This window comes from Flavobacterium galactosidilyticum, from assembly GCF_020911945.1.
GTDB classification, from domain to species: domain Bacteria; phylum Bacteroidota; class Bacteroidia; order Flavobacteriales; family Flavobacteriaceae; genus Flavobacterium; species Flavobacterium galactosidilyticum.
Window position 1 is genome coordinate 2371372 of record NZ_CP087135.1, and the last position, 57671, is coordinate 2429042.

Below are 57671 nucleotides of genomic sequence, written 5' to 3' on the forward strand. Positions count from 1 at the left end.
ACCCAAAAGGATCAAGAGTCACAATATTGATATTTCTGATGATTTTACCTTCAAAAACATTATAATTTTTTTGAACTTCTTTAATAGCTTTTTTTTCTAAAACCGGAGATCTAAAAATTAATTTATGCATTAAGCGCGTAAATTTATTTTTCTTAGAGTATTGTTTAATAGTCGTATAAACTTGAGATGTGTCTTTCTTTACAACTGTTTCTTGCGCTAAAGCGACCTGAAAACAATTGCAGATAAAAACAAAAAAAACAAGTATTATCTTTTTGCTCATGCTGTGAGTTTGAACTTTATAAAATATTGAATAAGCAAGATGATACCTTTTTTAAGAATTAGTTTGAAGAATTGAAATGTCCTGACTATTTACGACGGAAATGTATCATCGGTTCTTTTAGGTGTATTTTCAGTGGTTGTCTCGGTAAATGTAGGAACTATAACATCCGCTTTACTTACATTGATTTCAGTTGTTTCTGCTCTCTCTTCTGAATCGAATAGTGGCAATTTTATCTTACGCCAAGTGTATGTTTTAGGAAGATGATCACCCATTAAATAACCCCAAGGTTGTAATGATTCCACACGATCAAAAATTACTTTCATAATTGCGATTATTGGTAATGCTAAAAACATTCCGGAAACCCCTGCAATAGAACCACCAATAATAATTCCTATAATTGAAACCAATGCGTTGATTTCTACTTTTGAGCTAACAATTAATGGAACTAGTACATTATTATCAATTAACTGAACAACTACGGTGATGACAATTACACCAATAATTATCGATAGATCTGGTGATCCAGTTAAAGATGCTAAAATACTCAATAGTCCTGCAAATAGAATACCAATATACGGTATAAGATTTAAAATTCCAGTAACGACACCTAGTAAAACAGCATATTTTAAACCTATTAGCATAAATCCAACGGTTGTCATTATTGAAATCAAAATTGTTTCAATAATTAAACCTACGATGTAGCTATTGATTGCTACACGTATGTTTGTTAAGATGTTTTTTAATTGCTCATGGTTTTCTTTCTTAATCAATTTGGATAAGAAAAGTAAAAAATGAGTTCTGTATAAAAGAATTAAAAAAGTGTAAATAGGTATTAGGGTCAAATTCATTAAAGTATCTGTAAATGACATTAAAGTTGTGCCAATCATTTCCTTGCCTTTTTGCATGGAATCTTCAGTAGCAGAATCAATGTATTCTTTTTGCTGACGTGAGCTTAAATGAAAATTGTCTCGTATAAAAATTTGTATATTTTCTAAATGGATATAGAAGTTGCGCTCTATCTTGTCAAAATCATTTACAAAATCGCTAACTTGAAATGATAGAAAAACAAAGAGACCGACAAAAACTAATACAAATAATATGACTGCTAACATTACTGCTATCACATGTGGCAAATGAATTTTAGATTTTAAAAAGTTAACAACAGGATAAAGTAAGATCGCAAATAAAAATGACATCATTACCGGAATCAATATATCCTGACCAATATAAAAAATGAATGCGCTTGCGATTAAGCCCACTAAAATTAGAGTTAATCTAGCATAAAAGGGTAGTTTTAAAGTATCGTCCATTGGTGTTCTTTATTGAAGTATAGAGTTGTATAATCTAGCTATTTTACCGTAACAAATATGTAATAATAATCACTACGAAGTATTATAGATTTTTAAACAAAAATTATATAATTAACATCATAATCACCATTGCCATTGCGAAATAACAGAGAATTTTATACAGAACTGGAAAAATGTATTCTTACCAATAAATCGAATGGTAGCATAATCTCATTCATTTGATCTTATGTTTCCAATTTAAAGAAAAAATAAAAAAAAGAATGATTAATATGTTTCCAATTAAGAATTAGTTTACAATGAATTTTAATCTACGAATTCTTTATCGTTAAAATGATCTTTCATTATTGAAATTCCTTTTTGCAAAAGTAAATTGTTAGGATAAATAACTTCTTCCCCATCATCTGTTTTCAAGAAAACATGAAAAGCACCAATATCTGTTATTGCTCCTATAATTGGAAAATCTTTATCATGAATTTTTATAACATCGCCAATTTTGAATGGGAAAGAAAAAAACAGAATTATTCCTGAGGTAATATTACTTAAAATAGACCATTGCGCAATCAATGCAACTCCAACTACAGTTGTAATAGAAGATAGTGCCCATGTAATATCTTTTGGTTGTACTCCCCAGATAATTATTAAGGCAATGGCGGCTAAAATATAGAGAAATAAATGCATGTACTTGACCACTAAAGTACTTCTGTGCTCAATGGTATGGTTGGTTTTTGCATACCGTAGTACTAATTTTGTGGTACCAATTCTTAGTGCTACTAAAATGATTAATAATATACCACTTGCAATAAACTCCTTTGAATATTCATGTATTAATGCCATCTCCATAATATAATTTATGCTAATTTACTCAAATATTCATATACTTTATCTGTAGGCATTCCCATAACATTAGCGTAAGAACCTTCAATTTTTGAAACACCTATAAAACCAATCCATTCCTGTATGCCATAAGCACCTGCTTTATCGTAAGGATTGAAATTATCTAAATAATACCAAATTGCTTCGTCACTCAAATCGTTGAAAGTAACTTTTGTTATTTCATACAATACATCCGTTTTTTCATTAGTTTTAAAACAAACCGAAGTGATAACTTCATGTGTAGCGTTCGATAATGATTTTAGAATTTCATACGCCTCTTGTTCGTCTTTTGGTTTACCCAAAGCTTTGTTTTTGTGCCAAACTATAGTATCGCTGGTAATAAGGATTTCGTTAGGTTTTAATTCACCTTCAAAAGCGCTCGATTTTAATTGGGCTAAATAATTTGTGATTTCATGCGCTTTTAATTCTGGCGGGTAAATTTCGTCAATTTCTTTCAGTCGGATTTCAAAATCCAAATCCAAATCTTTAAAGAATTGTTGGCGTCTTGGTGAACCAGAAGCAAGTATTAATCGGTATTTTTTTAATTGATTTCTAAGCATTGTATTTCATATTTAAACTAATAACGACCACAGATAAAATTCCAAAAAAGAGCATCCATTTCAAAAGTAAACTCAAAAAGTAGAACTCTTTTTTTGTGTAAGCTTTTAGCATTTTTACAGTAAAAAGGATTAGTGGACCGCAAACAAAAAGCAACAGGTAAATGGTAACCCACAATAAGTCAAGTAAGTATTTGTTGATGTATAACAAAATAACAAGTATTGGAATGATACTTAATATGAAAATTATTTTACATGTTCGTAATTTTCCAATAGCTATAGGTAATGTATTCATTCCTTGATTGTAATCACCGTCCATATCTTGTATATCTTTAATCATTTCTCTTAGGATATTAATCATAAAAGCAAATATAGCGTAATCCAAAAGTATCGAAAAAAAGACTTTCATTTGTTGTTGATTCTCAATAACTGTGGCAGGATACAGATCAAAAATTCCAATAATAATAACACTAAATGATAAGAGCAATGCGACTACAACGTTTCCAATAAGCATCATTTGTTTTAAACTTGAAGCATACAAATAAAGCGTGGCAGCAATCAAAATAAATATAGAAGCAAAGCCTGGTTTTTGGATTACATTCGATAGGTAAAATCCTAATGCCACGCCAGAAACAGTAAGTGCAAAGTATAAATTGTAAGCTTGTGTTTCTGAAATGCTTTTGCCTACAATTACATCATTTGGCTTATTGTCGTTATCTGTTTCTTGGTCAAAAATATTATTGATAACATAACCACCGGCTGCAATTAAGACAGTTGATAAAACTAGTAATCCATATTGCCAATCCGCTAGTGCTAGAGGAATGTTTTGTAATTTTAAAAATCCGTACCTAAAAATAAGTTGCATAAAAGCAAGCATTAGTAAGTTTTGATATCGAATCAGTTTTAGGAAATTCATTTATAAGTGTTCAGTGTTCGGTATTCTGGAATGGCTTTTCATTGAGTAATTTTTAGTGTTCCGGTATTATTAGCCGCTTTTTGCTTTCAGTTTTTTCGTTTCAATATAATTTAAATAGTACAAAATAAGTTATTTTTATAATCACTAAAAATCTGACTACGAACCACTAATTTTTAAAACTGAATACTAATTAATCGTGTTTCCCGTCAAAATGAGCCATCCATTTTCCTTGTGTTTTCATCACTTGTTCAATAACATCACGTGCAGCACCTTTGCCACCGTTTTTATGTGAAATATAGCCTGAAATTGCTTTTATTTCTGGACTAGCATCCTGCGGACAAGTAGCTAAGCCAACTAATTTCATTACGTGATAATCTGGAATATCATCGCCCATATATAAAACTTGCTCCGGTTTTATTTGATAAACATCAGTGTATTCATCAAAAGTTTCTACCTTGTCTGGCGTACCTAAGTATATATCTGTAATTCCAAGATTTCTTAGACGTACTCGAACACCTTCATTACTTCCTCCTGAGATGATACATACATTATAACCACTTTCAACGGCGGCTTTCATAGCATAACCATCACGAATATTCATAGTTCTAAGAATTTCTCCTTCATTAGTAACAAAAACAGAGCTATCAGTTAAGACTCCATCAACATCAAAAATAAAAGTAGTGATGTCGTTCATTATTTCTTTATAACTTTTTGCCATTATGTCGTATTGATTGTGTTAGTATTTTGTAAATATTTAGATGATTTTGATTCGTTAAAAACGCTTCATGAGCTTCAATTGTTGCAGTATCATTTCGTTTTGCTGGACCAGTTTGCGCTTCTTGCGGCGAAAGTACCATTATTTTATTGGCAGTTTCAGCGATCAAAGGTTTTAATATATCAAATGAAACTTGATTTTCTTCACAAATTTCGCTACCTATTTCGTATAAATGATTCGTGAAATTATTGATAAAAACAGCCGCCACATGTAATGCTTTTCGTTGCTCTGAATTGATTGCAAAAATAGCAGCCGAAATTGACTTGGCAACTGTGTTTAGCAATTGATAATCTGTTGCATTTTCGCTTTCTAAACAAATAGGTATTGTCTTGAAATCGACTGCTTTATTTTTAGTAAATGTTTGTAATGGATAAAAAACTCCTTTTCGGTTTTCTTCATTCAAAGCAGTAATAGGAACAGTTCCAGAAGTATGAACGACCAAACGGTTTTTGAAAGGAAGTTGAGAATCAACCTCACTAATCGCATCATCTGAAACGGCTATGATGTACAAATCGGCTTCTAATAATTGATTATAATCAGTAGCAATTCGATCATAATCGAGCAAATGGACGAGTGTTTCTAATTTTCTAGAAAAAACTTGAATCAGTTCGATTTCAGTACCTTCTTTTTTGGATTTTTCAAATGCGACAATCAAATGCTGCGCAACATTCCCTGAACCTATAATAATCACTTTAATCATGCGGTAAAAATAGTAAAAGAGTTTTGTTCTTCCGTATTTTTATTTTTCAATTATTGAATTTTTATAGTTTGACTTTTGTGATTGTTACTTGCTTAAACTAGTTTTCAATTTGTCAGTAAAATAACTTCTTATCGGAAAGTCTAAAAATTTAAAAATAAAGTATGATAGCAGTATTAATAGAATCACAGAAGCAGGGATTACTATCCATAAATCAGCCATGCTTGGTTTTTCTACAGTTAAGTAATTTGCAAATATCCACATAAATGGATAATGCGTCATATATAGTGGATAAGAAATTTCCCCAGACAGTGTATTTATTTTTTGATATTTACTTGCTAAACTCGCTCCAGCTCCTAGAGAAACTAATAATGGAAAATAAAAAATAACGATAATAGGTTCAATTATCCAACTCCAATTCTCGTTGTAAGGTGTTAAAAACGCCAACATTAATAAAACACTCATGCTTAGTAGACCCAATTTATTTTTAATAATCCAGTTGGCTCTAAAAATTAACATACCCATTAGGAAAGAAAAAGAAATTCGAGCTAGGCCATCAAAGAAAGTTCCTCCGCTCCAACCCCCGAGTAAATTACCGGAATTCCAGCCTACATAAAAAATACCTGCCGCTGCTAATAGAACTAAAATTGGTAATACTTTTTTACTCGCTTTAAATAATACAGTTGCATAAATTAAGTTTGCAACATATTCCCAAAATAAAGACCAACTAGGCGCATTTAAATTAAATAAATTAAAATAACGTTCCGTGACTACTGGATAAGGGATTAGAAACACAGAGGTGATGAAAATCAATGCAGTCTCTTTGAAACCATATATAGCATATAAATTACTGTATGGGTCAAATAGAAAAGTAAGTAGCCCTAAAATGGATCCTATAATGACTAAAGGTTGTAAACGAATTAGTCTTAATTTTATAAAAGTTTGTAATGGCATTCCGTGAATTCGGGTATCATAGGCATAAGTAATTACAAAACCAGATAAACAAAAGAAGAAATCAACGGCTAAAAAACCATGTGAAATAAAATTATTACTTAAATCCGCAATAACAATTTCCATAAAGTGAAAAACTACTACTACTATAGCAGCTAATCCTCTTAAACCATCTAATATTTCGAAATGCGGCTTACTTTTTAGAAACTTGGATTCTGTAGTTTTATCTTGCATTAGTTTATTTTTAATTTTGTTTTACAATATTTTACCCGATAAGTTCTAATAAATCAAGTTCGTTTGTAATCTTTTAGTTGAATTAGTAATGAAAAAAATAGATTGTATATTATTTCGTAAACGAATTAGTTTCTATTTTAAAACTGGATTGTAATGTCGTTCTAAAAGATTTTTTTATACTCAAATCAACCAATTATGTATTTTGATTTTGGCATTAAAGAAATAATTTTTATAATACAATACGCAATAAAAAATGTAAGTACTGCTATTAAAAACTGTTCAATTCCTGTGTTTAAAGTTAGAATATCTTTTATATAGTTGCCAATCCACAAAACGAGAGTATAATGAACTAAAAATATACCATAACTTAAAACGGATAATTCCTTAAATATGCGTTCGATTAAACCTGAAAATTGAATTTTTTGAAAAATCATAAATACTCCGGCAGTCATTATTACAACACTTGGCGCTAGAAAACTGATGTTGAATTCTAAAATTTTCCAATCTTCAATATTGGAATTTGCTACTTTATCTAAAAATATATTTTGGTCAGATATAAATCCGATATAGGTAATTATTGTTCCAACAATAAAAAGCAGGCTACCAATTAGTACCGATTTCTTAATGCTAAGTTGGTTATAATGATGTAAAAAATAGCCTAGTATAACATAACCAAAATAGCCTCCAAAATAATAAAACATACCAAAGCTGTTCCAATCACATTCTCCTTGAATTTGAGGAAAAAGCAAACGGAGATAAGGAAAAAACAAGGTGATTCCCCATAGCGAAAGATAGAAAACAAGCATCTTCTTTGTAGCAGTTTTTATCCAAGGAGAGAAGATTGGCATAAAAACATACAAGCCTAAAATGATGTAAATAAACCAAAAATGAATGTTGCTGCCTGTGAAATTTATTGGAATCATCATCAGGTTATAGAGGTAAACATTCATTTCCGAGTCGTTAAATGCGTTTGAAGGACCTCCAAAGACAATTTCGTTAGGAGTAGGCAGAAATACATAAATAACTGACCAAATCAAAAATGGAAAAACGACACGGGAAAAACGACGTTTGAAAAAGGTAGTGATATCTGTTTTAATAGGTAACAACAAAATTGATGACATAATAATAAAAAGCGGTACCGAAGAGCGAAGCAAAACGGCAAATGCAGTAGCTTCAGTGCCAAAGCGCATCGTTTTTGCATCATATATAAATATGTCTCCTGCGTGCACCATTATTACCATCAGAGTAGCTAATACTCTGAGGACGTCAAGATACGCTATTCTGTTTTTTTCTAATTTTTGTATCATTTGTCGTGAACTTTTTTTGTTTTTTTTTAAATTTTTTTTTGGAGGAAATGGATTACTGAACTGTTGGGAGCAGAGTCTCAGGTGTTATTTGTAGCCAAATATATTTAAATATTCGTACCAAAAATTATAAGGCTGTAATAAACCGGTAGGTTTGTACTATTTTGTAGGAATCTTAGAAAAATTTTTGGCAGAAGAGTTTTGTAACGAAAAGTTTCCTGAAAAAAGGCTGTAGATATTCAATAAATCAACTTTTTTTTAGCTGGTTGAAACGGCAGAATAGAAAATAATTAACTAAAGTAGAGCAGTCTTAATTTTGGAATTAATTAACAATTGAGCGAGCTTTCAAGTCAACAATTTTGAGTACTTTTGTTGCAATTTTAAAAAATTTAATCCCATAAAAATGGATAAAAAATTATTTTCTTTTTTGTTTTCCACACGATTAATGGCTTTATTATTTGTTGGATATGCAGTTGCAATGGCTACCGGAACTTTTATCGAAAGTAAATATAATACCGACACAGCAAAAATTTTAATTTATAACTCTTGGTGGTTTGAAGCCATTCATGTTTTCTTTTTAATCAATTTCATTGGTAACATCAAGCGTTACCAACTTCTGAAGAAAGAAAAGTGGGCTACCTTGATACTGCATTTATCTTTTGTATTCATTATTTGCGGTGCTTTTGTAACGCGCTATATCAGTTATGAAGGAATGATGCCAATACGTGAAGGCGCTTCGGAAAATCAAATTTTTTCGGAAAAAACTTTTTTAACTGTTTTTGCCGATGGAGAGTATAAAGGAGAAATGAAGCGTAGAACTTTTGAAAAACCACTACTACTTTCTCCAGCTACCAATAATAATTTTAGTATGTCTGAAAATTTTGCAGACACTAAGTTTGAAGTGGAATATGGAAATTTCATTATGGGAGCCAAAGAATATATCAAACCAGATCCTAAAGGAATTCTATATTTAAAAATTGTAGAAGCTGGTGATGGCGGACGTCATGAGCATTTTTTGAAAGAGGGAGAAGTGCAAAATATCCATAACGTATTATTTTCTTTAAATAAATTTACGGATGGCGCTATTAATATAACAACGACTGGGACTGCATATACTATTCAAACCCCTTTTGAAGGAAACTTTATGCGAATGGCAGATAAGTTAGAAGGTGCAGTGACTAAGGATAATGTTCAGCCATTGATGATGCGTTCGCTATACAGCATTGGCGAAATGCGATTTGTATTTCCTGATCAAGCCGTCAAAGGTATTATGGATTATGAATCAGATAATGATTATAAAGCAAAAACGCACGAAGATGCTTTAGTTGTAAAATTAAAAGCAGATGGTCAAGAAAAAATAGTAACAGTTGTAGGCTCTAAGGGAAAAATTGGGGAGCCAAAAACTGTTAAAATTGGTAACATTGATTATACATTTTCTTACGGAAGTAAAGCCTACATATTACCATTCAAAATAAAATTAAATGATTTTATTGCCGATAAATATCCGGGAACTGAAAAAAGTTACTCTTCTTTTGAAAGTAAAGTAACGGTTGAGGATGAAAAACCATTTGACGCTAGAATATTTATGAATAATGTATTAGATCACAAAGGATATCGTTTTTTTCAATCGGGATTTGATCCTGACGAGAAAGGAACAATATTATCTGTCAATCATGATTTCTGGGGAACTGCCTTGACTTACATAGGCTATTTTCTGTTGTATTTCGCTATGATGGCCATCATGTTTACAAAGCATTCTCGTTTTGCTGATGTAAAACGCAGATTGGAAATTGTTAAAATGAAAAAGGCAAAATTACTTACCTTACTATTGCTAGTATTTAGTGTGAGTGGTTTTGCGCAGGAAGCAGAACATGATCATTCGTCTCATGCAGGAAAGCCACATCCTGAGGCTGGAGCATCTGCAACGCACGATAATCATTCTGAGAAACCATTGAGTCAAGATCAACTTAATAGTTTAATTGAAAAATTTAAAGTGCCAGAAGCGCATGCATCAAAATTTGGTCGTCTTGTAATTCAAGATGGAGGCGGTAGAATGAAGCCTATTAATACATTCTCTTCAGAACTATTGAGAAAGGTAAGTCATGAAAATTCGTATAAAGGAATGAATTCAGATCAAGTATTTTTGTCGATGACGCAATACGGAAGTTACTGGATCCAAATTCCAATTATTTACATGAAAAGTGGAAATGATAGTATCAGAAAGATTATTGGGGTGGACAAAGCTGCTCAATATGCTCCTTTCGTTTCGTTTTTTGATGATAAAGGGAATTACAAATTATCTAAATATTTAGAAGAAGCATTTAAATCAGCAAATCCGAACCAATTTGAAAAGGATTTTATTGAAACGGATAAAAAAGTAAACTTAATGGAATCTGCTTTGAGCGGACGTATATTAAAGATCTTTCCAATTCCGGATGACAAAAATAATAAATGGGTATCCTATCTAGAGCTAAATGAAGCAGGTTTGAAAGGGATGGAAGAAACCTACGCTCGAAATGTGTTGCCACTTTATTTTGGTTCTTTGGCAAATGCATCTACTTCTAAAGATTATAAAACGGCTGATGAATTATTAGAGAGTATAAACGGATTCCAAAAACGTTTTGGTAGTAAAGTAAGGCCAAGCGAGGAAAAAATTACCTCAGAAGTATTGTATAATAAATATGATGTGTTTCAAAAATTACCGTATTGGTATATTTTTGCCGCAATTTTAATGTTGTTTTTTACAATTTTGAAAATATTTAAGGAAAGAAAATCACTAAATTTTTTAGTGAATTTCATGCATGTCGTGATTCTTGTTTTATTTATTCTTCATACAGGAGGGTTAATAGCGAGATGGTATATCTCTGGTCACGCACCATGGAGTAACGCTTATGAGTCTATTATTTATGTGGCGTGGGCAACTATGTTCTTTGGATTAGCTTTCGATATTAAATCAAAACTTACAGTAGCTTCATCAGCATTTGTAACTGCGATGATATTAGCCGCAGCATATATGAACTGGATTGATCCTGAAATAGCAAACTTACAACCGGTACTTAATTCGTATTGGTTAATGATTCACGTTGCAGTAATTGTTGCTAGTTATGGTCCATTTGCATTAGGTATGATATTAGGATTCGTTTCGCTATTGTTAATTTTCTTTACCAATGAAAAAAACAAAACCAAAATGGATTTGAATATTCAAGAGATTACTTATATCAACGAACTAGCATTGACTATTGGTTTGATAATGTTGACTATTGGAAACTTCTTAGGAGGGCAATGGGCAAACGAAAGTTGGGGACGTTATTGGGGTTGGGACCCAAAGGAAACTTGGGCGTTAATTAGTATCATGGTGTATGCTTTTGTGATTCATGCTCGCTTTGTACCATCTTTGCGTGGCAAATGGTTTTTTAACTTGATGAGTATGTTTGCTTTTATATCAATTTTGTTTACCTATTATGGAGTAAACTTTCACTTAGTAGGATTGCACTCGTACGCAAGTGGTGAAGCACATTCTTTAAATTGGATTTGGTATTCACTGGGAGCTATTTTATTTATTGGAGCGATAACGTATCCTAAGTATAAAAAATATTACAAGAAATAAACAGTCTTGTTTTAATTAGAAAAGGTTCAATTTAACGGTTGGACCTTTTTTGCGTTTGATAAGTTGCAATATTTAACAGAGCGAGTTGTATCTAAAATGCTTTTTTTTACGTTAGTTTACTCCATTTGTCCTGCTGGATCCCTATTAAACTTTACGAATATCGTAGTTGAGACGCTTCCACCGTGACAAAATAAATGTTGGGAAATAAGTCCTTTAGCTATTATCAATTTTTTAGACTACTAATTATATAAAAAAAAGGTTCAACATTACTGTAGAACCTTTCTCTCAATAATTATAAATAAAATACTATTTAAACTTTTCCTAAAGTGTATAGTTGTTCCATTGTAGGAGTTAAACTTCCACCCGCAGGCTCTAAGGTAATTCCGAAAGCTTCTGCTTGATCCGCGCTATTTACTGCAAATAATTTTTGATCATTTGCATCAAAGTTGTCTAACAAACCGATACTGGTTGGCGTTAAAGGATTCAATTTAAGAGCCCAAACTTGATACACCATTCCTTGTGGAGGCTCGGGTAAACCAGCAGCATCAATGTAAACTACTTTTGTATCTTGATTCCAATACACTTTTGCAGACGATTCTGGAGCAACAGCTTGTCCGCCAAGAACTACAACTGTATTCTTTGTATCTCTAACAACTGCTAAACTCGTTTCGCTAGCTGCGTTTTTAAGTTCCAACACTTTAATATCTTTCTCTAGTTTTGCTTTTTCGATAGTAGAACTTTGAACTACTTGATTCGTTACAAATTGATTTTGGTTGTATTGATAACCAATACCAGCCAATAAAAGAACTGCTGCAGCCCATCCAATATATTGAGACCAATTTCTCTTTGGTTCTAACTCAATCACTTTTGGATTATGCTTAAGCGCTAATTTCTCCTTAATTTTTTCATAATTCGCAACAGAATGGAACGGAGAAAAACTCGATGATAAAGCTACAATAGCTTTTTCTATAGCGATAATTTCAGCGTTTATTTGCGGATTATTTTTTGCCATAAGAGCAACTTCTTCGTTTTCAGTTTCATTAAGTAAACCGTAAACATAGAGTTCTAAGACACCTGATTCTATATATTCTTGTGTTTCCATTATACTTTCAAATAATTTCGTAGATCGTTAATACAATTTCTATTTTGAGTTTTCACTGTTCCTAAAGGAATCGCCAACTCGTCCGAAGCTTCCTGCTGGGTATAGCCTTTAAAAAACAGTAAATCTATTATTTGAATACATTTTGGTTTCAGTCTTTTTACAAATTCCTGTAAACCTATCGTATCCACTTTGTCAGCCAGTTTCGAACTGTCTTCAAAGTAATTTACGAAATTATCAGAAGAAAGGTTTTTTTGACTGTTATTAAAATTCTTAGAACGCAGTTTATCGATAGAAGTATTTCTGGCAATATTAAGAATCCACGTGTAGAATCGACCTTTGCTTTCATGATACGAATCGATGTTTTTCCAAATCTTTACAAATACGTCTTGAAGCACATCTTCTGCTTCCTCTCTATTTTTTACCAAAACATTTATAACCGAGAATAAACTCTTAGAGTACATATCATATAGAAATGTAAATGCTCTTTCGTCTTTTTTGTAAATTAATACTAATAATTCTTCCTGACTCATATATTTTAATTTTACTAATGCAAACTTATACATTCTAAATAACAAATAGTTAAATAAATGTTCATTCCTGATGATTTTGCGCTTCAGAACTTGTATTTCAATACTATTTTGCTTTTTATTCCTAAATAAAATGTAGAATTATGATTTTATTTCTGCCTTAGGCAAAGGTTGTTTTAATACACATTTTAAGAGTATTAGCACTCTGAGAAGTAATATACCAAAATGAGCTAAATTATAGTAATGAAGCTCAAGCTGCAGCAATAGGTAATTTGCTTCGAAATTTAAAATTAGCTATTTTTCTATTAAAAATTATGATGCATTTTTTATTTTCAGAAGCCTACCAGAAACTTATTACTAGAGTTTTTTTCTGGTAGGTTTTTTAGTTCACTCGTTAACAATTGATGTATTTTTGGCGCTATAGGTTTTAGTTCGTAGTATTTATTCTATAAAATAGATAAGTTCTAAACGATAATTATATTGTTTAACTAATTAGAATTATTCAAGGAGTAGTTTTAAGCACAAAAAAAGTATGTTATGAGGATGAACAAAGTATCTAAAAACGGATTAGCCTTTCTAATCTTAATTTTTTCTGGTTTTCTTTTTTCTTTCATTAATTTTAATTCTCCGTCGATAGATGATGCATCTAAAGAAAAAGAGTTGAAAGAGTATTGGTCTAATAAATATAAAGCTTCTAGTTGGTACTTAGATATGAAAAGTGCTGCACCTAATTTTTATGAAATTAGAGATGAGTTTAATGAATACTTTAAACACAACACTTTTATAGTTACTCAAGAAGTTAAACAATACAAACGATTTGCGCATGAATATTTCCCTAATATTGACGCTGATGGCAACTATATTGATCCATCTCTTTCTGCTGTAAAAGCGATAAATTCTGCTAAAAAATCAGTTGCGGGTAACCCGTGGAAACAAATATTTTTAAAGTGGAATACAACGCAAGATAATGGCGGTACAGGAGTTTTAAGATCTATTAGAATCGACCCAAGTAATTCCAATGCAATTTTAGCTGGTGCTGCAACAGCTGGCATTTGGCAAACAATGGATAGTGGAAAAAATTGGGCGTTTGTTTCTGGAGGTGTTCCTGAAGTAGAGTGGGTAAATGAAATTATTTACAGTAAAAAAGATCATAAGATTGTTTATGCCAATACAAATATGGGAGTGGTTAAATCTACTGATGGTGGAAAAAGCTGGAGTTATACGGCGCTTAAGAAAACGTTCCCCGATACATTTGGTTCGCTTATGTGGTTAGATTTAACAAGTACAAGCAATGATATTGTGTACGCAACTACCGAAGAAAAAGGAAAATATAAAATTTTGAAATCAGTCGACGGTGGTAAATCTTGGATAGAGAAGTACCAAACCAATAAACGCATTTGGGATATGCGTGTTAAGTTAGATGATGCTAATGTGGTTTATATTTTAGAAGAATCTTCTAAAACAGATTGGATAAATTTCAAAAAATCAACAGATAGTGGAGTAAGTTTTACCTCCGTTAATAATGGATATCCTGCTGACCATACTACTAAATCACATCGTGGAAGAATAGGTACAACGCCTGCAAACAATAATGTAGTTTATGTAGTAATAGGTTATAATGGTGGCGATGCTAATGATAAAATATCATTTTTCAAATCTTCTGATGCTGGTCGTTCATTTATTAAAAAGAATAACCTTGACATTAAAGAACCGCTAGTCAATGCTATGGGACCAAAGGATTTTTTGAGTGGAACTTGTCATCTTGCACAGTTAACTTGGAATCTAGCTTTTACAGTATCAGAAACAGACGAAAACTTTATAGCATGTGCTGCTAATAAAATTAAAGTGAGTACTGATGGTGGTGCCACGTGGGCATTTGATCTTTCAGGTAAAATTATTACAGGAAGACAATATGATCAATATCAATCAAACAATGCACATACAGGAGTTCATGGTGATCATCATGCACTTTCGATTATTGGGAAGGATATATGGAATGCTAATGATGGTGGAGCTTATCATTCCAATGATGGTGGTTTTACTGTTGCAAAAGATAAAACCGATGGTTTAGGAATCATGGAACTTTGGGGATTCAGCCAATCTTTTAAAAATGATATTATGGCTGTAGGACTGAATCATAACCAAATTTGTTTTAGAGATGATGCTGTTTACGGAGGTTGGATAGGCGTTAATGGTGCTGATGCCATGGCGACCAATATTAATCCTATTGATGATCAATACATGTACAATCACCCATGGGGACACGAGCGAGTAAAACGTTCTTTGACTGGTAAAAAAGGACATACTTTTCAGGAACTAGGAATCCAGTTAGGTTATATCACTTTAGATAATTTAGAATATCATCCTAACCAATTTTATACTATTTACGGTAGTGATTATGGTGACAGAAATAAAACATACCAGTTGTCTAAAACTACTAACAATGCCTCTTCTTGGGAAGTAATGAAGGAGTTTAGCGCTGACAAATCTAACGCTGTTGCAGTAAAAGTAAGTTTTGCTAATCCTAATTATATTTATGCAGTAGTAGAACCAAATCGTGTTATTAAATCTGTAGACGAAGGGAAGACCTGGATTGATGTGAATCCGCCCGCGTCGCTTGTAAAAGGTTTTGCCTTATGGCGATTAGCAGTAAGTGATAAAAACCCCAATCATTTATGGGTTACTGTTAAAGCGAATCAAGATGTTGTGAAAGTAATTCATTCAAAAGATGGTGGATTAACTTGGAGTGATTATTCAGATGGCCTTCCACAATATGCTATTTATTCTATGATATATCAGAGAGGTAGTAATGATATATTGTATCTAGGAACTAGAAGCGGAGTTTATTACAGAAATGCAAACATGTCAAAATGGGAGCTTTTTGGTTCAGGAATGCCAGTTGCCAACACTAGTTTTATGTTTATTAATTATGCAACAGGAAAACTTAGAGTAGGAACCTCACGCGGGTTGTGGGAAAATGATTTGGTTGAACGCACAGCGCCAAAAGCTAATAGTACTGCAAGTAAAAAAATAGTTTCTAGCGATGATCCAATGGTTCAATTTGCAGATTATTCAGTAGCTGATAAAGACGCAACGTATTCATGGAAATTTCCAGGAGCAACTCCGTCATCATCAACAGAAGAAAGACCGCTTGTATCTTATAAAAATGCCAAAAAAGGAAGCTATAATGTTACACTAACTGTGACAGACTCGAGAGGTAAAAGTACACAGACATTGAAAAATTTTATAACAAGGAATAAATAATTAAGTTTTTTATAGAGGCAATTTAATGTCAACTTTTTTTAACTACTGTTTAACTGAAATAAGTTTAACTGAGACAATTAATTGTTTAATTTTATAAAAAATTAAAATATGAAAAATTTAGTATTAATAGCCACTTGTGCTTTGTTCTTATTTAGTTGTCAAAATCAGGCACAATCAAAAAAATCAAAAACGAAGATGAATACAACAGAAGCAGTTGCCAAAGAAAATATTTATCAGTTTAAGGTGCAAGATTTATCAGGAGATACTTTTGATTTTGCATCCTTAAAAGGTAAAAAAATTATGATTGTAAATACTGCTTCAAAATGTGGATTAACGCCACAGTATAAAGATTTAGAAGCAACTTATAAAGAATATAAAGACAAAGGATTTGTGATTGTAGGTTTTCCAGCAAACAATTTTGCTTCACAAGAACCAGGAACTAATGCTGAAATTGCTGCTTTTTGCCAGCAAAACTATGGTGTATCTTTCCCTATGATGGATAAAATTTCTGTAAAAGGAGATGATATGGCAGCCATTTATCAGTTTCTGACTCAAAAATCGAAAAACGGATTGCAAGATTCAACTGTGGAATGGAATTTTCAAAAATACTTGATTAATGAAAAAGGGGAGTTAGAGAAAGTAATTGCACCAAGAACCTTAGTTACTTCACCAGAAGTTATGGATTGGATTAAAGCATAAGTTTAAAAATATTAAAATAGTAAAGCGATTTTCATTTCTGAAAATCGCTTTTTTTATAGAAGTAAAACTGCTCGCTTAGAATTTTTCGTTTCTGAAAATTTCTGCTACTGCAGCTTCATAATTTCGAATACTTTGTGCCTTCTTGATTTTTTTCAAAACCTTGTGGGGATTCGAAAAAGTAGCTGAAAAATATTCCCATAAATGATACATTTTTAATAAAATATGAGTGGAACCTGAAAGGGATTCACTATAAATAGCATATAAAGTATCATGAAAGGCATTGAATAATTCAATTTTGTTTTCTGGATATTCTACGGTGTTATTTTTTATCATACTTGGCAAAAAAGGATCAGAAATTAATCCTCGTCCTATCATCCAATGGTCGATAGTAGGAAACCTTTGCTGCATTTCCTGGAATTTAGCTACTGAAGTAATATCGCCATTATAATATAACTTGTGTTTTGTGTTATCGATGCATTGCTGAAAAGCATCCAAATGTACGCCGCCTTTATAAAGTTGTTTTCCAATGCGAGCATGGATAGCAATATTTTTGATAGGGTAGGTGTCTAAAATAGGTAGAACATCAAGAATTTCTTCACTATTTTCATAGCCTAGACGCATTTTCATCGATACAATTATGTCTGATTCTGCGTGCGCTCTCTCTAAAACGTGATTTATTTTTTCAGGCTTACTGATTAAACCAGAACCCATTCCAGACTTAGTAACCATAGGATAAGGGCAACCTAAATTCCAATTTAATTCTTTATAGCCTAATTCTCTAACATATTTAGCAACGAATAAAAATTCATCAGCATCATTTGTTATGACTTGCGGAATTACTTCTAAATCAAGATTATTCTCCGGAAGTAAGTCTCTTTCGTAAGAGGGTTTGATAACCATTTTACCATTCAACCTTATGTAAGGTGAGTAAAAAGTATCAATTCCACCAAAAAGTTTGTTTTGAGCATTTCTAAAACGGAAGTCGGTAAATCCTTGTAAAGGAGATGAAAGTAAGGTGTAGTCCATGAAAAATTTAATTGTGCAAATATACTATTCTTTCTACACTTATGTTTTTTGTGTGACCAATAACTTTTTATTCTAAAATTAACTGCATAAATACCGAATGTAACCAGCGATCAAATTTATATCCTGACTCCTTAATTACTCCAACTACTTTAAATCCAAATTTCTCATGGAATTCTATACTACTTTGATTTTCTTCGTCAATAACGGCAACCATAGTGTGTAATTTTTGCTCTTTAGCAATACGAATTAATTCTTGAAGTAGTATTTTTCCAATTCCTTTTCCATGAAAATGCTGATTTACATAAACCGAATGTTCCACCGTAAATTTGTACGCTTCCCGAAATCGAAACTCGCTGTACATTCCAAAACCAATTACCTCCTCATCAATTTCTGCAATAATAACTGGAAACCCCTTTGATAATTTATCGTCTAAAATTGATTTTTGTTGCTCAAAAGTTCTAATGTTATAATCATATAGCGCAGTAGAATTTATAATATTGTAGTTGATAATATCCAAAATAGCTTGGGTATCATTCACTTCGTATGGTCTAATAATTACAGACATAAATTTTTATTTTGTGTTTAACTCTTTTAATATTGCGTCGGTGTCGGTAGTATCCCAACCCATTTCTTTTGTAATTGCATTCGCATTTTTAGCGTATAGTAGTGCTGTTTTTTTATCTTTAATTTTAGCATAGAGGCGAGCTAGTAGTAAATTGCCTTCTGCGGAATTATTTAATTCAAGGGCTCTTTTTCCCCATTCAATTGCTTTTTTTAGGGCAGTTACATCTGCTATTTCTTTCCAATACACCTGCCCAATTTCTTTGAGTTTGCTGTCAGTATGCCAAAAGTATTTCTCCGTATTTTCAAGTGTCGTTTTTTTATAAAACCCCCAATTTTTGGTTCGTTCTGCTAACAACAAATCGTATGAAAAAATAAGTGAGTCTGTTTTTTGCAATTGGATTGTTTTTGCAATTTCTTTTTTTTGAAAGTAAGCAACATTATCTAAGTTAATTGTATAAGGTTCTAATAATTCCGAAACAATATTAGTGATTTTTGCATCTACTCGTTTTGGCGATGTTATTTTTTCGAAAGCTTCTTTATTTTTTAAAACATATTGAAATTCTCTTGATTCAATATCAGTAACACCGTTGGAGATAACACGCCAATTGATTTCGGATAGTAATTGTTGGTCGGTTTGAGTTTTTAAATAAAGATGCGTAGGTACTGATAAAGCGGTGCGATCAGCTCCTTTTCTAAGTGTTTGAATATAGGCCAAACAAGCGTTAACATTCGAAGGATTATTCAAAAATTGTTGCTCTAAATAGGGTAATTGCAATTTAGGATTTAAGGCATTTGTTGCTTCATTTATAAAAGCCTCCGTTTTCATTTCCCCTTTTATACTGTACAAAAGTGTCTCATCAGCCTCTATAAATAAAAAAGTTGGTAAACCGTTGGTTTTATAGTGCTCTTTTATTTCTTTTCCATCTTCTTTTTCAATGTCTTTCCAAACCGAAATGTAATTTGCATTCATAAAATCTTTGACTTTCTGATCACTAAAAACGGTAGATTTCATAGTATTACAATGCGGACACCAGTTAGCATACAACATTATAAAAATAGGTTTCTTTTCTTTTTTAGATTGAACTAGTGCTTCTTTGTAGCTAATTTTATTGGGATCAACACTCACTTGTGACCAATTAAATTGAATAAAAAAACATAAGAAAAGACTATATAAAACGCGCATGTTAAACAAGATTAATGATTATTTGTAATGATTCTCAAAAATAAGAAAACTATTCTACAATAAGGAATAAGCGTGCCAACTTTGTATCTTTACATCTTTTAAATTTGAATACATGATTTACCCAAAAATACCTTTAGCGCAAAGCATCATCGAAATTTGTTTAGCCAAAGGAATTACCACCATAATAATTTCTCCCGGATCTAGAAATGCACCACTTACTATAGGTTTTGTAAATAATCCAGCTTTTAAATGCTATAGTATTGCTGACGAGAGATGTGCAGCTTTCTTTGGATTAGGAATTGCGCAACAAACCAAGCAAGCAGTGGCTTTAGTTTGTACTTCAGGATCAGCGTTACTAAATTACTATCCCGCTTTTGCGGAGGCATTTTACAGTCAAATTCCCTTGACTGTCATTTCTGCTGATAGACCGCAGAGTAAGATTGATATAGGTGATGGTCAAACGATTAGACAAGAAAATGTTTTCCAAAATCATTCGGTCTACAATGCTAATTTACACGAATCAGTGTCTAAAGAAAATGATATTGAAATAAATCGCGCAATAGATGCTGCATTACATCAAAAAGGACCAGTTCACATCAATGCACCTTTTGAGGAGCCTTTGTATGATACGGTCCCAGAACGCTCCATCGACGCCCTAGTAAATAATTTTGCTAATTTTACTCCTGTTCCTGCTATTGAAGATTTATCTGAATATGCTAAAATTTGGAATAATTCTAGTCGTAAAATGATTTTGGTTGGTGTAAATGAACCAAATGCTATTTCTGAAACTACGCTTAAAAATCTAGCAGAAGACGAGTCAGTTGTTGTAATGACTGAAACGACTTCTAATTTGCATCATCCTACTTTTATAAATAATATTGATACCATTATTACGCCTTTTACAACTGCTGATTTCGAGGATTTTAAGCCTGAAATTCTAGTAACTTTTGGCGGTATGATTGTTTCTAAACGAATTAAGGCTTTTTTACGAAAGTATAAGCCCAAACACCATTGGCATATTGATACTTTACGAGCGTATGATACTTTTGGAGCGTTGACAAAGCATTTTGAAGTAAATCCTAATAGTTTTTTTGAGGCTTTTTTACCTTTGACAACAGCCGTAAAAAGTGATTATTTTATCAAAATTGATGAAGTAAGAAAGTTTCGGGAAGTAAAGCACGAAATTTATTTGGATAAAATTTCATTTTCGGATTTTGTAGTTTTTGAAAAAGTAATCAAAAGTTTGCCTAGAAATAGTCAACTTCAAATTAGTAATAGTTCGGCTATTCGTTATGCGCAACTTATTGATATTGATCCATCGATCGAAGTATATTGTAATCGCGGCACTAGCGGAATTGACGGTAGTACTTCGACTGCTATTGGTGCGGCTGTTGCCAATGCAAAACTAACCGTTTTCATCACTGGAGACATTAGTTTCTTGTATGATAGCAATGCGCTTTGGAACCAATATATACCAAAAAATTTCAAAATTATATTGGTAAATAATGGCGGTGGTGGAATTTTTAGGATTTTACCTGGACACGAGGAAAGTCCCGTTTTTAATACTTTCTTTGAAACTTCGCATTGTTTAACTGCTGAACATTTAGCTAAAATGTATGGATTCGAATATACTATAGCAAGCGATGAAACGAGTTTAGAAACGAGTTTAAATGCTTTATATCATCAAAACGAAAAACCATGTATTTTAGAAGTTTTTACACCCACATTAAAGAACGATAAAATATTGTTAGACTATTTTAAGGAATTAGTATAGGAATTAAATTCAAATAACATTTTTTTAAAAGTTGATCTACTTTTGCTGTTTATAGGTGTGAAGATTAGTTGCTTAGTGAGTATTTGGATAGTTTTTGGAGCTTTTTATTTTTGGCAACGAATCGTTTGTTTATAAAGAATTAGAAAAATTCTAAAATAACAAGTTTATAATATAATTTATTTTATCTAGGCATATTTAACAGCAATATTCTGTGTAAATAGCAAATAATTGATTAAATTTGAGTTAAATAATAATCAATCATTAAACTTTTACTATGAGTGCAAGAGAAGAATTAATTGTAAAGTATGCAGCCGATTTGAAAGACAAATGTGGCGTTAATCCAGACATGGATTTATTGACTAAAGTAACTATTGGTTGTGGGCCGTCTATTTATAATGCGGATTCAGCAACAGTAGCGGGAAGTCAACAAGCAGAATTAGATACCGTTAAAAATAACTTTCTTATTAAAAAGTTAGGATTAACTGACGGAGTAGATTTAGATGCTGGTATTGATGCAGTGATGGAAAAATATGGTCGTTCGAACAAAAGTAAGTACAGAGCAGTAGTTTATTACTTATTGACCGTTCATTTCAAAAAAGAAAGTATTTATAATTAAATAGACACTCTTAAATGTAAAAAGCGTTCGACTTGTTGAGTCGAACGCTTTTTTATTTTATAGTATTATTGAATCATAAAGTAAACTTAGAAAAACACTCGATTCAGACTTTTAACGAACAGGTATTGGGAAAACAGGCAAGCTAGAGTGGCCTAAAGCATCAACAGATTGTACGGCAAAGAAGAAGTTATCTTTAGAATAAGGAATTTCTATTTTTGTGTCTTTTACGAAAATTGTTTTTTCCCAATGCGATGATGATGTTTCTCTAATAAGAATATTATATCCATAAACTGATTTTCCTTCTGGAGCATTCCACACGAGCGTTGAAAAATTAGTCAACTCTTTTACTTCAATCCCTACATTTGTTGGTGCTTTTGGTGACCAAGCTAAATTGCTAAAAGTGGCCAAGTTCGAAGAAGTCACTTTCTTCAAATACTCAAAATCCATAAATTCAGGAAGATCGCCGTACTGAATATTATTTTCTTTTCGTACATCTTGATGTTGGTGATCGAAGTTTTCATTCATTTCACAAAAACGAATAGCAGTAAATCCATTTTGACTGAAAGGAGTATGATCGCCACCACGAAGAAAACGATCGTTTCTGTATACTAATTTAATATCCAGTTGATCTATATATTGATTTGTAACTGTCTTTATATAGCGCGCTAATTGCCGCGATGGACTGTCATTGTCACGATTAGTTGATCTACGCATTTTAGCCTCCGCATCCGTTTCAAGATATGGAATTGTTTCACTAAAGACACGAACTTGTAAATTGTCTCTCAATAAGGTGCTGCTTGACAAACTGTTTCCAATCATATCATTATTGATCATAGCGACTACATTCCATTTTTCATCTTTAGCGACATCTGCTAAATGCTTGGCCCCGTATAATCCTTGTTCTTCTCCAACTACCGCCACAAATATTAGTGTAAAAGGAAATTCTCTCTTACTCATTATTCTTGCAAGTTCCATCATTGCTGCAACTCCGGAAGCATCATCGTTAGCTCCAGGTGCATCAATTTTTGAATCCATTACGTCTGAGGCACGAGAATCTAAATGCCCGCTGATGATTAATACGCGATCGTCAGTTGAATCTGTTCCTTTTAAAGTAGCCATGACGTTACCTAATTGACTATCGGTTGCAATGCGTTTTCCGTCGGCTTTAACAGTGAAAAAATCAATTTTTGAAGTTAATCTTCCATTGGAAGATAAAGCGTATTTATCAAATTCAGATTTTACCCAGCGTTGTGCCGCTCCAATCCCACGCGTATTGCTTTTAGTATCGCTCAACGTATGTCTGGTTCCAAAAGATACAAGCTTGCGAACTGTAGCTTCCATGTTTTCTGATTTCACTTCTGAAACCATTTTTTTTATTTCTGGATCATCGACTGTCGTTTGAGAGAAAGAGGTATGAGATAGCAATGCAATTAGCAATAGGTAAAAAATAGAGGTTGGTTTCATTAATAGTTTTTTTTAGTTTTCTCAAAATTAATAAAATTGAAAAAGAATATATAGATTAAATTAAAGTTTAGGATTTGTTGAGGTATAAATATGATTGTTTATTCATTAGCAGAAGGATCATGAATAAGTATCAGTTTCTCACTAAGTCTCTGTAAAAGAAAGTATCCAAGCTTTTTAAAGTGTTTACTTGATTCTGAGGTATTTGAAATGCGATAATTCTTAATAAAAAGATGGGTAATAATACTCACTAAAACTATAACTAAACCTTATATACTAGAGAAGTCTCAATATTATTCAAGTACTTTTTTTACTCTTTCAACAGTGTCTAATTTGGATAAAGTTAGTCGTACTATACTATCTTCTTCTGCATGTAAATCGTGAGGTACATTTGCATCTAAAGAAATTAAATCTCCTGCTTGTAAAATCATTTTTTCACCGCTTACACCAAAATTGATGCTCCCCTGATGAATTTCGACCGTGATGGGAAAGCCTGCTTTATGCTCTTTCATTACTTGTCCTTTTCTAAAAAGTATTCTGATTTCTTTTGATGTCTCTGTTTCCATCATAACTTTGATGGCTACTTTATCTTCATTGTATTGAAGGTCTTTTCTTAAAGAAGCTGTTTTCATTATTTTTTATTGTGTTTAATAAATTATTGTGCAATTGTATTCTTAGTTATTCATAAAGATACGCTTTTCAACCTTAAAAGCTAGTTTAGAGTCTTTATTTAAAGTGTTATTGATGTTTTAAAATAGGGGAAAGAATTTTTTTCGCGGAAATATAAGTGCAGTAATTATATATAAAAATAGGATTTTATAAATGGTAATCAAAATTATTTCTTAATTAAATCTTTGTACCTTTGCCGCTTATAGAGTCGAAACCGACTAAGAATTTTAAGAAAATGATTGAAATAGGAAAATACAATACATTAACAATACTTCGTGATACTAAAGTAGGATTATTTTTAGGAACTCCAGATACGGATCCAGAAGGAATACACGATATACTACTACCTAACAAATATGTTCCAAATGAATTTGAAATAGGCGAGGAGCTTATTGTTTTTGTTTATTTAGACCACGAAGAGCGTCCCGTTGCTACCACTTTGGAGCCTTATATTTTATTGAATGAATTTGCACTTTTACGTGTAAATTATGTCAATCAAGTAGGTGCTTTCATGGATTGGGGAATGGAAAAAGATATTTTGGTTCCTTATAAAGAGCAGGCGCGTCCTATGGAAAAAGGGAAACGATACCTAGTTTATCTTTACATGGATGAAAAAACAAACCGCTTAGTTGCTTCAAGTAAGACAAATCAATTTCTTAAAAATGAAGAAATTACGGTTGAAAAAGGAGAAGAAGTTGATTTAATTGTGTCTCATATTACCGAATTAGGAATAAATGTAATCATTAACGAGAAACATAAAGGTTTGTTGTACAAAGATGAAGTTTATGATGATGCTATTCGTACTGGAGATCGTATGCGTGGTTATATCAAAACGATTCGCCCTGACAATAAAATTGATGTAGCATTGCAAATTCAAGGCTACGAAAGTATTGAGCCAAATGCTGAAAAAATACTTGATGAGTTAAGAGCTAGTCGTGGTTTCTTGCGACTGACTGATAATTCGCATCCTGAGGATATTAAAACGGTTTTGAAGATGAGTAAGAAAACCTTCAAGAAAGCAATTGGTGCTTTGTATAAAGAGAAATTAATAGAAATCAAGGAAGACGGAATTTACTTGGTTAAGGAGTAAAAAAAAGAAAGACTAATCGAAAACGGTTAGTCTTTCTATTTTTAACGCTGTTTTAGAATATTTAATTCTACCAGCATTATTATAAATGGTAGTTTAAAGTATTTCTATCCGCCTTTAAAACAATAGTATTCTTGATACTTTTTTGTAAATATTAACTTAAGCGTAAATTACTTTAACTTTCTTTTTTTGTCTTTTAATTATCTAATCTATTGCTAAGAATCTTTAAATTTAATTTCACAGTTAGCCATTGGTTTCTATAATTATTAAAAGATTATTTTCTAAACATTTTTTTATTAATGTTCCGCTATTGCAGAAACAAGAAAAATAAATCTTCGTTTTAACCGTAGGTGTTACTTTATTATTTGTAGTTCTATTGCAAACGACTTTCTAATTATCTCGTTTTTCAAAGTTTTTGAAATCATATTATTGATTATTAACCAAGAAAAAGGAGCGACAACATTTTTAAGTGTATTCAAAAAATTCTTTTTTTAGGTTAATAATTCAGTGAGTAAAATGATAATTGAAAAGACAAATAAAGTGTATCTGTCTGATTAACTTAATGTAAAGTTAAGGATATTTTGCGTTCGAAAATGTTAAAACATAATTTTCATTAAAATTTAACATATAAAAGTTCTTCGCCAAATAAGGATTACTGCAAGCTTATTTCAATAGAATAGATATACTGCGAAAAATGATTTATTTTTACGCTAAAATAATTTAAACAGAGTAAAATGGATTGGATTACTGCTAAAGAATATGAAGATATTACGTATAAGAAATGCAATGGCGTAGCCAGAATTGCTTTTAATAGACCGGAAGTACGCAACGCTTTCCGTCCGAAAACAACTGCTGAACTTTATAATGCTTTTTATGATGCTCAAGAAGACACTTCTATAGGAGTTGTTTTGTTGTCTGCTGAAGGACCTTCGTCTAAGGATGGAGTGTACTCATTCTGTAGTGGTGGCGATCAAAACGCGCGCGGACATCAAGGATACGTGGGTGATGATGGGCAGCATCGTTTAAATATATTAGAAGTACAACGTTTGATCCGTTTTATGCCTAAAGTAGTTATTGCTGTAGTTCCTGGTTGGGCTGTGGGTGGTGGTCATAGTTTGCATGTAGTGTGCGACTTGACCTTGGCCAGCAAAGAGCACGCTATTTTTAAACAAACGGATGCCGATGTAACTAGTTTTGATGGCGGGTATGGCTCTGCTTATTTAGCTAAAATGGTTGGACAGAAAAAAGCGAGAGAAATTTTCTTTTTAGGGCGCAATTATTCTGCTCAAGATGCAATGGATATGGGTATGGTAAATGCTGTTATTCCGCATGCAGAATTAGAAGATACGGCTTATGAGTGGGCTCAGGAAATTTTGCATAAATCGCCAATGGCTATCAAAATGTTGAAATTTGCTATGAATCTTACTGATGACGGTATGGTTGGACAACAAGTTTTTGCTGGTGAAACTACTCGTCTTGCCTATATGACTGAAGAAGCTAAAGAAGGTAGAAACGCATTTTTAGAGAAAAGAAAACCAAATTTTGAAAAAAAATGGCTGCCTTAAATAAATAGTGTTCAATTTGTAGTGTTCAGTTTTGATAATGCTGAAATTATTACTCACATTCTTGATGCCTAACACTATATAATTGTCCTAATAATTTAATTCTGAGAATGTAAATAAAATTAGAGCTTTTCAGTTTTGTGGCTCTGAAAAAATGTCTTTGCAGTAAATAAAATAATTAAATGGAAAATTTCTCAAATGAAACAATTGATACTTCTCGTCTGCCTAAGTTTGAAGAAGTAGTTTTTACAGCTTTGCATCCTAAATATTTAAGAGTAGTTTTGATCAATTTGGCTGTTGTTATAGCAGTGTTTATTTTGGTACCTATAATGCTTTCTATATATAATCCAGACATCTTTTCTGGTCGATTATGGTTGATTTTAGGTGTGACAATTCCAGTTTTTTGTGCTTTGATTATACTTTTTTCCATTCTAGGATTTCAGAAAAAAGGTTTTGCATTTAGAGAGCATGATGTGTTGTATCGACACGGTGTTATTGCAACTAATACTATTGTAATTCCTTATAACAGAGTGCAACATGTGGCTTTGCATGAAGGATTAGTTTCGAGGTTTTTTGGTCTAGCAAAAATTGAGATTTTCACCGCTGGTGGAAGTTCAAGTGATATTGAAATTCCCGGAATTGAAAAAGAACAGGCAGAAAATATTAAACAATTGTTGATGGGTAAAATACAAAAATCGTTGTAATGGAAGAGCAATTTAATCAGCCTCAAAGACAGTCTCCTATTGGAGTATTGGTGATGTTTGTTGATACTTTACAGCTTTGGGCTCGTGGTTTATGGCCAGTAATACTTATTTACTTTGTTAAGTTTAAGCAATTAAATAGCGCTTATTTAGCTCTTGGTATCATTGCTTTTTTGCTTGTAATAGTTTTAGTTGCGTATTTAAAATATTTGAATTTCACTTTTCATTTGGATAGTAAAAATGAGGAGTTTATCATTAATGAAGGCGTTCTTAATAAAAAAAGAACAATTATTCAGCTAGAAAGGATTCAGCAAGTTGATATTAATCAATCATTTTTACAGCGTATAATTGGCGTTTATGAACTTAATGTTGATACTGCTGGAAGCGCTAAAAAAGAGGGAAGAATAAAAGCTATTTCGCACCCGCTTGCTGTGGCTTTAAAAACAAAATTATTAGAAAATGAAGTAAGGAATGTTACGTTAGTCAATGAGGAGGAGTTTTTAAAACCATCGATTGATTCTCAGAAGCCTTTTGTTAAAATTAGTTTTTTGAGTTTGTTAAAAGTAGGTATTACAACTAATTATGTAAAAACATTTGGATTGGTTTTGGCATTTTTAACTACAATATTTGATAGTGTTAAAAAAGTAATTCCTGAATATGAAGTTACTGATGAACAATTGGATAGTTATATTGATCAAAATTTAGCTTTTAGGTCGATAGCAATACTTTTTGTCGTAATGATAGGCTTAATCTTAGTTATCAATCTGATTCGAGTAGTTTTTAAATATTACAACTACCAAGTGATTAAGCACAATGATTCGTTATTTCTTTCTTTTGGATTATTAAATACCAAAAGTACAATTGTAAAGCCTGAAAAAGTGCAAATTGTAACAGTGACTAGAAATTATTTTCAAAAGAAAATGGATATTTTGGAGATAAAGATTAAGCAAGCTACAAGTGGAGACAGACAGAATAGTAAATCTATTATTGAAATTCCAGGATGCGACGAAAACGAGAAAACGGCTATATTTAAACTTCTATTTCATGTAATGCCTGAAAAGGGAATTCAGTTAAAGCCTAATTATCGCAAATTGGTTTTTTCAATTTTTGTGTGTATATTGATTCCTGTTGTACTGTTTTTTGTTTGTGCTAATTTTGTAGATCAAAGTATAATGGATTATGCTTTTGTAGTGTCGATATATGTAGTATTTATTGGGTTGATTATTTGTTTTGGATATCTAAACAACAGACTATATATTAGTGATGATTTTATCATTAAACAAAGTGGTGCGTGGGATATTGACAATGCGATTATTGATACTAAAAAAATCCAAGGAGTTACAACTTCTCAACTTTTTTGGCATAAAAAAGCTGATATTGGTTCAGTAATTATACACACAGCAGGCGGTGATTTAGCTTTTCAATTAGGAAATTTTACGATTTTAAAGCAACATATAAATCATTGGTTGTACAATATTGAAAGGTCGGAAAGTAATTGGATGTAATTTTTAATTTAATAATTCCTTTCATAGGTGTGCCTTTATGATTTAATGCCTTTGCAGTAAAAATAAAAATAAAAAATGATCTACCTTCGCGGTGAAAAAAATAAACGGAATAAAATGAAACATTGGATTGAAGCAGCACGATTAAGAACGTTACCTTTATCAGTATCGGGAATAATTGTGGGAAGTATGTACGCCTTGCGTCCTACAGATAATATCGAAACGCCTACAGATGTGTTTAGCTGGACTATTTTTGGTTTCGCTATTCTTACGACTTTAGGATTACAGATTTTATCTAATTTTGCTAATGATTATGGCGATGGAATAAAGGGAACTGATAATTCAGACAGAGTTGGGCCGCAACGCGCAATTCAAAGTGGTGCTATTTCGCCTCAAGCAATGAAAATAGGAATTGCCATTACTTCAGTTTTGACTCTTTTATCAGCCATAATATTAATCTACTTTGCTTTTAGCGATACTAATATTTGGTATTCTTTGTTTTTCTTGCTCCTTGGAATATTATCAATCGCTTCTGCAATTCGCTATACCGTTGGTAATACTGCTTATGGCTATCGAGGTTTTGGTGATGTGTTTGTTTTTGTGTTCTTCGGATTAGTAAGTACCATCGGTGTGAATTTTTTATATTCTGAGCAATTAGATTTTAATTTATTTCTGCCAGCTGCTGCAATAGGATTATTGAGTACAGGAGTGTTGAATTTGAATAATATGCGAGACGAAGCCTCTGACAGAAAATCAAATAAAAATACGGTAGTTGTTAAAATAGGAGGACAAAAAGCTAAGAAATATCATTACTTTTTAATTGTTACTGCAATGATTTTAGTTCTGCTCTTTGCAGTATTGAGTGACTATCGCTTCGATCAATATCTATTTGTATTGGCTTACATTCCTTTAATTAAGCATTTAAGAACTGTTTATAAGAATCAAGATCCTAGGGCTTTAGATCCTGAATTGAAAAAGTTAGCTTTAAGTACATTTGCACTTTCTATTTTATTGGCCCTGTGTATGGTTTCCTTAATTCCGGATTTAGTAGTGAATTTGTTTTTGGGAGGTAGATAAATTCAAATTTCAAATTTTATTTAAAAAATTTAATTTTAAAAATCAGTTATACTTTTAATGAAAAATAACAATTATCTAGTTTCAGCTGACTCATTGTTTATTTATATTTTAGGGATAATGGGAACGGTAGGAACAGGATTTAAAAGGATATTCAAATGAAAATAACATTTTACGGCCACGCCTCTTTGGGAATCGAAGTGAGTGGCAAACACATCTTAGTTGATCCATATATTTCTGCAAACCCAAAAGCGGCGCATATTGATATCAATACCTTGCAAGCTGATTTTATTTTGCTGACACATGCGCATGGCGATCATATTCTAGATGTCGAGGCGATTGCAAGCAGAACTAATGCGATTATTGTTTCTAATGCTGAGATTGCGGGATATTATGCTAACAAAGGCTTCCAATCGCATCCTATGAATCACGGTGGAAGTTGGAATTTTGATTTTGGAAAACTGAAATATGTAAATGCTATTCATTCTAGCTCATTTCCTGATGGAAATTATGGAGGAAATCCTGGCGGTTTTGTTATTGAAGGCGAACATAAAAACATTTATATCGCTGGTGATACTGCGCTTACCATGGACATGAAGCTCATTCCTATGCGTACTAAATTGGATCTAGCCATCCTTCCAGTAGGGGACAATTTCACGATGGATGTTGATGATGCAATTATCGCTTCTGATTTTGTAGATTGTGATAAGATTCTTGGATATCACTACGATACTTTTGGATATATTGAAATTGATCACGAAGCTGCTATTCGTAAATTTTTTGATAAAGGCAAAGATTTAATGTTATTAGAAATAGGTGCATCAATAGAGTTGTAGTTTTTTTTGGAGCTATTCCAGCTATCCGTTACAATCCATGCCCAAAAGCGTGGGATTTCCACTTCTATCTGGGCTAAAAACCAAGTCAATCAAGAACATGAATACGATAAGAATATTTTTTCTGCTTTTAATAACACTTGCATTTCATACCAGCTTTGCACAAAAAGACGGTTATTGGGACAAAACCCGAGCTACAACCGAAGAAATTACAGTTTCCGCAAGAAATAGAATCATTATTAAAACCCAAGATTTTCCAGAAGGAACTACCGAAGTCGTTTTTAGAATAACACTTTTGGATAAAAATCAGCAAATGGCTGGTAGCTTGGTTTCAGTTTTAAAATCAATTCCAGATCCTACAGGAATTACGCAAGGTTCAGCAGGAGCCGTTTTCATCTTATCTAAAATTTCAGGAGAAGATAAATGCAAGTATGCGATTTTCTCATCTGCAGATTTGGCTACAAAATATAAAGAAAACGGAAAAACGGATAACGCTTGTTTAGTGCAAGATACGCCTGTAAGCAAGGATGCGAAATTACTTTCTACAGAAAAATCAGCTTGTATGAAATCAAATTCCAGTAATTTATGGTTTGGTTTCGAAAGCAAGAATTGGATCATGAATCAAAAAGTTATTCTTGAAGTGGTGCCATGGGTAGATAATAAACTCAGTCGAGGTTGGACTACTGAAAACAAAAAATCAATAATCGAGCAATGTAAAACTTCTAATTTGGCTCAAAAAATGAGCAATTCAGACGACTTTTGTGTCTGTATATTGGATAAAATACAAACGAAGTATAAGTTCAAGGAATTTCAGAAATTACTTGCTGTAGAGCGTGCTAAAGCTTTCAAGGATTTTGGTAACAGTTGTTTTGGAGAAATTAATCTTTCAACGGCTGTTTATGAAGATTTACGTAAACAAGCTGCTTTGTTAGCAAAACAAGGAAAACAAGGTGAAGCTATCACGAAATTAGCAATAATAATTAATGATGGAAAAGCAACTGCATTAGACTATAATTCCATTGGGAGTAATTATATTTTGACAAAACAATATGGGAAAGCTATAAAATTCCTTAAGGAAGGCGAGAAGCTCGATGATGTTGAGCTATTGATAAAACTAAATTTAGCGCATGCCTATTTATTAAATGACAATTATTCATCGGCTAAAGCTATTTATAAGGAATACCAAGCTCAAAATGTAACGGATAGTTTGAGTTGGAATGAAAAAGTAAAACAAGACTTTGAGATATTCAAAAAAGTAGGAATTCAAAATAAGGATTTTGGAAGAGTTTTGAATTTGTTTAACTAGTGCGTCTCGTAATAAGTCGTTTCTGTTGCATCATATACTAGTATTATTTTAAATTTCTTTTTGAAACTTCCGAAAATCCTTAATGCCCTTTGTGGTTAAACAAAATATGAAAGCAAGCTATTACAAATACATACTCGATTTCAAAAGGCCTTCCGGCACTTCCCGCGGCGTGATGAATGAAAAAGAAACTTGGTTTATCATTTTAGAGCAAGATGGTAAAAAAGGAATAGGCGAGTGTGGAATTCTTCGGGGATTGAGTATTGATGATCGACCGGATTATGAAGAAAAATTACAATGGACATGTGCTAATATTCAGTTGGGAAAAGACCAGCTTTGGGAGGCTTTATTAGAGTATCCTTCCATCCAGTTTGGAGTCGAGATGGCGTTTCAATCTTTAGCTAGTGAAAACCCTTTTTTACTCTTTCCTTCTGACTTTACAAATGGAAAAAAATCCATGGTAATCAATGGGCTTGTTTGGATGGGAACTGAAGGTTTTATGAAGGAACAAATCGAGGAAAAACTGGCGGATGGCTTCACATGTATTAAACTGAAAATTGGCGCTATAGATTTTGATGTCGAACTGCAATTACTGCGCTTTATTAGGCAGCATTTTTCTCCAGAGCAAGTCGAAATTCGGGTTGATGCAAATGGCGATTTTGGTTTAGATATAGCTTTAGATAAATTAAAACAATTATCTGAATTTGAATTACATAGCATCGAACAACCGATACTAAAAAATAACACTGACAGGATGGCAGAACTGTGTAGAAGGAGCCCTTTTCCAATCGCGCTAGACGAAGAGTTAATTGGTGTGTTTACAGTAGCTGAAAAAGAAGATTTATTAGTCAAAATCAAACCACAATATATCATTTTGAAGCCCAGTTTTGTAGGTGGTTTTCGAGGAACTCAAGAGTGGATTTCGTTAGCGGAAAAGTATAAAATTGGGTGGTGGATTACCTCAGCTTTAGAGAGTAATATAGGGCTAAATGCTATTGCGCAATGGACTTTTTTACAACATAATTTGTTGCCTCAAGGACTAGGTACTGGGGCACTTTATACTAATAATTTTGATTGCCCTCTAGCGGTTTCTGAAGGACAATTGTGGTATGAAAAAGAAGTAAACTGGGAGTTCGATTTTAATGAATTTAGTAGTTTATAAATTATTAAAAAGTTGTAAAAAATAAATCTTTGGTTTCTTTATTATTTAAATAAAACAGCTAATATTTTATTATTTTAGGAATCTAACAAACGTCTGTGGTAATTTATTTGTCCTAAATGATAGGCAAGATGAGTTGACAAATGAACCAGAAAGAATTCGGTAGTAGTCTTAGATTCAAAAACTAAAATTGGATATTCTTGCTGCAGTATTTCTGGTGTTACAGTCTCGAGTGTTTTATTAAGTACAAGGATCGTTTCTTCGATTTTCTCTATCAATTCTGTTTTAGGGATATGCTTAAGTGAAAATTCTAGAGGTCTGTTTCTACTATAATTAGTTTTTCCGAGTTCAGATCCTATAAAATTATTGAGATTTCCTATCAAATGCAAACAAAGATTACCAGCTGAATTAGAGATTCCTTTTTCAATTTTCCAAAGATTATTTTCATTTTGGTACAACTCAATTTCCTGTTTTAGTTTATTGAGATCTCTGTTGAATAAGGTTTTTAGTGTTTCAATTTGCATTTTTATACTTTTTTAATGATGCTAAGGCTTGTTCTTCTATTTTCCTTTGGAAAAAACCAGTCCAACCGAATAAATATCCTTTTATTCCAAAAGCTTGTTTAGACCACTTCCAAAAGTCAAAATGATCGCTGTGTTTAACAATTAAACCGTCTTTAAAATGAAATTTAGAATGGACTTTATTGATTACTGTTCTATTCGTTTTGCTAAATTGATAAGTAGCAATCCACTTTGCTGAACCCATATATTCATCTGCTTTTACATCTGAAAATACAACTTTAATAGTTCCTTTACTTTTTTCAATAAGCATCTTCCACATTTGGCAAACATCATTTCCTATTAATAATCCAAAGGCTGGATCTATGAATTGAACATTTGGATGATAACATTCACACATAGTTTTTGCATCAGCATTTGCGAAAGCGGTGTAAAATTTGGTAATTGTTTTTTCGTTTGAAGTCATTCTGCAAAATTAATTGAATAGTAAAAATACTAATTTTTTTACAAAATAGGTAAATTGAAATCAAAATTGGAAGGAGAAAGTTTGATTTCATAAATAGAGTAGGAATTAGCTACTACATATTTAAACACTTAAAAATTGTCATTTTTATTTTTTGGCACAAAAAAAAGGATAGACTTTTAATTTTCTATCCTTTTATTCATTGCTGAAATTTATGCTATGCTAAGAGAGTTATTTGTTAGCAGGAATTATATCAATAATTACGGTACGATTATAAAAACGTTCCTCAGGAGTTTTGTTTTCAAAAGGAGCATTATTTTCATTTTCACCATATCCAGACACATCAAATTTGACATCTTTTCTTCCGGTTTTAGCTAAAGCTGCTTCAATAATATTTTTGGTATCGTTTGCACGAGAAAGAGATAGCTTTTGATTGTATGCTTCTTCACCAATGATATCAGTATGTCCTTTGATAATTACTGTTGCTCCAACAGGAATTTTAGGTGTTACCACTTCAGTAAGGTATTTTTCATACATCTTAATTGTTTTTGAAGTATTGAATTCATAGATAATACTGTATCTCATACCTTCTACAGTTTTTGCTGGAGTCCAAAGTACCATGTGAACTGGAGTTTCTTTCTCTACAATTTTACCACTTTTAGTTTGACCAATCATTTTTACAGTATAATCACCTTCTGGACGACTTCCTAAAATTGATTTTCCAGGGATTTTAACTTCATCTTCCGTATAAGGTCCAAATGCTTGTGCTTTTCCTTGTTCGTCTGCTACTTGTAATGACCAATAAGACAATGCTTCTCCAGCGCCTTTATTGTTGAAAGTTATATAGCTATCAATTGGTGCTTCTTGTGAAGTTACGATTTGTACTGGTTTCAATGATGCATCAGGACCACTTTGAAATTCCATTAATAAATCAGGAGAGTTACTTTCTATAGAAACTCTACGATCACCTTCACGTAATAAAACTAATTCTAATTTTGCACCTGGCTGTTCTGATGGAATGCTTGGTTTTTCTTGACCTTTAGTAGCGATTCTCGAAGCGGTAATATCAAACACGTTTACTAAGTAGCTTTTAACTGATTCAGCCATTTCAAGACCATCTGAATTTTCTTTATTCGAAGATCCTACTAATGTTATTGTCGCTGAAGGATTCTGTTGCATACGTTCTCCAAGAATGTTTAGTACATTGTAATACACTGTCATTTGGCGTTTAGAGCGATCTGCTAAGTTTTTAGGAGCAAACAATTCTAATTGATTTTCTTTGAAATTTGTGGCTTGAGTTTTATTTAAAACTACATAACGATTTGGAATTTCAGTAGATCCTTCATTAAAGAAAACGTAGTTTCTTAATGGAAAAACCTCAGTCATTCTGCTTTCACCAGGAATATTGCTAGGAGAGTTTACAGTAAATTGGACTTCACGATCTTTTATTATATCGGTTGCTTCTTGAATGTTTTTACCTTGTCCCATTTTAAGAGCGATACCAGCTCTAATAGTGGTAATATTCAACGTTTCAGTTGAACGAGGATTTTGACCAAAATAAGGTTGGAACGAAACAAAAGGAGATAGAATAAATTGCGTTTTTTTAGTATCTGCAGAAAGCGGAATATCATATCCTGCTCCAATTTGCATAGAAATAAGAGTTTTTTCAACGTTGTCTAAATCACCCGTCACTACTGCTGATGGAGTTTGATTTGGAAAAGCAGGATTTATGCCTAATTGATATTCAAAAGATTTGTTTAGGTTAAAAGCCAAACGTGGACCTCCATAAAGATAGAAGTTTGATTTGAATGGAGCAAAACGCAAGCTAGGTTCTACAGTAATATAACTAAGTTTAGTAGTTAAATCAGCAGGACAGTCACATGCTGTTTTTACTTGGTCAAAAGTACCTTTGCGGCTATCATAACCAGCTTGTAGCATCACTCCCCATTTAGAATTCGCCGGGCGATACTCTAAAAGTGGTGCAACGAAAAGTCCAACGCCGTCTCCATCACGAAATGTTGCAGGTGGTGTAAAACTAGCATTCAACTGATTTGTAGAGCCACGGTAGAAATTAAAATTTGCTCCACCAGCAACACCAAAGAACCAAGAAGGTTTTGCGTACTTTAGTTCTTGTGTTTGTTGTGCTGCGATTTCATTTTGAACACTTAAAAATGTCAGAAATGCTAATGATAGGCTTTTTATAGGTAAAGTATTAGCTGACCACGATTTACGAGGTGCCTTTTTATAATTTGTTATACTATTCATTTTGTTTGTTTTTTATAAAGTTTTAATATATCCCTCCCAAATTTGAGTGGGATGGATTATTAGTTTTATTTAGTTACTTGGAACGTTTACTGTTGTATTTACCATTGTTACAGATGCTACTAGAGAAATAGCTCTACCATTAAGCACTGTTTGAGCAGCATTTCCTGATGTTGAGAATGTAACTCCTGCATTAGCGATTATTGTTCCTACCATAACTCCACCACCAGCACCATTGATGGTTGCTGCAGTACCTACGTACCAGAATACATTTTTAGCTAATGCTCCATTTTTCATTATAATACTTTTCGCTCCTGTTGGTCCAGCAATTCCTACTGTAAGTCCAGCTGCAGTTTGAAATATCCACGTTGCATTAGGATCTCCTTGGGCATCTAATGTTAAGTTACCATTGCTTATTTTGAACGTACCGCTAGCTGATTTATAAACTCCCGGAGCTAGTGTAAGTCCACCTAATTCACCGGCTCCTGGATCAATACCACCTGGTTTTGAAGCTGGAGAAATACTGAGATAAGCAGCATTTGCGTCAAGCAATCCTTGGCTTGCCACTGCAAATGAAGTTGCTGTTCCTGGAGCGGGAGGTGCAGTGTAAATTCTTCCTGTAACATTACCTACATTTAAAGGAGTTTCAGTGTAAATAGCATTAGCATCATGAAATCCTGTTACTAATGTTGATGCAGCTGTAGTTCCAAGACTACCATTATTAATTACAGTATTCAGTCCTTGATTAGTTATTCCAGCGTTTCCACCAAAAGCACCAAACATTGCAGCTGTACCAAGACTTATTGATGGTGGTAAAACCACAACTGGAGGTGTTACTGTAGTAGTAAAGTTCCAAACATAATTAGTAGCTAATGGAATTCCTGCAGTATTTTTAGCAGCTATTGTTATTGTAGCTGTGTAAACTTTCCCTTCTTGTAAAGCTACTGTAGGATCAAATGAAGCGGTAACTCCTGAATAAGAAACCGTTCCTAAAACTGCTGTTGTTCCTTGTTTTAAAGTAAAAGAAGAAGCGTTGATAGTTGCTGGATCCATTGCTACACTAAAATTAGCAGTTATCGTTTTTAAAAGATTTACATTTATTACATTATTTAAAGGGTCAGTAGCAATAATAGTTGGGTTAATTCCTGTTTTAAAAGTCCACACATAATTAGCTAATAATGCTGTATCTGAAGAGTTTTTTGCTCCATTGGTTATTGTAGCGGTGTATGTAGTATTAGCATCTAAAGCAATTGTAGGTGTAAACGATACCGTTGAACCACTATATGAAATAGTTCCAAGCACTGTGTTTACTCCTTGTTTTACTGTAAAAGTGCTAGCGTTAAGCGTTGATGGATTCATAGGCATATTAAAAGTAGCCGAGATGACTTTGTTCAAAACTACGTCAGTACCATTGTTTATTGGATCAGTACTAATAACAATTGGTCTTAAAATTAAACCAGTTGTAAATGCCCAAACATAATCAGTTTGCAGAGCGTTGCCCATTAAGTCCTTAACAGTAGTTTTTACTCTTCCTGTATAGGTTGTGTTTTCAGCTAAAGGCGATGATGGTGTGAAAGTAGCTGTTTTACCAGAATAGGTTACTATTCCTGCTACGAGACTAGATCCAGTCAAAGTTATAGAAGATTGAGTAATTGATGCAGGATCCATCTCTTCATTAAAAGTGATAGTAACAACATTATTTACTGGCACTGCTAAAGCATTCAATACTGGAGTGGTGAATTCTACTATAGGACAGATTCCAACTTTCTCTTGGAAATCATCGCTTGCGCATCCTGAAACTAATGCAATAAATAGTATTGCATAGCTTAAAATCAATTTTTTTGTTTTCATTTTTATCATTTTGGGATTTAAGTATTTTGTACCCCAAAGGTGATTTATAAAACGGTTGAAAGACTTACACTATTAAATATAAAACTTGTGAAATTCACTTAATTTTTTTTATTTTATGAAAAATCATTCGAATGTGACCGTTTATTTTTACTGATAATTATATAGATTAGAAAACATAGAAAGTTCTATGAATAATGCTAAAAAGGCATTGAAGAATAAAAAAACGCATTAAAAATTAACAGTACTATCTCTACTTTGGTGACATGCAGCATTTCGTACGTAGTTCTAATATAGAGTTGGGAAGAAATTTAACGTAAGAATAATTATTTTTACGAAGTTGTTAAAATGAATTAGAGTTTCTCATTTTTCATTTGTTTGAGCTTGTAAGTTAAAATTGTTAACTCAGTAGTGAAAGTATCTAACGAGATTACAGACTGTTTTACATTCTAAAAATTTTTTAAAGCTCTTCATTTGAATTTGTAGAATGCTATAGTAGGATGGAGATACCTAGGATAATTACAATTGGCTGTCTTACTTTAAGATAAGTCATAAATATGAGTTCTTCTACTCTTATTTTGTACTCTATTTTATGTTTTCTTGCCAAATTAAGCTCGTTGCTTCTATTTTGGAGTTGCAAAGTGTGTTTTTTTTTCATGATATTGAAACGCTAGCTCTTTATTGGCAATCAATAGTTCAGCAGTTAGATTTTCTTTTTCCTGATAGTGAAAAATGAGTTTATTATTAACTAATATTAATTTTGCTTCATGCTTTTTTTGACAGACTACTTGTTCATTAGCTTATTTTAATTTAACTTAAGATTTTACTACGGCGCTTTCTGCAAAAAAAAGTACTCTTTATCAGATAATGCCATAGTGGGATCAGTTCTTTTATCAGTCAATTGTTTAGTAATTAACTGTTCTTTACTAGGTCATCACCTTGAATAACTGTTTTCATGATTTATATAATACTTATATTAATAGAAAAAACTTCCCAAAAGAAATTGGAAAGTTTATGATTTTTATAGCATTATAATATATGTAAGGTGTACGCTAAAATGGTTAAAAATGCTATAATTAATTTTCTATAGTTTTTTCCGTACGCTTACTAACTGCTGTTGTTATTACAAATTGTAATAGTGTTCCCAATATCCTTTTTACGGGACTATGAGTAGAGCCTATTAAAACTTTTTTACTTAAATAACCAGTCGCTAATCCTACTACATTACTAACAACATTAGTTCTAAATTCAGACGAGTTAGCTATTTGACCAAATGCTTTTTTTATCAAGTTAGCTGGCTTAAGGCTTTCATATGTATAAAAGTATTGGTCCTTAAGTTCTATTAATTCATGTTCTTGCTTACGCTTCAATAATGCTATGGCTTCTTTTAAAGTGCTAGTGTGATTAATCTTTTTCATATTAGCTTTTTTTAAGCATTCTTTCAATTATAAAATTACTTACTGGAAGTTTAATTAGAGGATCTCTGAAGATGTAAAGTAGAATGGAAATAATTAAATAGATACCTGAAACAATAAAGAATCCGTAGTAATCCTTTCCTAATAATTCACCAACCCATAATGATAAACCAATGTTTACTAAAAAGGCAAACATCACAAAAACAATAGAAACAGCTCCACGTGATAGCATTGAAGATGCAACGTCAGCCGTTTTATCCACTGCTTTCAATTTCATTAATTCTGCTGTTGTTCTCGTATAGTCTTCGGCTTTTTCAAAAAGCGTCTCTATTGTTGATGTGTTGTTTTCCATGATATAAATTTTAAAATAATAACTATTGTAATACGGTATTAGTTATTTTTAATATCGTTTTTTACTTCGTTGTATTTTGATTTTCCTTCAGCGATTAGATCCTGACCTTCATTTTTTGCATCTTGGAATTTTGATTTTCCTTCAGCATACAAGCTTTCACCTTCTCTTTTTAATTTATCGTATTTGCTAGAAACCGTTCCTAACAAACTGTCAAGTTTGTCTTTTAGTTCGTCAGCATAGTCGTTGCTTTTCTCCATGATTTTTTTTCTTGTTTTGTCCCCTTTTTCAGGTGCAAACAATACTCCTAATAATGCTCCAACTGCAACTCCACCTAAAACTCCTAATATTATTTTATCTGCTTTCATAGTTGTTAATTTTTATTGTTATTTAATTTTTTTTTTAATTGTTTAAATTTATTTATACGCTCCTTCCAGAGATTAGTCTAAATAGTATTGCAATAACTGCAATAACAAGAAGTACGTGAATGATTGATCCTAAGCTAAATGCGAAAAATCCGATTGCCCAAAAGATGACTAGTATTACTGCTATTGTATAAAGTAGATTACCCATGTTTTTTTATTTTAAAGAGTTAATAATTAATTACTGTTTAATCAATTGCATCATACTTTCCTCCCAGAGATAAGTCTAAATAGAATTGCTATTACAGCAATAACAAGTAAAATATGAATTATAGATCCCGCACTGTAAGCGAAGAATCCTATCGCCCAAAATATAACTAAGATTACCGCGATAGTGTAAAGTAAATTGCTCATGATTTCTAGTTTTTTATGATTAATTATTTTTTTTTTTAGTTTAATCGTAATCCAACGTAAACGCTTAATACACTATTTTTTGCATCTGGAAAAGTATAATCAGTTCCTGCGTAGTTTCTTTCTTTTCCTACATTAGTTAAACCATAGTTATAACGCACTCCAAAGTTTAGTGCATCTAAATCTACCCCTAAACCTCCAGCAATACCTGCATCAAACTTGTTAAAATCATTAGTGTCTAATTGATTTTGAGAAGAGAAGATGTTCGAATCTGTTTCTGTTTTTCCACTCACCATATAAGCTGCATAAGGACCTACATGAACATTGAAGTTATCCGTGATATTCATTACTAATAGCACAGGAACTTCAATATAATTGACATTGAATTTAGCTGTACCATTTGCAAAAGCATTATTGTACACTAGTTCAGCTCCTTTAGTGGTGTAGCTAATCTCTGGTTGAATAGCAATACCTTTTGCGACTGGAAATTTAGCATACAAACCTGCATTAAAACCTGTTAATACATTATTGTCGTCTACTTGATCAGTATATAAGTTCGAGAAATTTAACCCTCCTTTAAAACCAAAAGAAGCTGTTTTTTCCTGTGCTTGAATTCCTGAGATAGACATTAAACCCAATGCTAATGATGCGAAAATTAATTTTTTTGAATTTTTCATTTTTGTTTATTTTTGATTGAATTATTATATTACAAAGATCAGAAGTTAACAGATGTTTATTGTTACAAGACTTTTTGTTAATTTTACAAAATTCACACTTTCGTCCTGATTTATGCTTTATAAAATCATATAAATGGCTTTGGTTTAGTGAGTTGATATAAAAAAGGCGAGTTAAAAACTCGCCTTTTAAAAATTGTATTAATTTTTGACTGTAAAGTTTTTAAGCGATTCGCCTAAATCTTCCATGTCACGGTTATATTCTTTTTTGAACGATTGCCAATCACTATTTGCATCATTCTTGTACATTTCTAATTTACTTTTTATCTCTTTGTTTTTCATTTCCAGTTCAACAATTTTTTTCTGATATTCAGAATCGATTGTTTTTCCGGTTTTTTTCAGATCAGCTTTCATATCTGCAATGCGCTTTTCGTTTAGAGAGATAGCTGCATTTGTACTATCCTTAAAAGCTTTCCATTCTTCTTCCGTTGCAGCTCTTCTTGCATCAGAAAGTTCTACTTTAGCGTCATTAAGATCTTCTTTAGCCTCTTGTACATTTTCTTTAGCTTCATTTTCTTCCTTTGAAGCATCTTTACATCCTACTAATACTGTTCCAGCTGTCATTGTTAATAAAGCTAGACTTAAAATTGTTTTTCTCATGTCGATTTATTTTTAGTGTTATTTAAATAGGTTAATTTTTGTTGTAATATTTTGAATTAAAAAAGTTAAAAGATTTTATGCAAAAGAGAATACTGTTAATAGAGTAGGTTATTTATTGGATATAACTTTAGAGTCCTCTATTAACTCTCATTTTCATTAGAGACCATCAAATATTTTGATTAATTCTTCTCTTGTCTTTCCTAATTTATCCTGGCATTTATTTAACATTTCTTCTTTCTTGTCTTCTGAGAAGATTGATATGTTATCTGTTAGCAAGGCAAATTTTTCTTTTAATTTTTCTTTCTGTTGTTCCCAGTTTCCTTGCAGCTCCATCGAATCCATATATATTGTATTACAGTTAAAATAATTCTAATTACAAATTTGGCTTGATTTTGTAAATCATCTGTTATATAACTTTTAGAAATACTTGCTTTATTCACAGATTTTGAAAAAAAATGACTATTCGCTATAGATCTAATAATAAATCTTTTTAACGAATAGTCAGTAATGGTTCTCTTATCAAAATAGTAGAGTTCAATTTTCTTATTTATTTTATCTTACATGGTTAGTATTTTATATACTACTGTCCTTCTTGCTGGACATATTTTATTAAGATTTTAGATAAAGATTGGTAATAATCTTCTAATACTTTTCGATTAATTTCTGGGCTGCTCTTATCAGGAATGGTTATGGTCAACTCATCTAAATATTTAATAAGCTCTGGATGCTCGTTACGTATTTTCATTGTGATTTCTAGAATATCGTCGTTAAGTTCTTTTTCAGTTTTCATAATCTTAGTTTATAATTCATAAAAAATTCTTCATTTATTCATTCAAGTAGCAGCTGGTCTATAGTATCACTATTGTATTTGGCTAGAAACATATTTTTTAACAATGTTCGACAGCGTCTCGTGATAGTCCTGCAGTATTTTGATGTTTATTTCTGGTTTACTAGTATCAGGAATAGTCACCGGTAGTTCTGATAAATACTTAGCGAGTTCAGGATACTCATTGTATATTTTCATAGTAATATCAAGGATCGCTTTGTTGAGCTCGTTTACAGATTTCATAATGGTCGATTTACTAACTTAAAAATTATTTATCAATATCCTTACTCTCTCTAATAGATGCTGACTTTTAATTCACTGTTAAGATACCACTTAAATACCATAAAGCTATTGAATATCAGTTATTTTAAAGAATCGTTTTCAGTATCCATCTTTAATTCTCGCTTCATCGCCGCTTCTTCTAATGCATCCAGCTCATCTTGTTTTTTATCTTCTTCCTTTTGTTTTTTCTTGAAGAAACCTCTTAATAGGAAATTGTGTTTCGCAGCTTCTATTACTTCATTAAGTCCTTTAGTAGCCGTCTTCACATTAGTCAACGATGAGTCAATAACTTTACCCATTCGTTCATCACTAACTAATTTAGACAAAGCGCCCTTGCCATTATTCATATTGACTGTAAACCTTTTGAATTCACTAGTGCTGTTTTCTAAATTTAAAATAGTGTTCTTGATGCTGTTTCCAAACTGCTCATCAGAAACAAGTTTTGATAAAGCACCATTTCCATTGTTCATGCTAGAGCTAAACTGAGCCAACTCAGCAGTAATTACAGCGGCGTTATCTACACTTTTTTTAACGCTTACCATCAAATCATCCATTTCTACTGATTTCTTAGACTTAATGTAATCATTATTTTCCACCAGTACGTTTGAGTTTTTTCCAGCATTGAGAACTAAAACTTTATCACCCATCAAACCATCTGAACTAATACTTGCAAAAGCATCTTTCTTGATGAATTGACGAACCTCCTCTTTTATCACCATTTTAATCACAACAGTAGTATCTGTTAGAAAGTCAATGTCATCAACTGTACCAACATTTATCCCAGATAAACGCACATTGTTTCCTATCGCAAGACCGCTTACTGAATTAAATTTTGAATACAATTCAAATGTAGAGCCAAACAAATTCTTTTGCTTTCCAACAAAATAAATTGTTCCTACAAAAAGAACTAATCCTAGAACTACGAACATTCCTAATTTCCATTGATATCCAGATTCTTTCATCATCTTTATTTTATTTTATATTTTTTTAATTAAAGGAAAAAGGAGTGTACCCACTCATCCTCGCTATTTTCTAATTCTTCATAGGTTCCTTCAGCATGTATAACACCCTCTTTTAGCACCATTAATCTATTCCCGGTTAGTTTGGCGCAAGGCATATCGTGCGTAATTATGATGGAAGTGGTTTTATATTTTTTCTGGATCTCATTTATTAATTCACTGATTTCACGTGATGTTATTGTATCTAATCCCGTGGTTGGTTCATCATACAATATAATTTCAGGTTTCAGTATCAATGTTCGTGCTAAGCCAATTCTTTTACGCATTCCACCTGATAATTCCGATGGCATTTTATCAATTGCTTCTACTAATCCTACATTTTCTAGAATATCTTTGATTTGATTTTCCACTTCCTCCTCAGAAAGGTCTTTAGCATGTCTTCTTAAAGTGAATCCCAAATTCTCTCTAACGCTCATAGAGTCATATAGAGCTGCGTTTTGGAACAAAAACCCAATTCGGACTCTAATTTCATTTAGTCCTGAATTATCTAATTTGGTGATATCAGTTCCAAAAACATTTATTTCACCTTGGTCGATACCCATTAATCCGACAATGCATTTGATAGTTATCGATTTGCCTGAACCAGATTTTCCTAATATGACTAGATTTTCCCCTTTATTTACAGTAAGGTTAACACCTTTTAATACTTCGTTAGTTCCAAAGGCCTTATGAAGATCTATTATTTCGATTACAGGGTCATTTGATTTTGAATCAGTAGTAACTTCTTGTATGTTAAGTTCTTCTCTCATGCTATAAAAATAAATCAGTTAGTTGCACTGCGATCATGTCGATAATAAATATAGAAAGAGAGGCAGTAACAACAGCTGAATTAGCTGCTTTACCAACGCTTTCGGTTCCATTAGCAGCATTATAACCTTTGAAACAGCCTATCATTCCAATAAAAAATCCGAAGAAGAATGTTTTCATAGTTGCTGGAAAAATATCTGAAAATGTAATTGCCTCTAAAACCTGCGATAAATAGCGATATAAGTTAACATCGCCGTGAATATTTATCCCTATGTAACCACCAATAACACCAATAGCATCTGAATAAATCACTAACAAAGGGATCATTAAGGTTGTAGCTAAGATTCGTGTCACTACTAAGTATTTAAAAGGATTTATAGCTGAAACTTCCATAGCATCAATTTGTTCTGTCACTTTCATAGATCCTAATTCAGCGCCAATTCCTGAAGAAACTTTTCCAGCGCAAATTAAAGCTGTAATTACTGGTGCAATTTCTCGAATTAGTGATAAAGCAACCATACTTGGCAACCAAGATTCAGCACCAAACTTGGCTAATGTAGGTCTTGATTGTAGTGTTAGTACTAAACCCATTATGAAGCCCGTTATAGTTACAAGTGGCAATGATTTATAACCAATTATATAACATTGTTTTATGAATTCCTTCATTTCATAAGGCGGTTTAAGGACTTCTCTAAAAAATCGAGTAGCAAATAGTGTTACCTCTCCGATATCATTAAAATTATCTTTCATGTACACCGTTATGCTTTCCTTTTTATCTGCTAGCGTATTACTCATTTATAATTGATTTTATAATTTGTACCTATTTATTTTAAACATTTATGATCTGATATTGACAACAATTGCTATTTTGATTGTTTACTAGTAAATGATTTGTCCGAACAGCGTTTTATATTTACTCATGCTTGTTAAAAACTCAGTTCTGCATAAAAAAAATGTTAGAATTTGTAATCTGCAGTAGGCTGGGGGAGATACAGACTATTGATTTTTTTTTTTTAGCTTTAGTGCCTTTTGGAATTTTGAATTTTAAAAGACGACTTTTAAAACTTGTATTTTTTAGCAGATTCGCAAAGTAAAATTCTTGTCATATCAAAATTTGGATTTTTTTTGGTTGCAATAAATTATACGTGTTTTGATCTCATTCAGATTTTAATAAAAGTCAAATTTAATATACTATATCCATGATCAAGAAATCGCAGAACGCATTCACTAAATGTTACTTTTTTATTACCTTAAAATTTATTAGTAGTCAATACCATTTGGTATCCAGGGTAAATCACATCCTGATTTTCTTCAGCAGTTATAAAAACTTTTGTTGGTTGAAATGAAGTTACTGTTTCAAAAGAGGCTTTAAGTTTTGAGGATATAAATCCAGTATTACTTTTAATCTGACCAATGTTTTTAATTCTATTTTCTTCAGTTTCGATCCAAACTACATAAACATTTTTTGCAGGTTGTAGTCGTTGAACCTCTGCTAAATTTGATATTTTTATCTTGATAGCGTAATTTTTATTATTGTCTTTCTTGATCGTCACTATACCTTGCGCTGCAGGTACAACTGTTGAATTCTGAAAGGCAATTTTCTGAGAACATGATGTGAACGATGCAAATGAAATAATTGTTAGCATTGTCAACAAAAGTCTTCTGATTCTTGTATTGTAATGAATAACCATTGTGTTTTGCTTTTTTTAGTTTATTATATACAAATTTCACTAAAAGAGAATGTTATCTGTTATACAAAAAGAAGGAAAAGTTACATTATTCACTTATAACTGACTTAAGTTTTAGCAGCCGATTCTATTTCTTTTTTCCTGCAACTAATAATACGACACCACCAATAGCTAAACCAATACCTAATATAGGCGACCAGGCCATAGGATGATCAACTTCTTTGCTAATTTCTATTGGTCCTATATCAACTACTTTTTCAGTTGTTTTAAAGTTAAAACTATTGTACGCTACCATAATTACTCCGATAACAATTAATACGATTCCTATACCTTGTGTGTTCATGTTTTCTGTTTTTAAAATAATCATAAATTAATTTTGTTTTTACTTAGCAATTCCGAATTATACGTTCGTCCAATCTATTTATTATCTGAGTGTTATAAAAAAAATGGACTGCTGATTACAGCAGCCCATTTTTAACCAAATAAAAACCTAACCTTACTTTTTTTATTTTTCGTAGCTCATTTTCAGTTCTACTCTTCTGTTTTTTGCACGTCCTAACGCTGTAGCATTAGATGCAATAGGTTTGCTTTCGCCGAATCCAATTGCTTTTACTCTTGATTCAGAAACTCCTTTTTTCATCAGATATTCTTTTACTGAATCGGTGCGTTTTTGCGACAGTTCTAAGTTAAAAGCATCGCTACCATTACTATCTGCATGACCTTCGATAACTAAATTAGAAGCATCGTATTTATTAATAAGAGTTACTAACTCATCTAATTGTACTAATGAAGCTACTTTTAAAGTGGCACTGTTGTTTTCAAAGAATATCTTACTTCCTAAATACGTTATTCGTTCCACATCTTTCTTAGCAATTTCAGGACAACCTTTGTTTTCAATTGTTCCTTTTACAGTAGGGCAACGGTCATCAATATCAGCTACACCATCTCCGTCAGTATCTGGGCATCCTTTTAAACTTGCTGGACCAGCAACATCAGGACAACGATCGATATCATTAGGAACGCCATCGTTATCATTATCTAAAGCACAACCAGAAGCATCAACTTTAGTTCCTTTAGGTGTGTTTGGACATTTATCATTGATATCTGCTACGCCATCTCCGTCACTATCTGGACATCCTTTTAATGATGCAATTCCTGCAACATCCGGACATGCGTCTAAATAATCAGCAACACCATCATTGTCTCTGTCTAAAGGACAACCGTTAGCGTCAACAGCTACTCCTGTTGGTGTGTCTGGACACATATCATTGCGATCTGTTACTCCGTCGTTATCTGCGTCTTTCTTATTTCCTAAATTAAAAGTCAAACCAGCCATGTGAGATAAGTAAGCATCTTTTTTACCTGCAATTACTCCGTCTCTGCGGTCTTTGTTAGAAAAACTAAATGTTTCCTGTAAATTAAGTGTAATTACATCTGTTAATCTAATGTTGAATCCACCACCTGCAGTAGGTAAAGCATAGTCTATTCTATCTTGATCAAAATTTACATCATTGTCAAACAAAATAGCGCCAACTCCTGCAAAAGCATAAGGTCTAACAATTGATTCAGGACCTGTCATGTTAAATCTTAAATTTAACGCAACTGAGTTAAAATCACTTTTAAAGTTTCTTATTGCAGTATCATGGTATCCAATTGTACCTTTAGAAGCTAAAAAGTTCAAGTCAAAATAACGACCTAAATACCTGGAAACAGAAATACCCCCAAAACCATAAAATGCTTTATCAGTTTTATAAAAGTTATTTCCTAAATCACCTTGATACTGAGTTACTCCAGCATGAAGACCAATATTCCAAGGTTTATCTTCAGTTTGAGCTTTCGCGATATATGTAAATGCTAGGCATGTACATAATAATAAGATTTTTTTCATTTTATTTGTTTTAATTGTTTAGGCAAATTTCAAAAACAGTACATTGATATTTGTTGCAGAAATAATTATACTATGCCTATTTTTAAAGCAGTGAAAATACTAGCTATACTATTCTAAATATCTTCTTAGCATCCAAGCCATAGTTTCGTGTCCCTTCATTAACGCAGTAAGAAAATCAGCAGTACCTGCATCTTTATTTTCTTCATCACAAGTATCTATGTCTTTTCTTAGTTGGACAATAATAGTTTCGTGATCTTCTACTAATTCCTTGAGCATTTCTTTTTGTTCAGGATACTTATTAGGTGATTCTTTTATTACTGTTAATTCTGAAAACTCTTTCATCGTCCCAATAGCTTTTCCACCCAATTTACTGATGCGTTCCGCAGTTTCATCAATAGACACTTCAACTTCAGTATATTGTGCTTCAAATAGTTTGTGAAGTTCCATAAAGCTTGGGCCTGATACATTCCAGTGAAACTTTCTTAATTTAATGTAAAAAGTCATCTCGTTTGCTAAAACTGAAGATAGTATTGAAATACTACTCTTTAAATGTGCGTCTGTAATTCCAATTTTGATTTTCATATTTTCTAGATTTTATTTAGTGAAAATTTGTAAGTAAAATAATTAGTTTATTGTTCTGTTTTTTAGCGAATACTACTTTAAGGCAATTGACTTAATTAAGATTCATCCTTTGTTGTACGAACTAAGCTAATTCCAGAAAGGAAGAAAACTAGGCCTAAAATACCGTAGATGACTAAGGATTTAATGTCAGTTGTTCCACCAGTTGTTCCAGCAAAAATCACTGCCGTGTAAATAAGACCGCCTATGCCAAGCAGAGTAAGTAATGCTCCGAAGATTCTTTTAAGATTCATATCTTATATTTTTAAGTTACTATTATAAAAAGGCTTGTTTAAATTAAAGCCTTTTAAACTGATTTATTAAAGTCCTTAATACGTTTTTTCTAACATTATTAACTACTTATCAAATGTATTTTGATTTCGGACCTAAACTGTTACACAATTGTTAATAAAATTTATAATATTCACACGCGTTTAACATTAAAATCAAGCTAAAACATTCTGAAAATCATTTTAATAGTCTTATTTTTTAGATATTAATCAGTAAAACGATTAAGATGTAAAGTATAGATTTAAGGAATAAATTGCTGTTATGAAATTTGAAAAGGATTGTTTAATTTCTCAATATAAGCTTGTTTCAAAATCAGTTTACTTCGAGAATAATACAACAAAAATGAAAGGAGATTTGTAGAATACTCGCTAGTGGTTATAAATCTTCTATCAATAGGATTGCTACATTTTCATTTAGGAAAAAGAATAAAAAAGTAGAATTGACGAGAAAATGTAAGCTAAGAATATTGGAGTGTTGTATTCTTTTGGAGTTTTAAAGGAAAATAGGGGAGTGTCTTTAATGGGAAGCAGTCAGTAATAAAAATTTCAGATTTTGGATAAACGTTAAAGCGTAATTCTATACTTACATCTTAGGTTTACCTAAATCTGAAATGACTACTTTTATAAATTTTATAAAAGGAATAGGATTACATGCGATCCATGTACCAATTTAATTGCTTCTCCATTTTTTGATATTTAAAAATAGAGCTGATTATTTTTTGCAAACGAACAAAAGCAGTTTCGCTTTTTACAACATAATCAAATGCTTTATGATGCATACAGTTTATAGCTACTTCGATTTTGTCTTGAGAGGAAAGCATTATCACAGGAGTTTTTGGATTGAAAGTTTTTATTTTATCGAGAGTTTCAAGTCCGTTCATGGCGTTCTCTACGATACCATCCAATTGATAATCTAATATTATAACATCTGGATTGTGTGATAAGTTTGCAATACATAATTCTCCTGTAGAATACGTTTCTACTATAAAATCAGCATTATCTAAAAATTCAAGTTCTAAAGATTTTAGAAATAAGGCATCATCATCTACAAGAAATATTTTTACTTTATTGTTGTCGTTCATTACAGGCTATTTTTAATTTTATTAAACTCTTCTTGTAATTCACTACAAGCTTGTGTGCATACTTTTTCAAGTTGTAACACTAAATTACCTATTTCTTGAGTTTTTACAAGTACAGTTGCTAATTCTTGAATTTTTTTTGCAATATTTTCATATTCAGAATCGATTCCGACAATTTCAAAAGAAGGAATGATTTTGTGTGTTGCAGCACTTAATAAAAGCCAATTTTCATCCGCTAAACTGCGTTTTATAGTTGCAATTAATTCAGGTGTTTGCGTTAAATAAAGTGTTATCATTTCCATCATTAATGCTGGATTTGATTTTGTTCTTTGTTCTTTGTTCTAAATATGTTAAGTCAATACACTTTATTTCTTCGCTGTTTTTTTCTTTTTCTTCTAAATTTGAGTTGCTTTTTTTAGCCAATTTAGGCTTCTTTAGTATTCCTATTATTTTGCTATATAACAATCGTTCATCAACAGGTTTTGCAAGATAGTCATTCATTCCCACGGCTTTACATTTTGCAAGATCAGCTGTTGTAACATCAGCAGTTAATGCAATAATAGGTATCTTAGAATTCATTGTTTTACGAATGTATTCTGTAGTTTCAAAACCATTCATTATGGGCATTTGCAAATCCATCAAAATAACATCGTACTCGTTTTCTTTTAGTTTTGCAATTGCGATTTTACCATTTTCAGCAATATCACGTCCGAATCCAAAGTCATCTAGCAGCGTTTTCATAAGTAACTGATTTAGTGGAATATCTTCAACTACTAAAACTTTTATATTTTTTATTTCGCTGTCTAATTCAAGTATCTCTGCTTCTAACTGTGCATCGGCGTTTGTTTTAAGAAAGCTTAAAGTAAAACTAAATGTGGAGCCTTGTCCCATTGCACTTTTTACGCGAATTGTTCCACCTTGCGGTTCTATAAGTTGTTTTACAATTGCCAAACCTAATCCAGTTCCGCCGTAAAGTCTAGAAGTATTGCTGGATGCTTGCTGAAAGTTTTCGAATATTTTGTCTAATCTATCTTCTGGGATTCCTATTCCAGTATCCGATACAGCAAATTCGATAATAACTTTATCCGAGTCTTCATATAGTAAATGAACGCTTACCGTAATCTTTCCTGTGGATGTAAATTTGACGGCATTACTAACTAAGTTTAAAATTATTTGATGCAAACGAACTGGATCTCCTATCAGCACAACAGGGATTTTTTTGTCGTATTCTTTAACTAATTTTAGATTTTTCTCGTTTATTTTAGGTTCAAATAAATGAAGCATGGCGGATATCGAGGATTTCATTTTGAAAGGTATTTTCTCAAATGTCATTTTACCTAAATCTACTTTTGCTAAGTCTAGTATGTCGTTTATAAGTACGATTAATGCATCACCACTTATTTTTATGGCTTCTAAGTATTCTTTTTGTCTAGCAGTCAATTCTGTTTTCAGAACCACTTTAGTGAAGCCAATAATTGCATTCATAGGAGTCCGAATTTCATGGCTCATATTCGACAAAAATTGTTGTTTTGCTTTTACAGCATTTTCAGCTATTATAGTTGCATTTTCAGCATTTATTTTCGCTTCTTCAGCAATTTCAGTAGCTAATTCTGCAAAAACTCGTGCTTCAATCAGTTCATTAGCAATCCTTTTTTGATCGGTTATATCTCTTGCAACAACGACAACGCCATCTACGTTTCCTTCTTCATTTTTATATACGGAGCCATTAAACAATACATCAGTCAATTTTCCATTTTTGTGACGAAGCGTAAGCGGTGAATCATTAACTGATTCTTTTTTGAATACCTCTTGATATACTTCTCGCGCTTTTTGTTGCTCCGTAAAATAATTAAAGAAATCTGAATTCGTAAGTTCTTCACGTGTCATACCCGTGTTAAAGACAAAAGCTTCATTCATATCCGTAATTTTGCCATTAGTATTAATGGTAACTAAAGGATCTCGACTAGCTTCAATTAAGCTAAGTGTGTATTGAGAGCTTAAATTTGCAGTATGATTAAGATCTTTAAGTTCTTTATTTTTAGTTTGCCATCTCTCTTTTTCCATATTTTGGAAAATAAGCTGTTGATTGATTAGCATTAATTCTGCAGCTCTTTTTTCCTTTTCTTGGTTTTGGAAAACGAGTTCCTTATTCGCAATAATTAATTCTGCAGCTCTTTTTTCCTTTTCTTGATTTTGAAAGGCCAGCTCTCTATTAGCAATTTTTAAATCCATTGCCCATTTTTGCCCACTAATATTTCGAGCCACTAAAACTACGCCTTGAACGACACTTTGTTCATCTTTATAAACAGAACCATTAAGAAGTACATCAGTCCGTTTACCCTTTAAATGCTGAATTGTTAGTGGAAAATCTTCTACTGATTTATTTTTAAATACTTTCTGATAGACTTCTTGTGCTTTTTGTTTTTCAGTAAAATATTCGAAGAAATTCGAACCTGTAAGTTGTGTTCTGCTCACTCCTGTTGCATGTACTAATGCTTCATTCATGTCAGTAATCTTGCCTTCACTATCAATGGTGATTAACGGATCAAGACTTGCCTCAATCAGACTATGCGAATATTGCGCTGCTAATTTCTGGAATTTGCTATTAGTTGTTTTTGTAAAAAAACCGTGCGTAATTCCTTCTGAATCTTCATATATCGAGGCATCATAAAGTACGCCAATTTGTTTCTCTTTCTTATGTTTTACTGTTAGGGAGTGATCTTTAATAAATCCTTTTTCAAAAATATGTTGCCACTTTTTTTGTTCTTGCTGTTCTTCTGTAAATTGATTCGAAAATCCTTTTACTACTAATTCCTCTTGCGAAATTTTAATAGTTTTTATGGATGCTTCACTACTATCAGTAACTATTCCTTCAGCACTTATTGTGACAAAAGAACCTTTAGTAGTTTCAACCAAATCGGGTGGTGCAGGTGTTTTTTTAGTTTTCATTTATTCGGTTGTATTTCCAATTTTTTCAAGTGGATTACGACGTTTGTCTTTTAATTTTTTGAAATGAGAAGGGGATAAACCAGTTGATTTTTTAAATTGGCTTGACAAATGTGCTACACTACTATAATTCATTTTCCATGCAATTTCAGTGATATTTAATTCACCGTAAATGATTAACTCTTTTATACGTTCTGTTTTGTGCGAAATTATAAATTGTTCAATTGTAGTTCCTTGAACCTCTGAAAATAAGTTGGATAAATATGTGTAATCGTGGTCTAATTTTTGACTCAAATAATCGGAGAAATTGATATTAATAGGCTCTGTTAAATGATGAACCATTTCAATAATTACATTTTTTATTTTTTCAATCAACATCGCTTTTTTATCGTCCATCAATTCAAGTCCTGAATCTAGTAATCCTACCTTCAAAATTTGTCTTTGCGCCATCGAAATATTTTCCATAATTTCTACTTCTCCTAACTCAACAACCATAAAATGAAGTTTAAGCTTTTTTAGCTCTTCCTTTACTGCTAATTTACAGCGATTACTAACCATGTATTTAATGTATAGTTTCAAATTTATTCAGTTTACAGTTTGCACTAGTTTGACTTTTCTAATTAAATGTAAACTATTAAATTTTAGAAATAAGCTATATTATTATTCGACGCTTAAGCTAAATTATTTTTAAATAAGGAAAATGCTAGAGTAAATTACTTTTTGTCTGGGAGATTTTTCGATGAGATTGCATTGAAATTTATTATTTTTAGAATAATTGAAGTCTTTAGAATGTTGTTTCAATCTGATATAAATTCTGCTTTCATCTTAAGTATAATAATTTTTAAATTAAAGAATCCTTCTTTTTAAATTTAAAAAACGTGTATTTCAAGATTTAAATTGAGTAAAAACGAATAAGATGGAAGTTTTGTGGAGATTAATGGAATCTTGATTTTTTTAACAGTAATACTAAAAATTTCATTTTTGATTCCTAAAACTACTTTGTTTTTATAATTTCTATTGTCAGAAGAAGCAGCTTTTTCATTTTGGATTTTGTTTTTCTTATACTCCAATTAGCGTATTGAAATTATAAATTTTAAAGCAACACTTTGTATTATTTTTATGGAAAACATAATTATTTTGAATAATATTTAAAATTGAAAATAAAAACCTACAAAATAAAGTGCGTCAATTAGAAGATTAAATTTAGAAATTAAATTAATTTAGGACTGAGTTTGCCACATACTAAAAATGTTTTATGAAATTAGTTTCATAAAACATTAAGTAAAATCTAATAGACAAACTAGTCAAAAGATTTTACGAAATAATATTATTAACGCTACCATTACAGTTGTGCTTATTTTAGAGGAAAAGCATTAACCCAATCTAATGATTTTATTGAAGAAACTTTATTATCAGGATCCATGGTAACCCTAAGTTCCTTATTAGCTACTTTTTTAGTGTAAGCAGCTTTGTAACGGAAAATGATAGATTGATCAAAATTGTTTTTATACGTTTCAATTAATTCTAGATCAATAAAATTTCCATAATATTGACGAAAGCGAGTACAGGTTTTTGTAAGTCGTTCTTCTGTTGTATTTCTGATAACTGATGCGGTAGCTTCACTTGTCGTAAAAGGCTTAAATCTCGAAGTATTACAAGTCATTAAAACTCTTTTTCCTAATTCGTAGGCTTTTTTCTTTTGACTTTCTCCAACTTCCGAAAGGTTTAACTTTACCATTTTTACCACCTCAATTTCTGGTTCAGGCGTAGTAACAACTTTTTTTGATTTACAACCAATAAGCAATAGGATGCTTACAATTAAAAATACTTTCTTCATAATTTATTTAATTTTTAATAAGACATTGGGATCTGGACAGTTTTCTAAGTAATGTTTCAAATCATTTTTACTACAAACACCAGGATAATCACCAAAATTGTTGACCAATTTTTTTATAATTTGAAAATGCAGATGAGGTGCATAATCGCCATTGACAAATGAATCTCCAAGTGTCGCTAATTGTTGGCCTTTTTTATAAAAAGTTCCCACTTTAATATTATTTATACTTTCTAACGAGAGATGGCCGTACAAAGTATAAAACTTTTGTTTTTCGATATGATGTTCTAATAGTATAGTGGGACCATAATCCCCAACACCCATATTGTAATTAAAAGAATGTACAAAGCCGTCGAGAGCTGCTAAAACAGGTGTTCCAGCTTTAATCCATAAATCTAGACCGATATGAATATTTCGTTCTTCAGAATGTGAACTACCAAAAATTTTACTTCTTTTATATAAACTCCTTACTTCGTTATATCCACCAAAAGCTACTTTCGCATTGTTTTTAGCTAAATAATTGTGGATATAGCTTTCAAAATCAATTGAATTTTCAATTTTTAGTTTTACAAAATCTTCGTTTGTAATTGATAAATCTATAGGTACGTATTGATTGTAAGGTACCTGAGCATCTATGACTCTTGCATTTTCTATTTCTTGTAATAACGCAGTTAATGATTTCATTTGCTAGATATTTTGAAAAAAATAAAATTAAATAAATAATGCCAACACAAAAAATTTCTGTTGGCATTAAATTATATACTACAAATAGTAATTTAAGATTTTAAAAAAAGAATGGTACTGCATTCTATTTTTTAAAATAACAGTTAATACAAACTTGGATATTTAGATGGATTTACTTCGTTCATCATAGCGTACACTTTTTCAAAAACATCTTCGGTAGATGGTTTAGAAAAATAATCGCCATCAGTACCATAAGCTGGTCTATGGGCTTTAGCTGTTAATGTTTCTGGTTTGCTATCTAAGTAGTTGTATCCATCTTGCTGCTCAATAATTTGTTGCAAAATGTAAGCTGACGCTCCACCAGGAACATCCTCATCAATGATCAAAAGTCGATTTGTTTTAGCAATACTCTTAACTAAATCATGCTTTACGTCAAATGGAAGTAACGATTGTAAATCGATAACCTCGCAATCAATTCCTACTTCGTCCAGCTCTTTAGCTGCTTGCTGCACTATTCTTAAAGTTGAACCGTAAGATACTAATGTAATATCTGAACCTTCTTTCATAGTTTCAACAACACCAATTGGTGTTTTGAAATCACCATAATTCAGAGGCATTTTTTCTTTCAAACGATAGCCATTTAAGCATTCGATAACTAAAGCAGGTTCGTCACATTCTAATAAACTATTATAAAAACCAGCTGCTTGTGTCATATTTCTAGGAACCAAAACGTGAATTCCTCTAATAGCATTTATGATCATTCCCATAGGAGAGCCTGAATGCCAAATTCCTTCCAAACGATGTCCTCTTGTACGTATAATTAAAGGTGCTTTTTGCTTTCCAACGGTGCGATATCTCAATGTGGCAAGATCATCACTCATGATCTGGATAGCATACAGCAAATAATCTAAATACTGAATTTCAGCAATAGGGCGTAAGCCTCTTAGTGCCATTCCAATACCTTGACCTAATATAGTTGCTTCGCGAATGCCAACATCAGCAACGCGTAATTCTCCATATTTCTCTTGCATTCCTTCTAATCCTTGATTTACGTCGCCAATCGCTCCGGCATCTTCACCAAAAATTAAAGCTTCCGGATATTTTGTAAAAATAGCATCAAAATTATCGCGTAAAATCATACGACCATCTGTATCTTCTGTTGCGTCATCAGCGTAAATTGGCAGTACTTTTTCAACAG

General features: G+C 32.0%; 58 protein-coding genes (2 of these 58 only partly in view). 13 read left to right on the forward strand and 45 right to left on the reverse strand.

Features of this window, described 5'->3' with window-relative positions:
* The 9 genes from LNP27_RS10285 to LNP27_RS10325 all read right to left on the reverse strand — a co-directional run.
* Positions 1 to 280, reverse strand: partial view of a BamA/TamA family outer membrane protein gene (locus tag LNP27_RS10285; RefSeq protein ID WP_229941523.1) — the beginning only. 1541 nt of this gene lie to the left of the window's left edge; the window shows 280 of its 1821 coding nt (coding positions 1–280); its start codon is at positions 278 to 280; the stop codon falls past the left edge of the window.
* 89 nt (positions 281 to 369) lie between these two features.
* Positions 370 to 1590: an AI-2E family transporter gene (locus tag LNP27_RS10290; protein ID WP_229941524.1), complete on the reverse strand. Its 1221-nt coding sequence runs from the start codon at positions 1588 to 1590 to the stop codon at positions 370 to 372.
* A 303-nt stretch (positions 1591 to 1893) separates the two neighbouring features.
* Entirely contained in the window at positions 1894 to 2424 is a 531-nt protein-coding gene (locus LNP27_RS10295; RefSeq protein WP_229941525.1) for a mechanosensitive ion channel domain-containing protein, read from the reverse strand.
* 14 nt (positions 2425 to 2438) lie between these two features.
* Positions 2439 to 3023, reverse strand: a complete 585-nt coding sequence (locus LNP27_RS10300; protein WP_229941526.1) for a Maf-like protein — start codon at positions 3021 to 3023, stop codon at positions 2439 to 2441.
* Positions 3016 to 3936 carry a geranylgeranylglycerol-phosphate geranylgeranyltransferase gene (locus tag LNP27_RS10305; protein ID WP_229941527.1) on the reverse strand — a complete coding sequence of 307 codons (921 nt, stop codon included), beginning with the start codon at positions 3934 to 3936 and terminating at the stop codon, positions 3016 to 3018. Before LNP27_RS10305 ends, LNP27_RS10300 begins: the two co-directional genes overlap by 8 nt.
* A 190-nt stretch (positions 3937 to 4126) precedes the next feature.
* Positions 4127 to 4654 carry a KdsC family phosphatase gene (locus LNP27_RS10310; RefSeq protein WP_229941528.1) on the reverse strand — a complete coding sequence of 176 codons (528 nt, stop codon included), beginning with the start codon at positions 4652 to 4654 and terminating at the stop codon, positions 4127 to 4129.
* Positions 4638 to 5411 (reverse strand): Rossmann-like and DUF2520 domain-containing protein, encoded by a 774-nt coding sequence (locus LNP27_RS10315; protein WP_229941529.1) that lies wholly within the window; start codon positions 5409 to 5411, stop codon positions 4638 to 4640. Before LNP27_RS10315 ends, LNP27_RS10310 begins: the two co-directional genes overlap by 17 nt.
* Positions 5412 to 5495: 84 nt before the next feature.
* Positions 5496 to 6593, reverse strand: coding sequence for an acyltransferase family protein (locus LNP27_RS10320; RefSeq protein WP_229941530.1), 1098 nt, complete (start codon positions 6591 to 6593; stop codon positions 5496 to 5498).
* A 185-nt stretch (positions 6594 to 6778) separates the two neighbouring features.
* A complete protein-coding gene (locus tag LNP27_RS10325) occupies positions 6779 to 7900 on the reverse strand; it encodes an acyltransferase (RefSeq protein WP_229941531.1) in 1122 nt (373 codons plus the stop codon).
* 400 nt (positions 7901 to 8300) lie between these two features.
* Between LNP27_RS10325 and LNP27_RS10330 the strand changes: the two genes are divergently transcribed.
* Positions 8301 to 11504, forward strand: a complete 3204-nt coding sequence (locus LNP27_RS10330; protein WP_229941532.1) for a cytochrome c biogenesis protein CcsA — start codon at positions 8301 to 8303, stop codon at positions 11502 to 11504.
* A gap of 310 nt (positions 11505 to 11814) precedes the next feature.
* Here LNP27_RS10330 and LNP27_RS10335 read toward each other — a convergent pair whose 3' ends face one another.
* The gene (locus LNP27_RS10335) at positions 11815 to 12606 is read right to left on the reverse strand and encodes an anti-sigma factor (RefSeq protein WP_229941533.1); all 792 of its coding nucleotides are present in this window, start codon (positions 12604 to 12606) and stop codon (positions 11815 to 11817) included.
* A complete protein-coding gene (locus LNP27_RS10340; protein ID WP_229941534.1) occupies positions 12606 to 13136 on the reverse strand; it encodes an RNA polymerase sigma factor in 531 nt (176 codons plus the stop codon). Before LNP27_RS10340 ends, LNP27_RS10335 begins: the two co-directional genes overlap by 1 nt.
* 534 nt (positions 13137 to 13670) lie before the next feature.
* Here LNP27_RS10340 and LNP27_RS10345 point away from each other — a divergent pair.
* Entirely contained in the window at positions 13671 to 16397 is a 2727-nt protein-coding gene (locus tag LNP27_RS10345) for a PKD domain-containing protein (RefSeq protein ID WP_229941535.1), read from the forward strand.
* Positions 16398 to 16505: 108 nt separating this feature from the next.
* On the forward strand, positions 16506 to 17096 hold the full coding sequence (locus LNP27_RS10350; RefSeq protein WP_229941536.1) for a glutathione peroxidase: 591 nt from the start codon (positions 16506 to 16508) through the stop codon (positions 17094 to 17096).
* Positions 17097 to 17171: 75 nt separating this feature from the next.
* On the opposite strand, the gene LNP27_RS10355 is transcribed toward LNP27_RS10350, so the two are convergent.
* The 3 genes from LNP27_RS10355 to LNP27_RS10365 form a co-directional block, all read right to left on the reverse strand.
* Positions 17172 to 18122 carry a tRNA dihydrouridine synthase gene (locus LNP27_RS10355; protein ID WP_229941537.1) on the reverse strand — a complete coding sequence of 317 codons (951 nt, stop codon included), beginning with the start codon at positions 18120 to 18122 and terminating at the stop codon, positions 17172 to 17174.
* Between the two features lie 67 nt (positions 18123 to 18189).
* Complete coding sequence (locus LNP27_RS10360) at positions 18190 to 18687, reverse strand: GNAT family N-acetyltransferase (RefSeq protein WP_229941538.1); 498 nt, start codon at positions 18685 to 18687, stop codon at positions 18190 to 18192.
* 6 nt (positions 18688 to 18693) lie between these two features.
* Complete coding sequence (locus tag LNP27_RS10365) at positions 18694 to 19812, reverse strand: thioredoxin family protein (protein WP_229941539.1); 1119 nt, start codon at positions 19810 to 19812, stop codon at positions 18694 to 18696.
* Between the two features lie 169 nt (positions 19813 to 19981).
* Here LNP27_RS10365 and menD point away from each other — a divergent pair, with 169 nt between their 5' ends.
* Together menD and LNP27_RS10375 are read left to right on the forward strand one after the other, a co-directional pair.
* Positions 19982 to 21643 (forward strand): 2-succinyl-5-enolpyruvyl-6-hydroxy-3-cyclohexene-1-carboxylic-acid synthase, encoded by a 1662-nt coding sequence (menD, locus tag LNP27_RS10370; RefSeq protein ID WP_229941540.1) that lies wholly within the window; start codon positions 19982 to 19984, stop codon positions 21641 to 21643.
* Positions 21644 to 21917: 274 nt separating this feature from the next.
* Complete coding sequence (locus tag LNP27_RS10375; RefSeq protein WP_229941541.1) at positions 21918 to 22259, forward strand: DUF2853 family protein; 342 nt, start codon at positions 21918 to 21920, stop codon at positions 22257 to 22259.
* Between the two features lie 111 nt (positions 22260 to 22370).
* On the opposite strand, the gene LNP27_RS10380 is transcribed toward LNP27_RS10375, so the two are convergent.
* The gene (locus LNP27_RS10380) at positions 22371 to 23723 is read right to left on the reverse strand and encodes a M20/M25/M40 family metallo-hydrolase (RefSeq protein ID WP_229941542.1); all 1353 of its coding nucleotides are present in this window, start codon (positions 23721 to 23723) and stop codon (positions 22371 to 22373) included.
* 290 nt (positions 23724 to 24013) lie between these two features.
* The gene (locus LNP27_RS10385) at positions 24014 to 24352 is read right to left on the reverse strand and encodes a cupin domain-containing protein (protein WP_229941543.1); all 339 of its coding nucleotides are present in this window, start codon (positions 24350 to 24352) and stop codon (positions 24014 to 24016) included.
* A 272-nt stretch (positions 24353 to 24624) separates the two neighbouring features.
* Between LNP27_RS10385 and LNP27_RS10390 the strand changes: the two genes are divergently transcribed.
* The 8 genes from LNP27_RS10390 (at position 24625) to LNP27_RS10425 (ending at position 33613) form a co-directional block, all read left to right on the forward strand.
* On the forward strand, positions 24625 to 25479 hold the full coding sequence (locus LNP27_RS10390) for a CvfB family protein (RefSeq protein ID WP_229941544.1): 855 nt from the start codon (positions 24625 to 24627) through the stop codon (positions 25477 to 25479).
* A gap of 731 nt (positions 25480 to 26210) precedes the next feature.
* On the forward strand, positions 26211 to 27041 hold the full coding sequence (locus LNP27_RS10395) for a 1,4-dihydroxy-2-naphthoyl-CoA synthase (RefSeq protein WP_229941545.1): 831 nt from the start codon (positions 26211 to 26213) through the stop codon (positions 27039 to 27041).
* Positions 27042 to 27220: 179 nt separating this feature from the next.
* The gene (locus tag LNP27_RS10400) at positions 27221 to 27742 is read left to right on the forward strand and encodes a PH domain-containing protein (protein WP_229941546.1); all 522 of its coding nucleotides are present in this window, start codon (positions 27221 to 27223) and stop codon (positions 27740 to 27742) included.
* Positions 27742 to 29244, forward strand: coding sequence for a PH domain-containing protein (locus LNP27_RS10405; RefSeq protein ID WP_229941547.1), 1503 nt, complete (start codon positions 27742 to 27744; stop codon positions 29242 to 29244). Before LNP27_RS10400 ends, LNP27_RS10405 begins: the two co-directional genes overlap by 1 nt.
* Positions 29245 to 29358: 114 nt before the next feature.
* Positions 29359 to 30318 (forward strand): 1,4-dihydroxy-2-naphthoate octaprenyltransferase, encoded by a 960-nt coding sequence (gene menA / locus LNP27_RS10410; protein WP_229941548.1) that lies wholly within the window; start codon positions 29359 to 29361, stop codon positions 30316 to 30318.
* Between the two features lie 155 nt (positions 30319 to 30473).
* Positions 30474 to 31151 (forward strand): metal-dependent hydrolase, encoded by a 678-nt coding sequence (locus LNP27_RS10415; protein ID WP_229941549.1) that lies wholly within the window; start codon positions 30474 to 30476, stop codon positions 31149 to 31151.
* A gap of 97 nt (positions 31152 to 31248) precedes the next feature.
* Complete coding sequence (locus LNP27_RS10420; protein WP_229941550.1) at positions 31249 to 32454, forward strand: tetratricopeptide repeat protein; 1206 nt, start codon at positions 31249 to 31251, stop codon at positions 32452 to 32454.
* 106 nt (positions 32455 to 32560) lie between these two features.
* Complete coding sequence (locus LNP27_RS10425; RefSeq protein ID WP_229941551.1) at positions 32561 to 33613, forward strand: o-succinylbenzoate synthase; 1053 nt, start codon at positions 32561 to 32563, stop codon at positions 33611 to 33613.
* A 74-nt stretch (positions 33614 to 33687) separates the two neighbouring features.
* Here LNP27_RS10425 and LNP27_RS10430 read toward each other — a convergent pair whose 3' ends face one another.
* From LNP27_RS10430 to LNP27_RS10575, 29 genes are all read right to left on the reverse strand, one after another.
* On the reverse strand, positions 33688 to 34134 hold the full coding sequence (locus LNP27_RS10430) for a DUF1572 family protein (protein WP_229941552.1): 447 nt from the start codon (positions 34132 to 34134) through the stop codon (positions 33688 to 33690).
* Positions 34124 to 34594 (reverse strand): nuclear transport factor 2 family protein, encoded by a 471-nt coding sequence (locus tag LNP27_RS10435; RefSeq protein ID WP_229941553.1) that lies wholly within the window; start codon positions 34592 to 34594, stop codon positions 34124 to 34126. Before LNP27_RS10435 ends, LNP27_RS10430 begins: the two co-directional genes overlap by 11 nt.
* Positions 34595 to 34822: 228 nt before the next feature.
* Positions 34823 to 36856: an outer membrane beta-barrel protein gene (locus LNP27_RS10440; RefSeq protein WP_229941554.1), complete on the reverse strand. Its 2034-nt coding sequence runs from the start codon at positions 36854 to 36856 to the stop codon at positions 34823 to 34825.
* Positions 36857 to 36925: 69 nt separating this feature from the next.
* The gene (locus tag LNP27_RS10445) at positions 36926 to 38704 is read right to left on the reverse strand and encodes an Ig-like domain-containing protein (protein ID WP_229941555.1); all 1779 of its coding nucleotides are present in this window, start codon (positions 38702 to 38704) and stop codon (positions 36926 to 36928) included.
* Positions 38705 to 39777: 1073 nt separating this feature from the next.
* Complete coding sequence (locus LNP27_RS10450) at positions 39778 to 40119, reverse strand: hypothetical protein (protein WP_229941556.1); 342 nt, start codon at positions 40117 to 40119, stop codon at positions 39778 to 39780.
* A 1-nt stretch (position 40120) separates the two neighbouring features.
* Positions 40121 to 40468 carry a hypothetical protein gene (locus tag LNP27_RS10455; RefSeq protein ID WP_229941557.1) on the reverse strand — a complete coding sequence of 116 codons (348 nt, stop codon included), beginning with the start codon at positions 40466 to 40468 and terminating at the stop codon, positions 40121 to 40123.
* 38 nt (positions 40469 to 40506) lie between these two features.
* Entirely contained in the window at positions 40507 to 40833 is a 327-nt protein-coding gene (locus LNP27_RS10460) for a YtxH domain-containing protein (protein WP_229941558.1), read from the reverse strand.
* A gap of 52 nt (positions 40834 to 40885) precedes the next feature.
* The gene (locus LNP27_RS10465) at positions 40886 to 41038 is read right to left on the reverse strand and encodes a lmo0937 family membrane protein (RefSeq protein ID WP_139257287.1); all 153 of its coding nucleotides are present in this window, start codon (positions 41036 to 41038) and stop codon (positions 40886 to 40888) included.
* Positions 41039 to 41088: 50 nt separating this feature from the next.
* Entirely contained in the window at positions 41089 to 41241 is a 153-nt protein-coding gene (locus LNP27_RS10470) for a lmo0937 family membrane protein (RefSeq protein ID WP_139259470.1), read from the reverse strand.
* A 35-nt stretch (positions 41242 to 41276) separates the two neighbouring features.
* Positions 41277 to 41915, reverse strand: coding sequence for a porin family protein (locus tag LNP27_RS10475; protein WP_229941559.1), 639 nt, complete (start codon positions 41913 to 41915; stop codon positions 41277 to 41279).
* Between the two features lie 198 nt (positions 41916 to 42113).
* Positions 42114 to 42572 carry a sll1863 family stress response protein gene (locus LNP27_RS10480; protein ID WP_229941560.1) on the reverse strand — a complete coding sequence of 153 codons (459 nt, stop codon included), beginning with the start codon at positions 42570 to 42572 and terminating at the stop codon, positions 42114 to 42116.
* A 156-nt stretch (positions 42573 to 42728) separates the two neighbouring features.
* Positions 42729 to 42905 (reverse strand): CsbD family protein, encoded by a 177-nt coding sequence (locus tag LNP27_RS10485; RefSeq protein ID WP_229941561.1) that lies wholly within the window; start codon positions 42903 to 42905, stop codon positions 42729 to 42731.
* A 247-nt stretch (positions 42906 to 43152) separates the two neighbouring features.
* Complete coding sequence (locus tag LNP27_RS10490; RefSeq protein ID WP_229941562.1) at positions 43153 to 43362, reverse strand: hypothetical protein; 210 nt, start codon at positions 43360 to 43362, stop codon at positions 43153 to 43155.
* 69 nt (positions 43363 to 43431) lie between these two features.
* Positions 43432 to 43641: a hypothetical protein gene (locus LNP27_RS10495; protein WP_229941563.1), complete on the reverse strand. Its 210-nt coding sequence runs from the start codon at positions 43639 to 43641 to the stop codon at positions 43432 to 43434.
* Positions 43642 to 43760: 119 nt separating this feature from the next.
* Positions 43761 to 44645 carry an MlaD family protein gene (locus LNP27_RS10500; RefSeq protein ID WP_229941564.1) on the reverse strand — a complete coding sequence of 295 codons (885 nt, stop codon included), beginning with the start codon at positions 44643 to 44645 and terminating at the stop codon, positions 43761 to 43763.
* Positions 44646 to 44671: 26 nt separating this feature from the next.
* Entirely contained in the window at positions 44672 to 45448 is a 777-nt protein-coding gene (locus tag LNP27_RS10505) for an ABC transporter ATP-binding protein (RefSeq protein WP_229941565.1), read from the reverse strand.
* A gap of 1 nt (position 45449) precedes the next feature.
* Positions 45450 to 46241: an MlaE family ABC transporter permease gene (locus LNP27_RS10510; RefSeq protein ID WP_428979003.1), complete on the reverse strand. Its 792-nt coding sequence runs from the start codon at positions 46239 to 46241 to the stop codon at positions 45450 to 45452.
* 455 nt (positions 46242 to 46696) lie between these two features.
* Positions 46697 to 47137, reverse strand: coding sequence for a hypothetical protein (locus LNP27_RS10515; RefSeq protein ID WP_229941566.1), 441 nt, complete (start codon positions 47135 to 47137; stop codon positions 46697 to 46699).
* A 124-nt stretch (positions 47138 to 47261) separates the two neighbouring features.
* On the reverse strand, positions 47262 to 47477 hold the full coding sequence (locus tag LNP27_RS10520; RefSeq protein WP_229941567.1) for a hypothetical protein: 216 nt from the start codon (positions 47475 to 47477) through the stop codon (positions 47262 to 47264).
* Positions 47478 to 47639: 162 nt separating this feature from the next.
* The gene (locus LNP27_RS15275) at positions 47640 to 49022 is read right to left on the reverse strand and encodes an OmpA family protein (protein WP_305070163.1); all 1383 of its coding nucleotides are present in this window, start codon (positions 49020 to 49022) and stop codon (positions 47640 to 47642) included.
* Between the two features lie 108 nt (positions 49023 to 49130).
* The gene (locus LNP27_RS10535) at positions 49131 to 49604 is read right to left on the reverse strand and encodes a Dps family protein (RefSeq protein WP_229941568.1); all 474 of its coding nucleotides are present in this window, start codon (positions 49602 to 49604) and stop codon (positions 49131 to 49133) included.
* 95 nt (positions 49605 to 49699) lie between these two features.
* A complete protein-coding gene (locus LNP27_RS10540) occupies positions 49700 to 49894 on the reverse strand; it encodes a hypothetical protein (RefSeq protein ID WP_229941569.1) in 195 nt (64 codons plus the stop codon).
* 683 nt (positions 49895 to 50577) lie between these two features.
* Positions 50578 to 51012 carry a response regulator gene (locus tag LNP27_RS10545; protein ID WP_229941570.1) on the reverse strand — a complete coding sequence of 145 codons (435 nt, stop codon included), beginning with the start codon at positions 51010 to 51012 and terminating at the stop codon, positions 50578 to 50580.
* Positions 51012 to 51311 carry a hypothetical protein gene (locus tag LNP27_RS10550; protein WP_229941571.1) on the reverse strand — a complete coding sequence of 100 codons (300 nt, stop codon included), beginning with the start codon at positions 51309 to 51311 and terminating at the stop codon, positions 51012 to 51014. The genes LNP27_RS10545 and LNP27_RS10550 overlap by 1 nt, the downstream gene beginning before the upstream one ends.
* The gene (locus LNP27_RS10555) at positions 51274 to 53958 is read right to left on the reverse strand and encodes an ATP-binding protein (protein WP_229941572.1); all 2685 of its coding nucleotides are present in this window, start codon (positions 53956 to 53958) and stop codon (positions 51274 to 51276) included. Before LNP27_RS10555 ends, LNP27_RS10550 begins: the two co-directional genes overlap by 38 nt.
* Positions 53959 to 54513 (reverse strand): helix-turn-helix domain-containing protein, encoded by a 555-nt coding sequence (locus LNP27_RS10560; protein ID WP_229944062.1) that lies wholly within the window; start codon positions 54511 to 54513, stop codon positions 53959 to 53961. It lies immediately after the preceding gene.
* Positions 54514 to 55309: 796 nt separating this feature from the next.
* Positions 55310 to 55792, reverse strand: a complete 483-nt coding sequence (locus tag LNP27_RS10565) for a hypothetical protein (protein WP_229941573.1) — start codon at positions 55790 to 55792, stop codon at positions 55310 to 55312.
* 3 nt (positions 55793 to 55795) lie between these two features.
* The gene (locus LNP27_RS10570) at positions 55796 to 56473 is read right to left on the reverse strand and encodes a peptidoglycan DD-metalloendopeptidase family protein (protein WP_229941574.1); all 678 of its coding nucleotides are present in this window, start codon (positions 56471 to 56473) and stop codon (positions 55796 to 55798) included.
* 143 nt (positions 56474 to 56616) lie between these two features.
* On the reverse strand, positions 56617 to 57671 hold the 3' end of the coding sequence (locus LNP27_RS10575; RefSeq protein ID WP_229941575.1) for an alpha-ketoacid dehydrogenase subunit alpha/beta. 1354 nt of this gene lie beyond the right edge of the window; only the last 1055 of its 2409 coding nucleotides appear in the window; its start codon lies off the right edge, out of view; its stop codon occupies positions 56617 to 56619.

Bases quoted from the DNA above. Each gene is read 5' to 3' on its own strand.
- LNP27_RS10350 (WP_229941536.1), top strand. From the start codon at position 16,506: ATGAAAAATTTAGTATTAATAGCCACTTGTGCTTTGTTCTTATTTAGT.
- LNP27_RS10320 (WP_229941530.1), bottom strand. From the start codon at position 6,593: ATGCAAGATAAAACTACAGAATCCAAGTTTCTAAAAAGTAAGCCGCAT.
- LNP27_RS10395 (WP_229941545.1), top strand. From the start codon at position 26,211: ATGGATTGGATTACTGCTAAAGAATATGAAGATATTACGTATAAGAAA.
- LNP27_RS10560 (WP_229944062.1), bottom strand. From the start codon at position 54,513: ATGGTTAGTAATCGCTGTAAATTAGCAGTAAAGGAAGAGCTAAAAAAG.
- LNP27_RS10290 (WP_229941524.1), bottom strand. From the start codon at position 1,590: ATGGACGATACTTTAAAACTACCCTTTTATGCTAGATTAACTCTAATT.
- LNP27_RS10565 (WP_229941573.1), bottom strand. From the start codon at position 55,792: ATGAAGAAAGTATTTTTAATTGTAAGCATCCTATTGCTTATTGGTTGT.
- LNP27_RS10485 (WP_229941561.1), bottom strand. From the start codon at position 42,905: ATGGAGCTGCAAGGAAACTGGGAACAACAGAAAGAAAAATTAAAAGAA.
- LNP27_RS10555 (WP_229941572.1), bottom strand. From the start codon at position 53,958: ATGAAAACTAAAAAAACACCTGCACCACCCGATTTGGTTGAAACTACT.
- LNP27_RS10375 (WP_229941541.1), top strand. From the start codon at position 21,918: ATGAGTGCAAGAGAAGAATTAATTGTAAAGTATGCAGCCGATTTGAAA.
- LNP27_RS10295 (WP_229941525.1), bottom strand. From the start codon at position 2,424: ATGGCATTAATACATGAATATTCAAAGGAGTTTATTGCAAGTGGTATA.
- LNP27_RS10425 (WP_229941551.1), top strand. From the start codon at position 32,561: ATGAAAGCAAGCTATTACAAATACATACTCGATTTCAAAAGGCCTTCC.
- LNP27_RS10335 (WP_229941533.1), bottom strand. From the start codon at position 12,606: ATGGAAACACAAGAATATATAGAATCAGGTGTCTTAGAACTCTATGTT.
- LNP27_RS10550 (WP_229941571.1), bottom strand. From the start codon at position 51,311: ATGGAAATGATAACACTTTATTTAACGCAAACACCTGAATTAATTGCA.
- LNP27_RS10305 (WP_229941527.1), bottom strand. From the start codon at position 3,936: ATGAATTTCCTAAAACTGATTCGATATCAAAACTTACTAATGCTTGCT.
- menD (WP_229941540.1), top strand. From the start codon at position 19,982: ATGATTTACCCAAAAATACCTTTAGCGCAAAGCATCATCGAAATTTGT.
- LNP27_RS10420 (WP_229941550.1), top strand. From the start codon at position 31,249: ATGAATACGATAAGAATATTTTTTCTGCTTTTAATAACACTTGCATTT.
- LNP27_RS10440 (WP_229941554.1), bottom strand. From the start codon at position 36,856: ATGAATAGTATAACAAATTATAAAAAGGCACCTCGTAAATCGTGGTCA.
- LNP27_RS10405 (WP_229941547.1), top strand. From the start codon at position 27,742: ATGGAAGAGCAATTTAATCAGCCTCAAAGACAGTCTCCTATTGGAGTA.
- LNP27_RS10570 (WP_229941574.1), bottom strand. From the start codon at position 56,473: ATGAAATCATTAACTGCGTTATTACAAGAAATAGAAAATGCAAGAGTC.
- LNP27_RS10500 (WP_229941564.1), bottom strand. From the start codon at position 44,645: ATGATGAAAGAATCTGGATATCAATGGAAATTAGGAATGTTCGTAGTT.
- LNP27_RS10300 (WP_229941526.1), bottom strand. From the start codon at position 3,023: ATGCTTAGAAATCAATTAAAAAAATACCGATTAATACTTGCTTCTGGT.
- LNP27_RS10535 (WP_229941568.1), bottom strand. From the start codon at position 49,604: ATGAAAATCAAAATTGGAATTACAGACGCACATTTAAAGAGTAGTATT.
- LNP27_RS10460 (WP_229941558.1), bottom strand. From the start codon at position 40,833: ATGAAAGCAGATAAAATAATATTAGGAGTTTTAGGTGGAGTTGCAGTT.
- LNP27_RS10430 (WP_229941552.1), bottom strand. From the start codon at position 34,134: ATGCAAATTGAAACACTAAAAACCTTATTCAACAGAGATCTCAATAAA.
- LNP27_RS10470 (WP_139259470.1), bottom strand. From the start codon at position 41,241: ATGAGCAATTTACTTTACACTATCGCGGTAATCTTAGTTATATTTTGG.
- LNP27_RS10325 (WP_229941531.1), bottom strand. From the start codon at position 7,900: ATGATACAAAAATTAGAAAAAAACAGAATAGCGTATCTTGACGTCCTC.
- LNP27_RS10510 (WP_428979003.1), bottom strand. From the start codon at position 46,241: ATGAGTAATACGCTAGCAGATAAAAAGGAAAGCATAACGGTGTACATG.
- LNP27_RS10340 (WP_229941534.1), bottom strand. From the start codon at position 13,136: ATGAGTCAGGAAGAATTATTAGTATTAATTTACAAAAAAGACGAAAGA.
- menA (WP_229941548.1), top strand. From the start codon at position 29,359: ATGAAACATTGGATTGAAGCAGCACGATTAAGAACGTTACCTTTATCA.
- LNP27_RS10540 (WP_229941569.1), bottom strand. From the start codon at position 49,894: ATGAATCTTAAAAGAATCTTCGGAGCATTACTTACTCTGCTTGGCATA.
- LNP27_RS10520 (WP_229941567.1), bottom strand. From the start codon at position 47,477: ATGAACACACAAGGTATAGGAATCGTATTAATTGTTATCGGAGTAATT.
- LNP27_RS10490 (WP_229941562.1), bottom strand. From the start codon at position 43,362: ATGAAAACTGAAAAAGAACTTAACGACGATATTCTAGAAATCACAATG.
- LNP27_RS10435 (WP_229941553.1), bottom strand. From the start codon at position 34,594: ATGACTTCAAACGAAAAAACAATTACCAAATTTTACACCGCTTTCGCA.
- LNP27_RS10415 (WP_229941549.1), top strand. From the start codon at position 30,474: ATGAAAATAACATTTTACGGCCACGCCTCTTTGGGAATCGAAGTGAGT.
- LNP27_RS10400 (WP_229941546.1), top strand. From the start codon at position 27,221: ATGGAAAATTTCTCAAATGAAACAATTGATACTTCTCGTCTGCCTAAG.
- LNP27_RS10310 (WP_229941528.1), bottom strand. From the start codon at position 4,654: ATGGCAAAAAGTTATAAAGAAATAATGAACGACATCACTACTTTTATT.
- LNP27_RS10380 (WP_229941542.1), bottom strand. From the start codon at position 23,723: ATGAAACCAACCTCTATTTTTTACCTATTGCTAATTGCATTGCTATCT.
- LNP27_RS10450 (WP_229941556.1), bottom strand. From the start codon at position 40,119: ATGAAAAAGATTAATCACACTAGCACTTTAAAAGAAGCCATAGCATTA.
- LNP27_RS10330 (WP_229941532.1), top strand. From the start codon at position 8,301: ATGGATAAAAAATTATTTTCTTTTTTGTTTTCCACACGATTAATGGCT.
- LNP27_RS10315 (WP_229941529.1), bottom strand. From the start codon at position 5,411: ATGATTAAAGTGATTATTATAGGTTCAGGGAATGTTGCGCAGCATTTG.
- LNP27_RS10345 (WP_229941535.1), top strand. From the start codon at position 13,671: ATGAGGATGAACAAAGTATCTAAAAACGGATTAGCCTTTCTAATCTTA.
- LNP27_RS10475 (WP_229941559.1), bottom strand. From the start codon at position 41,915: ATGAAAAATTCAAAAAAATTAATTTTCGCATCATTAGCATTGGGTTTA.
- LNP27_RS15275 (WP_305070163.1), bottom strand. From the start codon at position 49,022: ATGAAAAAAATCTTATTATTATGTACATGCCTAGCATTTACATATATC.
- LNP27_RS10455 (WP_229941557.1), bottom strand. From the start codon at position 40,468: ATGGAAAACAACACATCAACAATAGAGACGCTTTTTGAAAAAGCCGAA.
- LNP27_RS10385 (WP_229941543.1), bottom strand. From the start codon at position 24,352: ATGAAAACAGCTTCTTTAAGAAAAGACCTTCAATACAATGAAGATAAA.
- LNP27_RS10355 (WP_229941537.1), bottom strand. From the start codon at position 18,122: ATGGACTACACCTTACTTTCATCTCCTTTACAAGGATTTACCGACTTC.
- LNP27_RS10465 (WP_139257287.1), bottom strand. From the start codon at position 41,038: ATGGGTAATCTACTTTATACAATAGCAGTAATACTAGTCATCTTTTGG.
- LNP27_RS10390 (WP_229941544.1), top strand. From the start codon at position 24,625: ATGATTGAAATAGGAAAATACAATACATTAACAATACTTCGTGATACT.
- LNP27_RS10505 (WP_229941565.1), bottom strand. From the start codon at position 45,448: ATGAGAGAAGAACTTAACATACAAGAAGTTACTACTGATTCAAAATCA.
- LNP27_RS10445 (WP_229941555.1), bottom strand. From the start codon at position 38,704: ATGAAAACAAAAAAATTGATTTTAAGCTATGCAATACTATTTATTGCA.
- LNP27_RS10360 (WP_229941538.1), bottom strand. From the start codon at position 18,687: ATGTCTGTAATTATTAGACCATACGAAGTGAATGATACCCAAGCTATT.
- LNP27_RS10545 (WP_229941570.1), bottom strand. From the start codon at position 51,012: ATGAACGACAACAATAAAGTAAAAATATTTCTTGTAGATGATGATGCC.
- LNP27_RS10495 (WP_229941563.1), bottom strand. From the start codon at position 43,641: ATGAAATCTGTAAACGAGCTCAACAAAGCGATCCTTGATATTACTATG.
- LNP27_RS10480 (WP_229941560.1), bottom strand. From the start codon at position 42,572: ATGAGAAAAACAATTTTAAGTCTAGCTTTATTAACAATGACAGCTGGA.
- LNP27_RS10515 (WP_229941566.1), bottom strand. From the start codon at position 47,137: ATGGTTATTCATTACAATACAAGAATCAGAAGACTTTTGTTGACAATG.